48 protein-coding genes (1 of these 48 cut by a window edge) are annotated in these 56,677 nt (G+C 69.7%); 24 read left to right on the forward strand and 24 right to left on the reverse strand.

Annotated features, from left to right (window positions below):
• Positions 1-331: 331 nt before the first annotated feature.
• Entirely contained in the window at positions 332-4,501 is a 4,170-nt protein-coding gene (locus KHC27_RS17145) for a beta strand repeat-containing protein (protein ID WP_213340620.1), read from the reverse strand.
• A gap of 665 nt (positions 4,502-5,166) precedes the next feature.
• Between KHC27_RS17145 and KHC27_RS17150 the strand changes: the two genes are divergently transcribed.
• The 6 genes from KHC27_RS17150 to KHC27_RS17175 all read left to right on the forward strand — a co-directional run bounded on the left by KHC27_RS17150 (position 5,167) and on the right by KHC27_RS17175 (position 15,462).
• The gene (locus KHC27_RS17150) at positions 5,167-5,460 is read left to right on the forward strand and encodes a hypothetical protein (RefSeq protein ID WP_213340621.1); all 294 of its coding nucleotides are present in this window, start codon (positions 5,167-5,169) and stop codon (positions 5,458-5,460) included.
• Between the two features lie 220 nt (positions 5,461-5,680).
• On the forward strand, positions 5,681-7,855 hold the full coding sequence (locus KHC27_RS17155; protein WP_213340622.1) for a peptidase domain-containing ABC transporter: 2,175 nt from the start codon (positions 5,681-5,683) through the stop codon (positions 7,853-7,855).
• Positions 7,852-9,189, forward strand: coding sequence for an HlyD family type I secretion periplasmic adaptor subunit (locus KHC27_RS17160; protein WP_213340623.1), 1,338 nt, complete (start codon positions 7,852-7,854; stop codon positions 9,187-9,189). The genes KHC27_RS17155 and KHC27_RS17160 overlap by 4 nt, the downstream gene beginning before the upstream one ends.
• Before the next feature lie 140 nt (positions 9,190-9,329).
• Positions 9,330-10,412, forward strand: coding sequence for a recombinase RecA (gene recA / locus KHC27_RS17165; protein WP_213340624.1), 1,083 nt, complete (start codon positions 9,330-9,332; stop codon positions 10,410-10,412).
• A 201-nt stretch (positions 10,413-10,613) separates the two neighbouring features.
• Positions 10,614-13,268: an alanine--tRNA ligase gene (alaS, locus tag KHC27_RS17170; RefSeq protein WP_213340625.1), complete on the forward strand. Its 2,655-nt coding sequence runs from the start codon at positions 10,614-10,616 to the stop codon at positions 13,266-13,268.
• Positions 13,269-13,800: 532 nt separating this feature from the next.
• Positions 13,801-15,462, forward strand: coding sequence for a cyclic nucleotide-gated ion channel (locus KHC27_RS17175; RefSeq protein ID WP_343210934.1), 1,662 nt, complete (start codon positions 13,801-13,803; stop codon positions 15,460-15,462).
• Positions 15,463-15,527: 65 nt separating this feature from the next.
• On the opposite strand, the gene KHC27_RS17180 is transcribed toward KHC27_RS17175, so the two are convergent.
• Entirely contained in the window at positions 15,528-17,276 is a 1,749-nt protein-coding gene (locus tag KHC27_RS17180) for a right-handed parallel beta-helix repeat-containing protein (protein WP_213340626.1), read from the reverse strand.
• Between the two features lie 356 nt (positions 17,277-17,632).
• Positions 17,633-18,844, reverse strand: coding sequence for an NADP-dependent isocitrate dehydrogenase (locus KHC27_RS17185; protein WP_213340627.1), 1,212 nt, complete (start codon positions 18,842-18,844; stop codon positions 17,633-17,635).
• A 237-nt stretch (positions 18,845-19,081) separates the two neighbouring features.
• Between KHC27_RS17185 and KHC27_RS17190 the strand changes: the two genes are divergently transcribed.
• The 3 genes from KHC27_RS17190 (at position 19,082) to KHC27_RS17200 (ending at position 22,370) form a co-directional block, all read left to right on the forward strand.
• Entirely contained in the window at positions 19,082-19,933 is an 852-nt protein-coding gene (locus KHC27_RS17190; RefSeq protein ID WP_213340628.1) for an RNA methyltransferase, read from the forward strand.
• A 153-nt stretch (positions 19,934-20,086) separates the two neighbouring features.
• Positions 20,087-20,941, forward strand: a complete 855-nt coding sequence (gene murI, locus KHC27_RS17195) for a glutamate racemase (protein ID WP_213340828.1) — start codon at positions 20,087-20,089, stop codon at positions 20,939-20,941.
• 208 nt (positions 20,942-21,149) lie between these two features.
• Positions 21,150-22,370: a lytic murein transglycosylase gene (locus tag KHC27_RS17200; protein ID WP_213340830.1), complete on the forward strand. Its 1,221-nt coding sequence runs from the start codon at positions 21,150-21,152 to the stop codon at positions 22,368-22,370.
• A 27-nt stretch (positions 22,371-22,397) separates the two neighbouring features.
• Here KHC27_RS17200 and KHC27_RS17205 read toward each other — a convergent pair whose 3' ends face one another.
• Positions 22,398-23,138 (reverse strand): hypothetical protein, encoded by a 741-nt coding sequence (locus tag KHC27_RS17205; RefSeq protein WP_213340629.1) that lies wholly within the window; start codon positions 23,136-23,138, stop codon positions 22,398-22,400.
• A gap of 323 nt (positions 23,139-23,461) precedes the next feature.
• Here KHC27_RS17205 and rpsD point away from each other — a divergent pair, with 323 nt between their 5' ends.
• Positions 23,462-24,079: a 30S ribosomal protein S4 gene (gene rpsD / locus KHC27_RS17210; RefSeq protein ID WP_213340630.1), complete on the forward strand. Its 618-nt coding sequence runs from the start codon at positions 23,462-23,464 to the stop codon at positions 24,077-24,079.
• A 127-nt stretch (positions 24,080-24,206) separates the two neighbouring features.
• Here rpsD and KHC27_RS17215 read toward each other — a convergent pair whose 3' ends face one another.
• From KHC27_RS17215 to purC, 7 genes are all read right to left on the reverse strand, one after another.
• Positions 24,207-24,821 (reverse strand): short chain dehydrogenase, encoded by a 615-nt coding sequence (locus KHC27_RS17215; protein ID WP_213340631.1) that lies wholly within the window; start codon positions 24,819-24,821, stop codon positions 24,207-24,209.
• 101 nt (positions 24,822-24,922) lie between these two features.
• The gene (grxD, locus tag KHC27_RS17220; RefSeq protein WP_213340632.1) at positions 24,923-25,261 is read right to left on the reverse strand and encodes a Grx4 family monothiol glutaredoxin; all 339 of its coding nucleotides are present in this window, start codon (positions 25,259-25,261) and stop codon (positions 24,923-24,925) included.
• Positions 25,262-25,309: 48 nt separating this feature from the next.
• Positions 25,310-25,543 carry a BolA family protein gene (locus tag KHC27_RS17225; protein ID WP_213340633.1) on the reverse strand — a complete coding sequence of 78 codons (234 nt, stop codon included), beginning with the start codon at positions 25,541-25,543 and terminating at the stop codon, positions 25,310-25,312.
• 13 nt (positions 25,544-25,556) lie between these two features.
• The gene (gene purL / locus KHC27_RS17230) at positions 25,557-27,767 is read right to left on the reverse strand and encodes a phosphoribosylformylglycinamidine synthase subunit PurL (protein ID WP_213340634.1); all 2,211 of its coding nucleotides are present in this window, start codon (positions 27,765-27,767) and stop codon (positions 25,557-25,559) included.
• A gap of 51 nt (positions 27,768-27,818) precedes the next feature.
• Positions 27,819-28,517, reverse strand: a complete 699-nt coding sequence (gene purQ, locus KHC27_RS17235) for a phosphoribosylformylglycinamidine synthase subunit PurQ (protein WP_213340635.1) — start codon at positions 28,515-28,517, stop codon at positions 27,819-27,821.
• A gap of 7 nt (positions 28,518-28,524) precedes the next feature.
• Positions 28,525-28,767: a phosphoribosylformylglycinamidine synthase subunit PurS gene (gene purS / locus KHC27_RS17240; protein ID WP_213340636.1), complete on the reverse strand. Its 243-nt coding sequence runs from the start codon at positions 28,765-28,767 to the stop codon at positions 28,525-28,527.
• 93 nt (positions 28,768-28,860) lie between these two features.
• Entirely contained in the window at positions 28,861-29,670 is an 810-nt protein-coding gene (gene purC, locus KHC27_RS17245; protein WP_213340637.1) for a phosphoribosylaminoimidazolesuccinocarboxamide synthase, read from the reverse strand.
• A gap of 327 nt (positions 29,671-29,997) precedes the next feature.
• Here purC and KHC27_RS17250 point away from each other — a divergent pair, with 327 nt between their 5' ends.
• Together KHC27_RS17250 and KHC27_RS17255 are read left to right on the forward strand one after the other, a co-directional pair.
• Positions 29,998-30,321 (forward strand): DUF1476 domain-containing protein, encoded by a 324-nt coding sequence (locus KHC27_RS17250; RefSeq protein WP_213340638.1) that lies wholly within the window; start codon positions 29,998-30,000, stop codon positions 30,319-30,321.
• A gap of 236 nt (positions 30,322-30,557) precedes the next feature.
• Positions 30,558-31,076: an SH3 domain-containing protein gene (locus KHC27_RS17255; protein ID WP_213340639.1), complete on the forward strand. Its 519-nt coding sequence runs from the start codon at positions 30,558-30,560 to the stop codon at positions 31,074-31,076.
• Positions 31,077-31,151: 75 nt separating this feature from the next.
• Here the strand turns inward: KHC27_RS17255 and purB are convergent, their stop codons facing one another.
• The 4 genes from purB to KHC27_RS17275 all read right to left on the reverse strand — a co-directional run bounded on the left by purB (position 31,152) and on the right by KHC27_RS17275 (position 34,578).
• Positions 31,152-32,459, reverse strand: a complete 1,308-nt coding sequence (gene purB / locus KHC27_RS17260) for an adenylosuccinate lyase (protein WP_213340640.1) — start codon at positions 32,457-32,459, stop codon at positions 31,152-31,154.
• An 88-nt stretch (positions 32,460-32,547) separates the two neighbouring features.
• The gene (locus KHC27_RS17265) at positions 32,548-32,772 is read right to left on the reverse strand and encodes a hypothetical protein (protein ID WP_213340641.1); all 225 of its coding nucleotides are present in this window, start codon (positions 32,770-32,772) and stop codon (positions 32,548-32,550) included.
• 37 nt (positions 32,773-32,809) lie between these two features.
• The gene (gene rpe, locus KHC27_RS17270; RefSeq protein WP_213340642.1) at positions 32,810-33,496 is read right to left on the reverse strand and encodes a ribulose-phosphate 3-epimerase; all 687 of its coding nucleotides are present in this window, start codon (positions 33,494-33,496) and stop codon (positions 32,810-32,812) included.
• An 89-nt stretch (positions 33,497-33,585) separates the two neighbouring features.
• A complete protein-coding gene (locus KHC27_RS17275; RefSeq protein WP_213340643.1) occupies positions 33,586-34,578 on the reverse strand; it encodes a P1 family peptidase in 993 nt (330 codons plus the stop codon).
• 134 nt (positions 34,579-34,712) lie between these two features.
• On the opposite strand from KHC27_RS17275, the gene KHC27_RS17280 reads away from it, so the two are divergent.
• The gene (locus tag KHC27_RS17280; RefSeq protein WP_213340644.1) at positions 34,713-35,444 is read left to right on the forward strand and encodes a cytochrome c biogenesis CcdA family protein; all 732 of its coding nucleotides are present in this window, start codon (positions 34,713-34,715) and stop codon (positions 35,442-35,444) included.
• A 592-nt stretch (positions 35,445-36,036) separates the two neighbouring features.
• Here KHC27_RS17280 and KHC27_RS17285 read toward each other — a convergent pair.
• The 7 genes from KHC27_RS17285 to KHC27_RS17315 all read right to left on the reverse strand — a co-directional run bounded on the left by KHC27_RS17285 (position 36,037) and on the right by KHC27_RS17315 (position 43,482).
• Positions 36,037-37,137 (reverse strand): branched-chain amino acid ABC transporter substrate-binding protein, encoded by a 1,101-nt coding sequence (locus tag KHC27_RS17285; RefSeq protein ID WP_213340645.1) that lies wholly within the window; start codon positions 37,135-37,137, stop codon positions 36,037-36,039.
• A gap of 114 nt (positions 37,138-37,251) precedes the next feature.
• Positions 37,252-37,593: a DUF6867 family protein gene (locus KHC27_RS17290; protein ID WP_213340832.1), complete on the reverse strand. Its 342-nt coding sequence runs from the start codon at positions 37,591-37,593 to the stop codon at positions 37,252-37,254.
• A gap of 118 nt (positions 37,594-37,711) precedes the next feature.
• Entirely contained in the window at positions 37,712-38,425 is a 714-nt protein-coding gene (locus KHC27_RS17295; protein ID WP_213340834.1) for an ABC transporter ATP-binding protein, read from the reverse strand.
• Positions 38,426-38,454: 29 nt separating this feature from the next.
• The gene (locus KHC27_RS17300; RefSeq protein WP_213340646.1) at positions 38,455-39,414 is read right to left on the reverse strand and encodes an ABC transporter ATP-binding protein; all 960 of its coding nucleotides are present in this window, start codon (positions 39,412-39,414) and stop codon (positions 38,455-38,457) included.
• Complete coding sequence (gene livM / locus KHC27_RS17305; RefSeq protein WP_213340647.1) at positions 39,414-40,877, reverse strand: high-affinity branched-chain amino acid ABC transporter permease LivM; 1,464 nt, start codon at positions 40,875-40,877, stop codon at positions 39,414-39,416. Before livM ends, KHC27_RS17300 begins: the two co-directional genes overlap by 1 nt.
• A 10-nt stretch (positions 40,878-40,887) precedes the next feature.
• The gene (locus tag KHC27_RS17310; RefSeq protein ID WP_213340648.1) at positions 40,888-41,805 is read right to left on the reverse strand and encodes a branched-chain amino acid ABC transporter permease; all 918 of its coding nucleotides are present in this window, start codon (positions 41,803-41,805) and stop codon (positions 40,888-40,890) included.
• Positions 41,806-42,294: 489 nt separating this feature from the next.
• Positions 42,295-43,482 (reverse strand): BaiN/RdsA family NAD(P)/FAD-dependent oxidoreductase, encoded by a 1,188-nt coding sequence (locus tag KHC27_RS17315; protein ID WP_246520036.1) that lies wholly within the window; start codon positions 43,480-43,482, stop codon positions 42,295-42,297.
• A 179-nt stretch (positions 43,483-43,661) separates the two neighbouring features.
• Here KHC27_RS17315 and KHC27_RS17320 point away from each other — a divergent pair, with 179 nt between their 5' ends.
• The 8 genes from KHC27_RS17320 (at position 43,662) to KHC27_RS17355 (ending at position 52,066) form a co-directional block, all read left to right on the forward strand.
• Positions 43,662-44,120, forward strand: a complete 459-nt coding sequence (locus KHC27_RS17320) for an SRPBCC family protein (protein ID WP_213340649.1) — start codon at positions 43,662-43,664, stop codon at positions 44,118-44,120.
• Positions 44,121-44,414: 294 nt separating this feature from the next.
• Complete coding sequence (locus KHC27_RS17325) at positions 44,415-44,909, forward strand: (2Fe-2S)-binding protein (RefSeq protein WP_213340650.1); 495 nt, start codon at positions 44,415-44,417, stop codon at positions 44,907-44,909.
• 98 nt (positions 44,910-45,007) lie between these two features.
• Positions 45,008-47,374 (forward strand): xanthine dehydrogenase family protein molybdopterin-binding subunit, encoded by a 2,367-nt coding sequence (locus tag KHC27_RS17330; protein ID WP_213340651.1) that lies wholly within the window; start codon positions 45,008-45,010, stop codon positions 47,372-47,374.
• A gap of 23 nt (positions 47,375-47,397) precedes the next feature.
• Positions 47,398-48,198: an FAD binding domain-containing protein gene (locus KHC27_RS17335; protein ID WP_213340652.1), complete on the forward strand. Its 801-nt coding sequence runs from the start codon at positions 47,398-47,400 to the stop codon at positions 48,196-48,198.
• Positions 48,199-48,232: 34 nt separating this feature from the next.
• On the forward strand, positions 48,233-48,883 hold the full coding sequence (locus KHC27_RS17340; protein ID WP_213340653.1) for a LysE family translocator: 651 nt from the start codon (positions 48,233-48,235) through the stop codon (positions 48,881-48,883).
• Positions 48,884-48,939: 56 nt separating this feature from the next.
• Complete coding sequence (locus KHC27_RS17345) at positions 48,940-49,857, forward strand: AAA family ATPase (RefSeq protein ID WP_213340654.1); 918 nt, start codon at positions 48,940-48,942, stop codon at positions 49,855-49,857.
• Entirely contained in the window at positions 49,854-51,113 is a 1,260-nt protein-coding gene (locus tag KHC27_RS17350; RefSeq protein ID WP_246520037.1) for a vWA domain-containing protein, read from the forward strand. The genes KHC27_RS17345 and KHC27_RS17350 overlap by 4 nt, the downstream gene beginning before the upstream one ends.
• A gap of 167 nt (positions 51,114-51,280) precedes the next feature.
• Entirely contained in the window at positions 51,281-52,066 is a 786-nt protein-coding gene (locus KHC27_RS17355; RefSeq protein ID WP_213340655.1) for a CHAP domain-containing protein, read from the forward strand.
• Here the strand turns inward: KHC27_RS17355 and KHC27_RS17360 are convergent.
• Positions 52,053-53,159 (reverse strand): lysine-2,3-aminomutase-like protein, encoded by a 1,107-nt coding sequence (locus KHC27_RS17360; RefSeq protein WP_213340656.1) that lies wholly within the window; start codon positions 53,157-53,159, stop codon positions 52,053-52,055. The genes KHC27_RS17355 and KHC27_RS17360 overlap by 14 nt on opposite strands.
• 93 nt (positions 53,160-53,252) lie before the next feature.
• On the opposite strand from KHC27_RS17360, the gene KHC27_RS17365 reads away from it, so the two are divergent.
• From KHC27_RS17365 to KHC27_RS17375, 3 genes are read left to right on the forward strand one after another with little or no spacing between them, the layout of a single operon-like run.
• Positions 53,253-53,576, forward strand: coding sequence for an XdhC family protein (locus tag KHC27_RS17365; protein WP_213340657.1), 324 nt, complete (start codon positions 53,253-53,255; stop codon positions 53,574-53,576).
• On the forward strand, positions 53,577-54,278 hold the full coding sequence (locus KHC27_RS17370; RefSeq protein ID WP_213340658.1) for an XdhC family protein: 702 nt from the start codon (positions 53,577-53,579) through the stop codon (positions 54,276-54,278). It abuts the gene before it with no gap.
• A complete protein-coding gene (locus KHC27_RS17375; protein ID WP_213340659.1) occupies positions 54,275-55,942 on the forward strand; it encodes an NTP transferase domain-containing protein in 1,668 nt (555 codons plus the stop codon). The genes KHC27_RS17370 and KHC27_RS17375 overlap by 4 nt, the downstream gene beginning before the upstream one ends.
• Positions 55,943-55,948: 6 nt before the next feature.
• On the opposite strand, the gene bcsS is transcribed toward KHC27_RS17375, so the two are convergent.
• A protein-coding gene (bcsS, locus tag KHC27_RS17380) for a cellulose biosynthesis protein BcsS (RefSeq protein WP_246520038.1) crosses the window boundary here: on the reverse strand, positions 55,949-56,677 show its 3' portion. 24 nt of this gene lie beyond the right edge of the window; the window shows 729 of its 753 coding nt (coding positions 25-753); the start codon falls outside the window, past its right edge; the stop codon is at positions 55,949-55,951.

The following is a 56,677-nucleotide window of genomic DNA, read 5'->3' on the forward strand; positions in this document are numbered from 1 at the left end:
CCGATTCCGCAAGCCTTCGCAGCTATTTGCCGGGATTCTACGGAGTCGGGGTATAACAACATCATACCTATTTCCGAGGCATCTCGCGAGCCGCTGCCGGGCCCCCGCGGCCAGAAATTCCGTGTGGCGTGTCGTCTTCGGAGCGGGTGTTGCAGCCGGGAGACCCTTTCCCTAGCGGCGGCACCCTGGCACCGTTCCGCCGACTGGCGGAGAAGGTGCCCGATGGGGCGCGGCGGAGCCTTGCCAAGCCGAACGGGCCCGGGCGGGCCGCCCGGAATCAGCCGCCTCCGCGGGCCTGTCACACGGCCCGCAGGGGGCGATCAGGCCGCGATCAGGCCGCGAGCGAACCCGACGACACCGTGAGGCGGCTCCAGTTGCTCCAGCTCGAACCGTTGCTGGCCCGCACCATCAGCTCGTCGCTGCTGCCCGCCGTGCCCGACTTGAAGCTGGTGGAGGCCAGCGCGCTCGCCATGACGTCGATCACGGCGCCGGCGCTCTGGCTGGCCTTGTTGACGTCGAAGCTTCCGCTGCCGGCATCCGGGGTCAGGTCGATGAACTGGAACCGCGTCAGCGCCGCACCGCCGGTGTCCGTCACGGTGAACAGGCTGCTGGCGGCGAGGGAGGTGGAGGTCTTCACCGTCCGGTCGCTGGTGGCGAGGGTGGGGGTCCGTGGCGCCGCCGTCGTGACATTGACCGCGGTCCAGCTTCCCCAGCCGCTGGCGCTCTGGGCCCGCACCACCAGCGTATCCTGCCCCGCAGCCGAGCCGGCGGAGAAGGTCGTCTGCTTCATCTGGCTGGCGGAAAACGTCAGGCTGGCGGCGCTCGTGCCGTTCAGCGCCACCACGCCGCTGCCGGCGGCGGTGGTGGTGTCGGTCACCTGATACTGCAGGATGTCGGCGCTGGATCCCGTGGCCACCTTGAACAGGCTTGAGAGGCTGATCTTGCTGCCGACGCTGAGGGTGGTGTCGATGCCCGAGAGCGCCACCGGCGCGGCGTCGTCGTTCTTGATCGTTCCCGTGGCGCTGAGCGAGGCGCCGCCGCCGGCGAGGGTCGCGCCGGTGGGCGAGGACAGCACCAGCGACAGCGTTTCGTTTGGCTCATAGGTGGTGTCACCGATAACCGGGACGGTGACGGTGCCGGTTTTCGCCCCGGCGGCGATGGTGAGGGTGCCCGAGGTCGCGGTGTAGTCGGAGCCGGCCTTGGCGGTGCCGTCGGCGGTGGCGTATTTGAGGGTGGTGGCGGTGGCCGAGGCGCTGGACAGCGTCACGGTGAAGACGAGGTTGGTCGTGCCGCTGTTGCCCTCGTTGACGCTGGCGCTGGCGATGGAAGCGACCGGCGCGGCGTCGTCGTTCTTGATGGTGCCGGTCGCGGTGAGCGAGCTGGCGCCCCCGGCGAGGGTGGCGCCGGTGGGCGATGACAGCACCAGCGACAGCGTTTCGTTTGCCTCATAGGTGGTGTCACCGGTCACCGCGACGGTGACGGTGCCGGTGGTGGCGCCGGCGGCGATGGTGAGGGTGCCCGAGGTCGCCTTGTAGTCGGAACCGGCCTTGGCGGTGCCGTCGGCGGTGGCGTATTTGAGGGTGGTGGCGGTAGCCGAGGCGCTCGACAGCGTCACGGTGAAGACGAGGTTGGTCGTGCCGCTGTTGCCCTCGCTGACGCTGGCGCTGGCGATGGAGGCGACCGGCGCGGCGTCGTCGTTCTTGATCGTTCCCGTGGCGGCGAGCGAGGCGCCGCCCCCGGCCAGGGTGGCGCCGGTGGGCGAGGACAGCACCAGCGACAGCGTTTCGTTTGCCTCATAGGTGGTGTCACCGGTCACCGCGACGGTGACGGTGCCGGTGGTGGCGCCGGCGGCGATGGTGAGGGTGCCCGAGGTCGCCTTGTAGTCGGAGCCGGCCTTGGCGGTGCCGTCGGCCGTGGCGTATTTGATGGTGGTGGCGGTGGCCGAGGCGCTGGACAGCGTCACGGTGAAGACGAGGTTGGTCGTGCCGCTGTTGCCCTCGTTGACGCTGGCGCTGGCGATGGAAGCGACGGGCGTCTCGAAGACGATGTTCTCGACCGAAGCGTCCACCACATCCGAACCGAGCGGCGAGCCGCTGCGCAGGTCGGTGACGATGCGGGAGCCATCAGCTTTCGTAACGATGCTGAAGTTGAAGGATGCGCCGGAGAACACCGCAGTGTCGATGCCTGCCCCACCGATAAGCGTGTCGTTGCCGGCGCCGCCGCGCAGGATATCGTTGCCGTCCTCGCCATTAAGGTAGTCGTTGCCATCGCCGCCATTCAGCGTGTCGTTGCCGTCGCCACCCGCACGGCTGTTGTTCCCGCCATACAGCTTGTCGTTGCCGGGGCCGCCGTTCAGCGTGTCGTCGCCGAGCCCGCCATAGATGAGGTTGGGGCCATTGCCCAGGGTGATGGTATCGGCGCCGGACGAGCCGGTGAAGATGGCGCCACGCCCCTTAAGCTGGGTGCTGAGGTCGATCACCGCCGGCGCCGCCAGCCTCAGCGAGACGCTATCGTAGCTTGCCGACGTCCCTATGTCAGAAGCGATGGTGGTGAAGGATGTGAACTGGGCGGCGGTTGCGATGATCGAGGTGCGCTTGGTGTAGAGCACCTCGATATTGCTGACGACCGTCTTGCTGAGGTCGAGGCTGCCTTGCGCAGAATAGGGCTGAGTGAAGAGTAAATCGGTCCCGGCGCCGCCGTCGATCTTGCCAGGATTGGCGTAGGAGATATAGCCGGAAATGGTGATCTGGTCGTCGCCATCGCCGCCGGAGAAGCGTGTCGAGAACGTCCCGTAGAGAAGGTCATTGCCAGCGTCGCCGTTGAGGCTGTTGTTGCCGTTTCCGGCGGATAGCCAGTCATCGTCGTCGCCGCCGTTCAGCGTGTCGTTGCCGTCGCCACCGTAGAGAGTGTCGTGGCCCTGGCCACCGTTCAGCGTGTTGTTGCCGCCTTCGCCATAGAGGGTGTCGTTGCCGATGCCGCCATTCAGCGTGTCGTCGCCGTCGCCGCCATAGAGCCTGTCGTGGCCCTCGCCGCCGTTCAGCGTGTCGTTGCCGGCTCCGCCATAAAGCATGTCTTTGCCGTCGCCGCCGTTGAGCGTGTCGTTGCCGTCGCCGCCATCCAGCGTGTCCTCGCCCGCGCCGCCATTGAGCGTGTCGTCGCCGGCCCCGCCATAGATGAAGTCGTTGGCATTGCTCAGGGTGATGGTGTCCGCGCCGGACGAGCCGGTGACGGTGGCCGAGCGACCCATGAGCTGGGTGCTGAGGTCGAGCGTGCCCGGCGCCGAAAGCTTCAGCAGGACAGAATGGCTGTTCGTCGTGTCCCAGTCGGCATAGGCGATGGTGGTGAAGGAGGCGAGTTGGGCCGCGGTGGCGGTGACGGTGCCGCCCCGTGTGTAGAGGATCTCGATATTGCTGATGGTGGCCTTGCTGAAGTCGGCCTCCCCGGCGTTGAGCGCGTCCTTGCCGGCGCCGCCATCCAGCCGGGCGGTCACGGAGGTCAGATTGGTGCCGGACACCGGATCATAGAAGTCGATCGTGAGCAGATCGTCGCCGTCGCCGCCGGAATAGCTATCGGCGACAGTGCCGTAGAGCTTGTCGTTGCCGGCTTCGCCGATGAGGCTGTTGGTGCCGGCCCCGCCATAGAGGGTGTCGTTTCCGGTACCGCCGTAGAGTGTGTCGTTGCCGTCGCCGCCATAGAGCGTGTCGTCCCCGGCACCACCGCTCAGCCTGTCGTTGCCGGCACCGCCATAGATCACGTCGGCACCGTCGGAAAGCGTGATGGTGTCCGCTCCGGACGTGCCGGTGAAAACGGCGCTGCGCCCCTTGAGCTGGCGGGCAAGGTCGACCGCGCCCGCCGCCGAGAGCTGGAGGGTGACCGGGCTTGCGCTCGCGGTGCCCTCGTTGGCGGCGATGGTGGTGAAGGATGTGAACTGGGCGGCGGTGGCGGTGACGGTGCCGCCCTGGGTATAGAGGGTCTCGATGTTGCTGATGGTGGCCTTGCTGAAGTCGGCGTCCCCGGCGTTGAGCGCGTCGTTGCCCGCCCCGCCGTCCAGCCTGGCGGTCACCGTCGTGAGAACGCTGCTGGATGCGGGATCATAGAAATCGATCGTGAGCAGATCGTTGCCGTCGCCGCCGGAATAGGTGTCGGCGACATGACCATAGAGCTTGTCGTTGCCGGCGCCGCCGTTCAGCGTGTTGATGCCGCCGTCGCCGTAGATCGTGTCGTCGCCCGCGCCGCCGCTCAGCGTGTCGTTGCCGTCGCCGCCCCGCATCGTGTCGTTGCCGTCGGACAGGGTAATGATGTCGGCCCCGCTCGACCCGTAGAGGTAGGCGCCGCGGCCCTTGAGCTGGGTGGTGAGATCGGCCGTGCCGGGTGAGCTGAGCGACAGCGACACGCTCGATGTCAGGTCCGTCGCCGAGACGGCGATCAGGGTGTAGGAGGCCAGCTTGGCGGGCGTGGCTTCGACCGTGTTGCCATAGGTGTAGAGGATGTTGCTCGGCATGGGCTCAGACCTGAGACGGGCGCCGGGCGGCGCAGGAGTGGCAGGGTTCAGGCACCGACCTGCTGTCTGTGACACGGCGCGGCGCGCCAGACCTCAGGCACGACGGCAAAAGGCCGGGCTTCGGGCCGTGCCCGAACCGGCGATCAGCCGTCCGACGTGGCGTCGCCGGAGACCCCGGCAACAGGTCTTGCAGCCGCAGGGGCCGAGAGCGCGAATGGCGTCGCCGAAAACGGCGCCATCCCCGTGACGGTCGCAGGCGAGCCCAGGGAGGAGGCGATACGGGCAGGACACCCGGGCGCGCTCCTGCATGCGCCGGCATGGTAAGGTGTGACCGGGAACGGGTCAACCTTTCCGGGAGGTCTCCGGCCCTTTCTCGCACCGGCGGTTTTCATTGCGCTTGACGCGTCGGCGGCCAGCGATACCCTTCGCAGAAGCGAGACGACGAGACGGATCGGCTCTTTAATATCGCGCGCCACGGCCGGATGGGCGTGTCGTGCCGCCGACCCTCCGCCGCGGGAGGCGGGATCGTGCCGGAATGCCGATGGGGCCGGGGCGGGCCTCGTCCGTCGTTCTTCGTGGGCCGGCGGTGTCGGGCGTTCGCGCTACGCGCCTTCGGCCCGGTCCGATGCCCGTCGGTACGGGCGGCGAGGCGTTGTGGGGTGCCTATGAGTGCTGAAGTCTTTGCCGACCGGTTCGGCGACATGACGGTGACGGGAACCACGATCCGGATCGACCTCGTCTCGCAGTCGCCGACCGTGCGCGACGATGCGGGTCAGCCGGTGATGGAATTCCGCCAGCGCGTCGTGCTTCCCATCGAAGGTTTCCTGCGCTCGCAGGAGATGATGCAGCGCATGCTGGATCTCCTCGTCCGGCAGGGTCTGGTCACGCGCGAGGCGGCGCCGGCCGCGGCTGCGACGGTGGCGGATGTCCCGGTGCCGACCTCGCCCAATTTCGCCTGACGCCGATCGTGCGCCCGCGCCGGCCCGCCCTGCGAGCGGCCTGTGGGCGCGCGGCGTGGATCGATTGCCGACCCCCGGCGTCCCGGTCCACCGTAGAGCCCTTGCCGGGGAGCCGAGCCTGCCGTTCGTCTCCGCCTCTCGCCGGCCCGCCGCTCGCAGGATGGCCCAGCCGGCCGCGGCGAGCGCCGGGATGAAAGCGCCCCATGAATGAACCGGCCCGATGACCGCCGAAACCGTGCTGCCTCCCGATGGGGAGAATACCGCCTGCCACCACACCGCGCTGCAATGCCTGGCGGCGGTGGCGCGGCATCACGGGCTGGATCTCGACGTCGAGCGGCTGGCGCATGACCATGCGCTGGTGAGCGAGCCCTCCGGGGCCCAGCTCGCCCGCATCGCGCAGGCCAATGGGCTGACCGCGCGCGCCGCCCGGCTCGACTGGGACAGCCTCATCGGCCTCGGCCTCGCCTTTCCCGCCATCGTGCTGCTCGACAACGGCAATGCCGTCATCGTCTCCGGCCGCCTCGACGACGCCGACGAGGCCCGGCTCGCGGTGGTCGATCCGCTGGCGCCGCAGGTGGGCGCCCTGCCGATCGGCCGGGAACGCTTCGAGAAGGCGTGGAGCGGCACCGTCGTGCTGCTGAAGCGGCGCTATTCCCTCGGCGACGTCGACCAGCCCTTCGGCCTGCGCTGGTTCATCCCGGAAATCCTGCGGCAGCGCCGGCTTTTCACCGAGATCGGGGTGATGGCGCTGGTCCTCAACGCGCTGGCCCTCGCCGTTCCCATCTTCTTTCAGATCGTCATCGACAAGGTGCTGGTCCACCATTCGCTCTCGACGCTCTATGTCGTCGGTGCCGGGGTGCTGATCGCCCTCGTGTTCGAGGCCGCGCTGGGCTTCCTGCGCTCCTACTTCCTGCTCTATGCCACCACCCGGATCGACATCCGCCTCGTCACCCGCACCTTCGGCCATCTGCTGGCGCTGCCCTCCATGTATTTCGAGGCAAGCTCGGCCGGCGTGCTGGCCAAGCACATGCAGCAGGCCTCGGTGGTGCGCGAGTTCCTCACCGGGCGGCTTTTCCTCACACTGCTGGACGCGACGGTGCTGGTGGTCTTCATCCCCGCCCTGGCCTTCTACAGCCTGCCGCTCACCGGCATCGTGCTGGGCTTCTCGCTCGCCATCTGCGCCGTGGTCGGCCTGCTGATCGGGCCGTACCGCACGCGCCTTACCCAGCTCTACCGGGCCGAGGGCGACCGCCAGGCGCTGCTGGTCGAGACGATCCACGGCATGCCGACCATCAAGGCGCTGGGTCTGGAGCCGCGCCAGCGCGCGACCTGGGACAGCCAGGCGGCCCACGCCATCGAGCGTCATTTCGAGGTCGGCAAGATCGCCCTCGGCGCGCGGCAGGCCTCGGCGCTGCTGGAGCGCCTGATGATGGTCGCCGTGGTGTGGGGCGGGGTGCAGGCGGTCTTCTCCCAGAACATGACGGTGGGAGCGCTGGTGGCGTTCCAGATGCTGGCGGGCCGGGTCAGCGGTCCGCTGGTTCAGCTCGTCACGCTGTTCAACGAGTATCAGGAGGCGGCACTGTCGGTGCGCATGCTGGGCGAGGTGATGAACCAGCCGGCCGAACGCAATCTCGGGCGGGGCCTGCGCCCGCGGCTGCGCGGCGAGATCAGCTTCAGCGATGTGCGCTTCCAGTACCGAAACACCACCGCCCCCGCGCTGGACCGGCTGAACCTGTCGATCCCGGCCGGCACCTTCGTCGGCATCGTCGGGCCCAGCGGTTCGGGCAAGACCACGCTCACCCGGCTGATGCAGACGCTGCACACCGCGCAGTCCGGCATCGTGCGCTTCGACGGCGTCGACGTGCGCGAGATGGACCTTGCCGATCTGCGGCGCCAGATGGGCGTCGTGCTGCAGGATGCCTTCCTTTTCCGCGGTTCCGTCCGCGACAACATCGCCGCCACGCGGCCGGGCGCGAGCCTGGCGGAGATCATCGCCGCCGCCCGCATGGCCGGGGCGCTCGCCTTCATCGAGGAACTGCCGCAGGGCTTCGACACGCTGCTGGAGGAGGGCGCCGTCAACCTCTCCGGCGGGCAGAAGCAGCGCATCGCCATTGCCCGCGCCCTGCTGCGCGATCCCCCCATCCTCATCCTCGACGAGGCCACCAGCGCGCTCGACCCGGAAAGCGAGGCGCTGGTGGTGGCCAATCTGGAGAAGATCGCCCGCGGCCGGACCACCATCGCGGTCTCCCATCGCCTCACCACGATCCGCCATGCCGACATGATCGTCGTGCTCGACCGCGGGCAGGTGGTGGGCCAGGGCCGACACGAGGCGCTGCTGCGGGACTGTCCGCTCTACCGGCAGCTCTGGGGCGAGCAGACGAGCCGCGCGGCATGAACGAGGTGCTGAGCCGGCGCCAGGCCGCCGATCTGGTGAACCAGCATCTGCCCGATGCGCTGGAACTGGAAGGCCGGCGCATGCCGCTGCCGGCGCGCATCACCGCCTATGTCATCCTCGCCATGTTCGCGAGCTTCGTCGTCTGGGCCAGCGTGTCCCGCGTGAACCGCATCGCCGTCGCGAATGGCGAGATCGTCTCCTCGGAGCCGCTGGCGGTGGTTCAGCCGCTGGAGGTCTCGGTGATCCATCGCCTTCTCGTCAAGGCGGGAGACACGGTGACGGCCGGGCAGACCGTGGCCGAGCTGGACCCCACCTTCGTGACCGCCGACCAGTCCGCGCTGGAGGAACGCAAGGCCGATCTCGACCTGGAGGTGGCGCGGCTGCGGGCGGAGCTGGAGGGCACCGACTTCGTCGCCAGTGGCGGTCCCGAACAGCTCAACCACGCCCGGCTCTTCGCCGAACGGCGGGCGGAATATGAATCGACGCTCGCCGGTCTCGACGAGGACGTCCGCCAGACCGAGGCGAAGCTCGCCACCAACCGTACCAACCAGGAGGCGATAAACGGCCGGGTCGGGCTGCTCCGCGACATTGAGGCCATCCGCCGCGAATCCTATGAGCGCAGCTACACCTCGCGGCTGCAACTGCTGCAGGCCGAGGCCGACACGCTGAGCGCGACCACCCAGCTCAGCCAGCTCGCCGGGGAGCAGCAGCAGCTCGCCCACGAGCTGGCGAGCGCGCAGGCCAAGCGCACCGCCTTCACCCGCGAGTGGCGGCGCAAGACCGAGGAGCAACTCGTCGAGGCCGGGCGCAATCTCCACGCGGTGACGGAGGAGGTGACCAAGGCGCGCCGCAAGGCCAGCCTCAGCCTGCTGACCTCGCCGGTGGACGGCACGGTGATGGAGATCGCCCGGCGCTCGGTCGGCTCCGTGCTGCAGCCGGCGGAACCGCTCGTCACCATCGTGCCGGCCGGCGCGCCGCTCGAGGCCGAGGTCCAGATCGAGGCGCTCGACCGCGGCGTGGTCCGGGTGGGGGACGCGGTGCGCGTCAAGCTCGACACCTTTCCCTTCCAGCGCTACGGCACGCTCGAGGGCCGGCTGGCGGTGGTCAGCCCCGACGCCGCCCGCCGCGAGCCCAGCGCCGGCGGCGGCACCTATTTCCGCGGGCGGGTGGCCTTCACCCCGGCGGAAATCCGGCGTTTCGCCGCCGGGGGCGCCTCGCTCTCCCCGGGCATGACGGTGCGGGCGGAGATCGACGCCGGCCGGCAATCGGTCATCGCCTACATCACCTATCCCGTGCTGCGGGTGATGGACGAGAGCCTGCGCGAGCCGCGCTGAACCCCTTTCATCCGGCGATCGCGATGGTGATTCAGGATATTCGCGACAAATGTTGAGAACATATTGCGAACATGGAACGAAAGGGGTACGACTGGTGTCACGTTCCCCAATTCCCCTTGCGCTGACAGCGGAGCCCGGCAATGACTCAAGCGACGTTGCGACTCGTCGAAGGATCTTCCATGGATAAGGCCAAGGCGCTGGACGCCGCGCTTTCACAGATCGAGCGCCATTTCGGCAAGGGCTCGATCATGCGGCTCGGCAAGAACGACAAGGTCATGGAGATCGAGACGGTCTCGACCGGCTCGCTCGGCCTCGACATCGCGCTGGGGATCGGCGGCCTGCCGCGCGGCCGCGTGGTGGAGATTTTCGGGCCGGAATCCTCCGGCAAGACCACGCTGGCGCTGCACACCATTGCCGAAGCCCAGAAGAAGGGCGGCATCTGCGCCTTCATCGACGCCGAGCACGCGCTGGACCCGATCTATGCCCGCAAGCTCGGGGTGGACCTCGATAACCTCCTCATTTCCCAGCCGGACGCCGGCGAGCAGGCGCTGGAGATCGCGGACACGCTGGTCCGCTCCGGGGCGGTGGAAATCCTGGTGGTCGATTCGGTGGCGGCGCTCACGCCCCGCGCCGAGCTGGACGGCGAGATGGGCGACAATCAGCCCGGCATGCAGGCGCGGCTGATGAGCCAGGCGCTGCGCAAGCTCACCGCCTCGATCAACCGCTCCAACACCATGGTCATCTTCATCAATCAGATCCGCATGAAGATCGGCGTGATGTATGGCAGCCCGGAAACCACCACCGGCGGCAATGCGCTGAAGTTCTACGCGTCGGTGCGTCTCGACATCCGCCGCATCGGCTCCATCAAGGAGCGCGAGGAGGTGGTGGGCAACCAGACCCGGGTGAAGGTGGTCAAGAACAAGCTGGCCCCGCCCTTCAAGCAGGTCGAGTTCGACATCATGTATGGCGAAGGCGTCTCGAAGATGGGCGAGCTTATCGACCTCGGCATCAAGGCCGGCGTGGTCGAGAAGTCGGGCGCCTGGTTCTCCTATGACAGCCAGCGCCTCGGCCAGGGGCGCGAGAACGCCAAGAACTTCCTGCGCCAGAACCCCGACATCTCCAACCGCATCGAGGCGACCATCCGCCAGAATGCCGGCCTCATCGCCGAGCAGATCCTGGCGGGCCCGAGCGAGGACGGCGAAGGCGGCGACGGCGAGCCGTGAGGCCTCGCCCCGGCGGCGTCTGCCTTGCGGGCGGCGCCGGCACTCCGGCCGCGAGCCGCCGCCGGGAGCCGCGACGTGCTCGCCGGACACTGCGGCGTTTTCTGGACAAGCCCCGGGGCCGCCGGTAGAACCGGAGGCCCGCGCGTCCTGCGCGGGCCGGCCGCAGATGGGCCGGTCGTTCAGCCAAATCGCGGACTTCTAATGAGCGGCGTCAACGAGATCAGATCGACCTTTCTCGACTATTTTGCCCGGCACGGTCATCAGGTCGTGGACTCCTCGCCGCTCGTGCCGCGCAACGATCCGACCCTGATGTTCACGAACGCGGGCATGGTCCAGTTCAAGAACGTCTTCACCGGCATCGAGAAGCGGCCTTACTCCCGCGCCGCCACCTCGCAGAAATGCGTCCGCGCCGGCGGCAAGCACAACGACCTCGACAATGTCGGCTATACCGCGCGGCATCACACCTTCTTCGAGATGCTCGGCAATTTCTCCTTCGGCGACTATTTCAAGGAGAACGCGATCGAATTCGCCTGGAACCTGATCACCCGCGAATTCGAGCTGCCGGTCGAGAAGCTGCTGGTCACGGTCTATCACGAGGATGACGAGGCGTTCGATCTGTGGCGCCGGATCGCCGGCCTGCCGGAATCAAAGATCATCCGCATACCGACCTCGGACAATTTCTGGCAGATGGGCGACACCGGCCCGTGCGGGCCGTGTTCCGAGATCTTCTACGATCACGGCCCCCACATCTGGGGCGGCCCGCCCGGCTCGGCCGAGGCGGATGGCGACCGCTTCATCGAGATCTGGAATCTCGTCTTCATGCAGTTCGAGCAGCTCGCCGGCGGCGAGCGCATCAGCCTGCCGCGTCCCTCCATCGACACCGGCATGGGGCTCGAGCGCATCTCCGCGGTGCTGCAGGGCACCCACGACAATTACGAGATCGACCTGATGCGGGCGCTCACCGGGGCGGTGGCCGACCTCACCAATGTCGACGCCAACGGCCCGCAGAAGGCCAGCCACCGCGTGATCGCCGACCATCTGCGCGCGGCGACCTTCCTGGTCGCCGACGGCGTGCTCCCCTCCAACGAAGGCCGCGGCTATGTGCTGCGCCGCATCATGCGCCGGGCCATGCGCCACGCCCAGCTGCTGGGCGCGCGCGACCCGCTGATGCATCGGCTGGTTCCGGTGCTGGTGCGCGAGATGGGCCGGGCCTATCCCGAGATCGTGCGGGCGGAATCCCTGGTCGCCGAGACGCTGCGGCTGGAGGAGACGCGTTTCCGCAAGACACTGGAGCGCGGCCTGTCGATCCTGGAGGGCGAGAGCGAGGGCCTCGCGGCCGGCGCCAAGTTCTCCGGCGACACCGCCTTCAAGCTCTACGACACCTATGGCTTCCCGCTCGACCTGACCGAGGACGCGCTGCGCGCCCGCGGCATCGAGGTCGACCGGCCGTCCTTCGACGCCGCGATGGAGCGCCAGCGTGCCGAGGCCCGGGCCTCCTGGGCCGGGTCGGGCGAGGCCGCGACGGACACGGTATGGTTCGGCGTGCGCGAGGAGGTCGGCGCAACCGAGTTCCTCGGCTACAGTGCCGAGCGGGCGGAAGGGGCGGTGACCGCGCTGGTCGCCAACGGCGCCCGGGTCGATGCGATCCCGGCGGGCGGGCGCGGCCTCGCCGTCTTCAACCAGACCCCGTTCTACGGCGAATCCGGCGGCCAGACCGGCGACACCGGCACGCTGATCGGCGAGGACGGTCTGGTGGTGCGGGTGCTCGACACCCAGAAGAAGCTCGGCGACGTCTTCGTGCACGAGGTGGAGGTCGAGAGCGGCCGCCTCGCCATCGGCACCGCCGTGGTGCTGGAGGTGGATGGCGCGCGGCGCGGGGCGATCCGCGCCAATCATTCTGCCACCCACCTGCTGCACGAGGCGCTGCGCCGGGTGCTGGGCGACCATGTCGCGCAGAAGGGCTCGCTGGTGGCGCCGGACCGCCTGCGGTTCGACTTCAGCCATCCCAAGCCGGTGGAGGAGGGCGAACTTCGCGCGGTCGAGGATCTCGCCAACCGCATGGTGCTGCGCAACGAGCCGGTGGTGACACGGCTCATGGCGGTGGACGAGGCGATCGAATCCGGTGCGCGCGCGCTGTTCGGCGAAAAATATGGCGAGGAAGTCCGCGTCGTCTCGATGGGCACCGATCCCGGCAACGGCTCGCCCTATTCGGTGGAACTGTGCGGCGGCACCCATGTCGCGCGCACCGGCGACATCGGCCTGGTGACGCTGCTCGGCGAGAGCGCGGTCGGCGCCGGGGTGCGGCGGCTGGAGGCGATGACGGGGGAGGCCGCCCGTCACCACCTCAATGCCGCCAGCCGCGCGCTGCAGGAGACCGCGGCGGTGCTGCGGGCGCCGGTCGGCGAGGTCGAGGCGCGCGTCGCCCAGCTCGTCGAGGAGCGCCGCCGGCTGGAGCGCGAGCTCGGCGAGGCCCGGCGCCGGCTGGCGATGGGCGGCGGCGAGGCGACCGAGGAGGCCGCCCGCACCGTTGGTTCGGTCAAGCTGCTGGCGCGGCAGGTGGCCGGCATCGAGCTGAAGGACCTGAAGAGCCTGGTCGACGAAGGCAAGAAGCGCATCGGCTCGGGCGTGGTCGCCATCGTCGCGGTCAATGAGGAAGGCAAGGCCGGCCTCGTCGTCGGCGTCACCGCCGATCTCGCCGGCCGCTACGACGCGGTGGCGCTGGTCCGGGTCGGCGCCGAGGCGCTGGGCGGCAAGGGCGGCGGCGGTCGCCCGGACATGGCGCAGGCCGGCGGGCCGGATGGCGAGCGGGCCCCGGCGGCGCTGGCGGCGATCGAGAGCGCTCTGGCGGCGATCTGAACGCCGACGGGCCGCCGCCGGTTCGGTGCGGGCCCGGCGGGCCGGCGCGGCCGGTCGGGTCCATCGGGGGCTGCGGGCGGGTCGCCATCATCGGGTGGCGCGGGCCGTGCGCCGGGGGTATGCGGGGTAGCCGTGCGCGGGCGTGACGCCGGCGGGCTTTCCCGCCGCAGCCTTGCGGGCGTTTGGGTGTCCTGGCCGCGCCGTCCGGCCGGCGCAGCGAGGCCCGGCCTGCCAGAACTGGGTTCGGGGGAAGGTGGCTATGGGGCAGGACTCGGCCGCGCCGAAGACGCGCGCGGCGGCGGAGACGTCGGGCGTCGGCGCCGCCGCCGCCCCGACAATGGCCGGCCGTGGTGGCGCGCCCTCCGCCGCCGGTCCGGCGGAGGCTGCTTCGCCGACCGCCGCGGTTCCGCCGGGCGTTCTTCCCGGTGTCGCGCCTTCCGACGATGGCGGGGCGGGCGGTGAACCGCCGACCGGCCGCGGCGGGCTCGAAGGTGGTCGTGTTGGCGGCGGTGAAACCCGCGGCGGGACGGCCGTGGCGGAGCCAGAGGTCGGCAGCGCCGCGGCGGACATCGCGGCGGGCCATCCTCGCGCCGCCACCGATCTTTTCGGTGGCCCGTCGGTCCCGGCGGCGGCGGAACAGATGGCCGCCGTCCATCCCGCCCCAGGTCCAGCGGTTGCGGACCGGGCGTCCGTCCGGTCCCACCCCGCCGGTTCTCACATCGTCCCTGGCGGCGCGTCGGGTGGGCATCCGGGTGAACATGCCGGCGATTCCGGCGGGCACGAACACCCCGCCACGGGTCCCCGAGGTGGCCATGGCGGCGCGGCGGATGGGCACTCCCGCGAACAGGCCGGCGATGCCGGGAGGCACGAACACCCTGCCGCCGATTCCACCGCCGGCCATATCGGCGGCGCGGCGCACCCGCATGCCGTCGAGCACGCTGGCGGGGCGGCCGGCGGTCATCGCGGGGAGCCGGGCGGCCGGCCGCGGCGGCTGCTAGGCCGCGCCAATCGGCGCCGGCTCTACGAAATCCTCGAGCGTGACGCGGCGGAGGACCGTGCCGCCGAGATCGTCAACCGCTTCCTCATCGCGCTGATCCTGCTCAACACGCTGTCGGCGGCGCTGGCGACGGTCTCCTCGCTGGCACTGCACGACCGGATCGAGTTCCACGCCTTCGAGATCGTCTCGCTGGTGCTGTTCGTCGGCGAATACGCCGCCCGGGTGTGGGTGTCGCCGGAAAACCCGCGCTACCGCGGCCTGTCGGCCCGGGCGGCGCGGCAGCGCTACATGGCGAGCCTGCCGGCGCTGATCGATCTTCTGGCCTGGCTGCCCTTCGTGCTGGTGATGCTGTTCCAGGGGCTGGACCTGCGGGCGCTCGCCATGCTGCGGCTGCTGCGCTTCGCCAAGCTTGCGCGGTATTCGCCCGGCATGCAGTCGCTGCTGGATGTGCTGCGCAGCGAGCGGCAGTCGCTGCTCGCCTGTTTCTGGCTGCTCTCCGCCGCGGTGCTGATCGCCGCCTCCGCCATGTATATCGCCGAGCGGGACACCCAGCCGGATCGCTTCAGCTCGATCCCCGCCGCGATGTGGTGGGCGATCGCCACCATCACCACGGTGGGCTATGGCGATGTGGTGCCGGTCACCGTGGCCGGGCGCATCGTTGCCGGCCTCACCATGATCGCCGGCATCATCACCATCGCACTGCCGGTCGGTATCGTCGCCACCGCCTTCGCCGAGGTGATCAAGCGGCGCGACTTCGTCATCACCTGGGGCATGGTCGCGCGGGTTCCGCTGTTCGCCGATCTCGACGCCGCCGGCATCGGCGAGATCCACCGCATTCTGGCGGCCCACACCTGCCAGCCCGGCGAGGTGGTGGTGCGGCGTGGCGAGGTGGCGCGCTCAATGTATTTCATCGCCTCGGGCGAGGTGGAGCTGGACTTTGCCGATGAGCAGGTGCTGCTGGGGGTGGGGCAGTTCTTCGGCGAGCTGGCGCTGATCCACCACGCCCGGCGCGCGGCGACGGCACGGGCGCGGGGCCGCGCGATGCTGCTGATGCTCGACGCCGACGATCTCGCCGACGTCATCCGCCGGCATCCCGACATCGGCCGCCGCATCCGCGCCAGCGCGCGGGAGCTGGAGCCGACGCCCGGCCACGACAAGGCGGATATCGCCTCGCACGAGATTCCGCCGGCGGTTTAGGCTGGAGGGCCCGTTCGGGTCGAAGCCGGCCGGCCGCCGCGGGTCCGGCCGGCTTGCCGTCACGTCTAGAGGAGAAGGTAGTTGTAGGTTTCCGATCCGGTCGGCGTCGTCGCGAACTGGACGACGAAGCCGCTCAGCGGGGTGAAGGAGCTGACCCAGCATGGGTTGGCGAATGCCGCGGCGTTTGTCCGGAAGAACAGTATCTTCTGCCGCGCGGTGACGTTTTCGTTGGTCACGGATACCGGATTGGTCGTCACCGAGGCGAGGGTGCCGTACTGATTGGCCGAGGCCGAGAACACGTTGCCCCTGAAGTCGCCGGGCGAGCTGTTCGTCACGAAGGCGCCGCAGCCGATGAAGCTGTTGTCGTAGATCTGGCATTGAGAGGTGGCGTTCGATGCCGCGAATTTCACCGCGATCACATCATATGCGCCCTTGTGATAGACGTTTCCGCATATCTTGATGTCGTTATTATTCTTCGTCCCGTATTTCGATATGAAAATGACGGCATAGGATGCGTTATTGCTGAGATTGGCGTCCGCCAGAACATTGTTGGAAAACACCAGTCCGTCTGCGCTGTCGATCAGTATGAGGTTGTTTTTAGACTGCCGGAACTGATTTCCGGTAACGCAGATATTTGAATTGTATCCGGTGCTGTCCGAGCTGTATATGGTAAAGCAGGCATTGTTGATCTGGTTGCTCACCGTATTGTTGGCGATGGTGCCGTTGCGTGAGCCGGTCAATATGGCGATGCCGGCCGTCGACTTGTCGCCCACCGCGCAGCAGCCCGAGACGACATTGCCCGTGACCGTGAAGTTGCTCGATCCGTCTTCGATGTGTATGCCATCGTTGGAGCAGTCGAAGATGATATTGTTGGAAATAACCACATTGTCGCAATTGGCGATGCCGATTCCGATACCGGCCGATTGTGCATTGCCGTAGGCACCCTTGATGTAATTGCCCTCGATCAGGATGCGGCCAAGGCCGTTTCCGGGGCAATTGAGCTCGATTCCATCGGACTGGAGGGAAGATTGCAGGTCGAAATGGCAGTTGCGGATGATCAGGCCGGAAGAGCCGGATGAGGGTTCCTGTATCCAGACGCCATAGCCGGTGGTATAGGCGCTCAAATTCTCGTAAATATGATCAATGACCGTTCCGGTGGCGCGATTGAGGCCCTGGCCGCCATTGATATAGGAGCAGTTCGAGATCCTCAGGCGGGCGGCGTTGTTCGAGCTTATCCCGCGGCCGTCGGGAAGCGACGTGCCGCCGATATTGGAGCCGTCGACGACGACATTGTTGATGTGAACATCATTGGCTGAAACCGTGATCGTGGCCTTGCCGCAGGCGGGAACATGCTGGGTGCTGTTGTTCGGGGCCATCCTGACGGTGGCGCCGTTGCCTTCCAGCCGGACGCCGTCGGAATTGATCCAGAGCCCGGTCGGTATGTAGTAAATCGCGCCGGTCGACAGCAGAACCGACATCACCGGTGTCTGCGCCACCGCGAAGCCGATGGCGTTGGTGAAGGCGGTGGTGTCGTCGCTGGTGCCGTTTCCCTTGGCGCCATACCACTCCGGCCTCACGCCGTTGGCGATATCGGCACGGACCCACGCGCCGGAAGCCCCGGACGTGTCGGCATTCGGCGCGATATAGACGCCTTGATTGGGGTCGCTGGTCACTTCCGCAGAAAGATTAACCTGGGAGAAGACAAAAGCGCCTTCCCGGCCTGGGGCCGAAAAATAAACGGCCATGCCATTGGTGGCCGCTATTCCCGATATATCGGAAATAGAACTTGTTTCCTGCATGTTTGCGAGTGTCATACCCGGTCGTTCCCCCGTTTCTTGAGGCGCTGCGGGCGGATGAGGTCGCGATGACCTGGGCGGCGCCGGCGGTAGTCTAGGGTGGGCGGTGCTCCCCTTCAAGGCGAAGGCTGGTCGCGCAGGTCGTGCGCCGGTCGCCACGGCGGGAGATCGCGGGCGCCGGCCGGCAGCCAGCAGGTCTGGCGGGACGGGCGCGCGGCAGCGTGCCGTCGCACCGCAGACTGTCTGTGGTTCCGGCGGGCTTGGGTTCGGGACAGGTGGCGCGGGTGCCGGCTCGATCGGGCACCGGGCCGGCGTTACCGGCCCGGTGCGTGCGGTTTTTCCCGGCCGGAGCGCCTGCCCGGCCGGCGGGTTCCTCAGCCGAGGGATTTGGCGAGGTTCTCGGAGATCTTGTCGAGGAAGCCGGTGGTGGAGAGCCACTTCTGCTCCGCGCCGACCAGCAGGGCGAGGTCCTTGGTCATGTAGCCGGCTTCGACGGTGTCGATGCACACCTTCTCCAGCGTGGTGGCGAAGGCGGCGAGGTCGGCGTTGTCGTCGAGCTTGGCGCGGTGGGCGAGGCCGCGGGTCCAGGCGAAGATCGAGGCGATGGAGTTGGTCGAGGTCTCCTTGCCCTTCTGGTGCTCGCGGTAGTGGCGGGTGACGGTGCCGTGGGCGGCTTCCGCCTCGACGGTCTGCCCGTCCGGGGTCATCAGCACCGAGGTCATCAGGCCGAGCGAGCCGAAACCCTGCGCCACGATGTCGGACTGCACGTCGCCGTCATAGTTCTTGCAGGCCCAGACATAGCCGCCGGACCACTTCAGCGCCGAGGCCACCATGTCGTCGATCAGGCGGTGCTCGTACCAGATCTTGCGCTTCTCGAATTCCGCCTTGAACTCGGCGTCGTAGATCTCCTGGAAGATGTCCTTGAAGCGGCCGTCATAGGCCTTGAGGATCGTGTTCTTGGTGGAGAGATATACGGGATAGTTGCGCAGCAGGCCGTAATTCAGCGAGGCGCGGGCGAATTCGGCGATGGATTCGTCGATGTTGTACATCGCCATGGCGACGCCGGAGCCGGGCGACTTGTAGACCTCGTGCTCGATGACCTCGCCATCCTCGCCGACGAACTTGATCGACAGCGTGCCCTTGCCGGGGAAGCGGAAGTCGGTGGCGCGGTACTGGTCGCCGAAGGCGTGGCGGCCGACGATGATCGGCTGGGTCCAGCCCGGCACCAGCCGCGGTACGTTCTTGCAGATGATCGGCTCGCGGAAGATCACGCCGCCGAGGATGTTGCGGATGGTGCCATTCGGCGAACGCCACATCTTCTTGAGGTTGAACTCCTTCACCCGGCCTTCGTCCGGCGTGATGGTGGCGCACTTCACCCCGACGCCGACCCGCTTGATCGCCTCGGCGGCATCGATGGTGACCTGGTCGCCGGTGGCGTCGCGGTTCTCCACGCTCAGGTCGTAATATTCGAGCGGCACATCCAGATAGGGGTGGATGAGCTTGTCCTTGATGTACTGCCAGATGATGCGGGTCATCTCGTCGCCGTCGAGTTCGACGACGGGATTCGCGACCTTGATCTTCGCCATGGTGTCACCTCGCGCGGACGCGGCTTCGTAAGAGGGCTTCGGCGCCGGTCCGCGCGGCCGGCGCCGGTGAGGGGGTGATATCGCGACGTCGCCCCGGTGGAAAGCACGGGGCGGGCCAACTTTAGGGCAAAGCCCGCGCTATCCCGCCCCATCGCCCTGCCGCAGGGGCGGAGAGGGCGCCGCAGGCTTCGCAAGCGGCGATGCCGCGGCTATATGAGCGCAGCAATGGGGAAACCGATGCCGGGCGCAGGAACCGACAGCACCAAACCGTGGTCCGAAGGCGGGCCGGTCGTCATTCTGGTCGAGCCGCAGCTCGGCGAGAATATCGGCTCGGCTGCGCGGGCGATGGGCAATTTCGGGCTGTCCCGCCTGCGGCTGGTCAATCCGCGCGAGGGCTGGCCCAATCCGAAGGCGGTGACCTTCGCCTCCGGGGCCGACCGCATCCTCGAGAATGCCGAGCTGTTCCCGGACGTGCGCGCCGCCGTCGCCGATCTCAACTTCGTCGCCGCCACCACCGCGCGCGACCGCGCCATGGCCAAGCCCGTGCTCGGCGCCGACGCCATGGCCGGGCAGATCGCCGGCCGGCTCGCCGCCGGGGAGGGCTGCGGCCTGCTGTTCGGCCGGGAGCGCACCGGGCTCTACACCGAGGAGGTGTCGCTGGCCGACGCCATCCTCACCCTGCCGGTGAACCCCGCCTTCGCCTCGCTGAACCTCGGCATGGCGGTGGCGATCATCGGCTATGAATGGTTCAAGCTCGCCTCGCAGGGCGCGCTGCCCTTCGCCCCGCCGGACCGTTCCCCGCTCGCCGACAAGGGCGACCTGTTCGCCTTCTTCGACCATGTCGAGCGCGAGCTGGAGGCGGCGCACTTCTTCCGCTCGCCGGAGAAGAAGCCCTCCACCATCCGCAACATCCGCAACATCTTCCACCGCGTCGGCCTCACCCGGCAGGACATCGCCACGCTGCACGGCATGGTGGTGGCGCTGGTGGAAGGCCGCGAGGGCCGGGCACGGCGTCAGGCCGCCAAGGCGGCGCGGGTGGCCACCCGCGCCCCGGAGCCGGCGGCGGAGCCCGGCGAGGGCGCGCCGTGACCTCTTCCCGCACGCTGTTCGCTGTCCTCCGGCGGGCCTAACCCTTCGTTCACCCTGCCGCGCCACAATGACGCCGGGGTAGAGGGGGAGACCATGAGCGTCGAGACACTCCCGTCCGGCACTGAGCAGAGCATCCGCATCGGATCGGCCATCATGTCGTCGCCCGTGCCCGCCGCCGCGCCGCCGGCGCCCAAGGTTCTCGTGTTCGATTCCGGTGTCGGCGGGCTGTCGGTGCTGCGGGAGCTGCTGCAGGTGCGGCCGGACGCCCGCTTCGTCTATGCCGCGGACGACGCCGCCTTTCCTTATGGCCGGCTCGACGAGGCTGCCGTGCTCGGCCGCGTGCTGGCGGTGATGGAGCGGCTCATCGCCGAGCAGGCGCCCGATGCGGTGGTGATCGCCTGCAACACCATCTCGACCGTGGTGCTGCCGGCGCTGCGGGCGCGCTACCCCATGCCCTTCGTCGGCACGGTGCCGGCGATCAAGCCGGCCTGCGCCGCCTCGCTCAGCCGGCGCATCAGCGTGCTGGCCACCCCCGGCACGGTGAAGCGGGACTACACCCAGGCGCTGATCCGCGATTTCGCCGGCGGCTGCGACGTGACGCTGGTCGGCGCCAGCGGCCTTGCCGGCCTCGCCGAGCGGGCCATGGCCGGGGAGCCGGTCGCCGATGCCGCCATTGCCGCGGAGATCGCCCCCTGCTTTGTCGGCGAGGGCGCGGCGCGCACCGACGTGGTGGTGCTGGCCTGCACCCATTATCCCCTGCTGCTGGATCGCATGACCGCGCTGGCGCCCTGGCCGGTGCGCTGGATCGACCCCGCCCCGGCCATCGCCCGGCGGCTGGCGAGCCTCATCGGCCCGCCGCCGGCTGAGGTGGCCCCTGGCGAGGTTCCGTCCCCGCCGGTGCGGCTGGTCTCGACCGGCCACCCGCTCGACGCCGGCCTCGTCGCCGGCATCACCGGCGCCGCGGCGGCGCCGGGCGAGGTGCTGGCCCCGCTCGCGCTCTCGGCCTGAGAGGGCTGGCGCGGCGGGAAGGCGACGCCCGCCGGGCTGGCGCAGCTCTCGCCCGCCTGCCCGGCCGCCACTCCCCTGCCGATCTGTCGGCCCGGCCTTGCGCCGGTCACGATCGGCTTGCCATCATTCCCCACCGACGCAGCGTCAGCCGCGCGGGGCGGATGCAGGGAGAGACAGGGTGACGGAACGCAGCGTTGCGGGCGCGGGGATGGCCGGGCTCAGCCGCCGGCTGGTGCTGGCCGGGCTGGGGGCGAGCCTTGCCGGGCGCCTTGCCGCCGCGCAATCGGCCCGGCAGCCCTTCCCGGCGTGGGTCGAGAGCTTCCGTGCGCCGGCCCGGGCCAAGGGCATTTCAGACGCGGTCTATGACCGCGTCATGGGCGGGGTGACGCCGGACACCTCGGTCTATGCCCGCGACAGCGCCCAGCCGGAATTCCGCGAGCAGCTCTGGCAATATCTCAACCGCCGCATTTCGGAATGGCGCATCCGCACCGGGATCGCGGCCTATAAGGCCAATGCCCGGCTGCTGAAGAAGCTGGAAGGCGATTTCGGCGTCGCCCCCGACATATTGCTCGGCCTGTGGGGCATGGAGAGCGCCTTCGGCGAGCTCGTCACCGACCCCGACCACATGAAGCCGGTGTTCAATTCGCTCGCGGCGCTGGCCTGGGGCGAGGAGCGCCGCCGGCGCTACTGGGAGACCGAGCTGATCAACGCGCTCGCCATCGTGCAGCGCGGCTGGGGCACGCCGCAGGCCATGCTCGGCTCGTGGGCCGGGGCGATGGGGCATACCCAGTGGATGCCGGAGGTCTGGCTCAATCTCGGCATCGATTATGACGGCGATGGCCGCGTCTCGCCCTATGAGGTGGGCGACGCGCTGGCCGGCACCTCGCGTTACCTGCTGAAGCGCGGCAGCTACCAGCGCGGCATCCCGTGGGGTTTCGAGGTGTCGCTGACGGGCGTGCCGGCAAAGCTCGCCGACGAGCGCACGACGCGGCCGGTGGAGGCCTGGGGCGGGCTCGGCGTGAAGCCGGCGGGGGGAGGGCGCTTCTCCCACCCCAAGGCGGTGGCGCGGCTCTGGGCGCCGGTCGGCGCGGACGGGCCGGCCTTCCTGCTGACGAAGAACTTCTACGCCGTGAAGTCCTACAACCCGTCGATGAACTACGCGCTGGCGGTGTGCCATCTCGGCGACCGGGTGCTGGGCGGGGCGCCCTTCGTCACCCCGTTCCCCGGCGGCGAGCGCCCGCTCACGCTTGCCGAGGTGCAGGAGGTGCAGAAGCGCCTCACCGCCGCCGGCTTCGACACCGGCGGCACCGACGGGCGGGTCGGCAACATGACGATGCAGGCGGTGCGGGACTTCCAGCAGAAGGCGGGAATCGCCCCGGCCGACGGCTATGCCGGGCTCGAGGTGCTGCAGGCGCTGCGGGGGCGGTGAGGCCGGCGGGCGTTGCGTCCGGGACCGTCATTTGCAGGTCGGCCCGATGAGCTGATAGCGCGAGGCCTTCTCATGTTGCGCGACAGCGGCGCGATCGGCATGGGCCGGCACCGTTGCCGTGCGGGGCACGGTGCGGCCGTCGCTGTCGCTGCGCAGATAGGCGACGGTGAGGCTGGCGTCGCAACTGCTGCTGCAGACCAGATTGGAGGTCCAGCTGTCAACCACCGTGCCGCAGCTGACGGCACAGGGCGAGCCGTCCGGGTTCACCGGGGTGCACTTGCCGCTGCCGGCTCCGCTCGTGCTGGCCGGCGGCTTGGCGACGGGCACGGCCGGGGTCGGCGCCGGCTGCGACGACTGGGCCTGCTGGGCCTTTCTGGCCCGCTCTGCCTCCGCCGCCCGCCGCGCTTCGCTGGCGCGGGCCTCGGCGTTGACGCGCGCGGCGAGGGCGTCGGCCCGCTCCTTGGCGGCCAGCGCCATGGCGATGCAGCGCTTGTCGGTGTCGAAGGCCCGGTAGGCCATTGCCTTGCAGCGCTCGTTCGGGGTCTTGCAGCCGGGGTCGCGGTCGATTCCCTGCAGCGTCGCGATGACCCCTTTCTTGCAGGCGACCGCGGCATCTATCTGCCGTTGGATGTCCGCCGCCTCGCGCTGCACATTCTCCAGCGTTTCCGCCCGCACGGGAACGGTCATGATGGCGAGGAGGCACGCCGCAGCCGCACGTGTCGCAACGTGGGGTCGGGTCGGCCGCAGAAAGTCGCGCGCGTCGGGCATGGTGGTTCCGGCATGGACAGGCATGACGATACGGCAGAGAGTAAGGTGGGTAGGGCCGCACCATCAAGCGTGCGCGCCTTCGCCGCCGGCAGCGCCCAGCGACGGCATGGGCGTGCCTATGACGGGCGCATGACCGCCGGCCTTGACCTTGCCGCGCTTTGCGCCTATGCAGCCCACCTCGCCGGGCGGTCACACGCTCGGCGATGTGTTTCACGCACCCGTGGTCCCGGTTCGGCGCGTTCGAACGGGGCCTGTCGCCCTCGATGAGGGAACAGGAGGGGGCGCGATCCAACCCGCAACCTTCTGCGAAGAGGACCAGCGCAATGAGCAAGCGCGTCTCGGCCAAGCATAAACTCGATCGCCGCATGGGCGAGAACATCTGGGGCCGTTCCAAGAGCCCCATCAACAAGCGTGAATACGGCCCCGGCCAGCACGGCCAGCGCCGCAAGGGCAAGCTCTCCGACTTCGGCGTGCAGCTGCGCGCCAAGCAGAAGCTGAAGGGCTACTACGCCTCCATCGGCGAGAAGCAGTTCTACGCCGTCTATGTCGAGGCCTCCCGCCTGAAGGGCGACACCGGCGCCAATCTGATCGGCCTGCTCGAGCGTCGTCTCGACGCGGTGGTCTATCGCGCCAAGTTCGTGCCGACCCCCTTCGCCGCCCGCCAGTTCGTCAGCCACGGCCATGTGAAGGTCAATGGTCGCCGGGTCAACATCCCGAGCTATCAGGTGAAGGTCGGCGACGTGGTCGAGGTGAAGGAAGCCTCCCGCCAGATGGTGCTGGTGCTGGAGGCCGTCGCCTCCGGTGAGCGCGATGTGCCGGACTATCTCGAAGTCGACCACGGCAAGCTGACCGCGAAGTTCACCCGCGTTCCCGAGCTGAACGAGGTGCCCTATCCGGTCGTGATGGAGCCGAACCTCGTCGTCGAATATTATTCGCGCTGATCGTTCGTTTCGGTCGGATCGTCCACCCGACCATACCGACCAGCCACACGGAAAAGCCGCCCCGAAGGGCGGCTTTTTTGTTGGGGCGGGGGCCTGCGCGGAGCCGGGGCTTCCCGCCGGGAGGTCGTCAGGCGTCCCGGGACCAGCCGATGCGGTAAACCCGCCCGGTCTGCGCGCCCTCGACGCTGCGGGCATAGCCCAGCGCCACCTCCGCCGCCGGAACCGCCTTGTAGCCGCGGAAATAGGGCCCATAGGCGGGCAGCGATTCCTCGACCACCGTCGGGCTCACCGCGTTGATCCGCAACCCGCGCGGCAGCGCGATCGCCGCGCCGCGCACGAAGCCGTCAATGCCGCCATTGGTGAGGGCGGCGGAGACCCCTTCGCGGATGGGATCGTCGTTGAGCAGCCCGCTGGTGAGGGTGAAGGAGCCGCCGTCGCGGATGTGCTTCATCCCCAGCAGGACCAGATTCACCTGTCCCATCAGCTTGTTGCGCAGGCCCAGCTCGAAGGAGCCGGCGGTGAAGTCCTCGAAGGCGCCGAACGTCACCTTGCCCGAGGCGCAGATTACCGCGTCGAACGCCCCGACGGCGGCATAGAGGTTCTCGATCGAGGCGGGGTCGGCGATGTCGGCGCGGACGTCGCCGCCGCTGCGGCCGACCCGCACGATCTCGTGGCGCGGCGCCAGCTCGGCGTCGATGGCCCGGCCAATGGTGCCGCTGGCGCCAATCAGGATGATTTTCATGACGATTTCCTCCTCCCGCGGCATCAGACCCAGCCAAGGCCGCACAAAACAAAACGGGGCGCCCTGCGGCACCCCGTCTGAAGCCTGATCCTGCGCCGCCCTCAGGCGGTGGCGCGGCCCATCACCGGCACGCCCTTTTCCTCCAGCAGCGCCTGAAGCTCGCCGGCCTGGAACATCTCGCGGACGATGTCGCAGCCGCCGACGAATTCGCCTTTGACGAAGACCTGCGGAATGGTCGGCCAGTTGGTGTAGTCCTTGATTCCCTGACGGATTTCGTCGGAATCGAGCACGTTGATGCCCTTATAGTCGACGCCGATGTGGTTGAGGATCTGGGCAACCTGGCCGGAGAAGCCGCACATGGGAAACTGCGGCGTGCCCTTCATGAAGACGACGACGTCGTTGCTCTTCACCTGGCTGTCGATGAAATCGCGAATGCTCATGGTCTCTACCTCTGGCAGATGATGTAAGCGGCGGGCGGGCCGCGCCGTTCAGTCCGGTACGCTGGTCTGCAGGGCGAGCGCGTGGAGCACGCCGCCCATCTGTCCCTTGAGTGCCGCATAGACCATCTGGTGCTGCTGCACCCGGCTCTTGCCGCGGAAGCTCTCCGAGATCACCGTGGCGGCATAGTGATTGCCGTCCCCCGCCATGTCGCGGATCGTCACCTCGGCGCCGGGAAGGCCTTCCTTGATCATGCGCTCAATGTCGATGGCATCCATCGCCATGGTCCGTCCCCCCTCACATCAGGCCCGCGCCCATATAGATGGGCAACCAGGCCTCGTGCCGCTCGCGCAGCGCGTCCACCATAATTGGGCGCTCGCCGGGCAGATTCAATCGGTCCCCGCCGGTCACGCCGATCTTGGTCAGCGGCACCCCTGCGGCCTCGGCGCGCTTGAGGATCGCGCCCTTGCCGCTGGCGCAGGTGATGATGTAGCGGGCCTGATCCTCGCCGAACCACCACGCCACCGGCACCATGCCGGCGGGCGGGGCCGTGAGGGTGGCGCCGATGCCGGAGGCGAGCGCCATTTCGGCGACCGCCACCAGCAGTCCGCCGTCGGACACGTCGTGCACCGCCGCCACCAGCCCGTCCTTGATCAGCCCGCGCACGAAGTCGCCGTTGCGACGTTCGGCCGCCAGATCGACCGGCGGAGGGGCGCCTTCCTCGCGGTCGAGGATCTCGGAAAGGAAGGCGGACTGGCCGAGCCAGCCCTTGGTCTCGCCAACGAGAAGGATGGTCTCGCCCGAATCTTCGAAAGCGATGCCAACCGATGCCGCGACGTCGTCGAGCACGCCGATGCCGCCGATGGTCGGGGTCGGCAGGATCGCCCGGCCGAAGGTCTCGTTGTACAGGCTGACATTTCCCGAAACGACCGGGAAATCCAGTGCCCGCGCCGCCTCGGAGATGCCCTTCAGGCAGCCGACGAGCTGGCCCATGATCTCCGGCTTCTCCGGATTGCCGAAGTTCAGATTGTCGGTGAGCGCCAGCGGGCGGGCGCCGACAGCGACGAGATTGCGCCAGGCCTCCGCCACGGCCTGCTTGCCACCCTCGAAGGGGTCGGCCTCGCAGTAGCGCGGGGTGACGTCCGTGGTCATCGCCAGGCCCTTGGGCCCGTTCTTCACCCGGACCACCGCCGCGTCGCCGCCGGGACGCTGCACCGTGTTGTTCAGGATGAGGTGGTCGTACTGTTCCCAGATCCAGCGCTTGGAGGCGAAGTCGGGCGAGGCGATGAGCCGCTCGAGGATGCCGGGCACGGTGTGGGTGATGTCGAGCGTCGCCGGGTCGATCGGGGCCTTTTTCGGTGTCTCGACCCAGGGACGGTCATAGAGCGGGGCCTCGTCGCCCAGTTCCTTGATCGGAAGATCGGCGACCACCTCGCCCTTGTGCTTGATGACGAAGCGCAGCGTGTCGGTGGTGTAGCCGACGATGGCGAAGTCCAGCCCCCATTTGCGGAAGATCGCCTCGGCCTGCTCCTCCTTGCCCGGCGCGATGACCATGAGCATGCGCTCCTGGCTTTCGGAGAGCATCATCTCGTAGGCGCTCATGCCTTCTTCGCGGCAGGGCACGTTGTCGAGGTTCAGCTCGATACCGAGGTCGCCCTTGGCGCCCATCTCGACGGCGGAACAGGTGAGCCCGGCCGCGCCCATGTCCTGGATCGCGACGACGCAGCCCGCTTCCATGATTTCGAGGCAGGCTTCCAGCAGCAGCTTCTCGGCGAAGGGGTCGCCGACCTGAACGGTGGGCCGCTTCTCCTCCGCGCCTTCGCCAAATTCGGCGGAGGCCATGGTGGCGCCGTGGATGCCGTCGCGGCCGGTCTTGGAGCCGAGATACACCACCGGCAGGCCGACGCCCGTCGCCTTGGCGTAGAAGATCTTGTCCGCCTCGGCGAGCCCGACCGCCATCGCGTTGACGAGGCAATTGCCGTCATAGCGGGTGTGGAAGCCGACGAGGCCGCCGACCGTGGGAACGCCGAAGGAGTTGCCGTAGCCGCCGATGCCCGCCACCACGCCGCCCACGAGATGGCGGGTCCGCGGGTGGGTGGGGTCGCCGAAACGCAGCGCGTTCAGCGCCGCGATGGGACGCGCGCCCATGGTGAACACGTCGCGCAGAATGCCGCCGACGCCCGTACCCGCGCCCTGATAGGGCTCGATATAGGAGGGGTGATTGTGGCTCTCCATCTTGAACACGGCGGCGAGCCCGTCGCCGATGTCGATGACACCGGCATTCTCGCCCGGACCCTGGATGACCCACGGCGCCTTGGTGGGCAGGCCGCGCAGATGGAGGCGCGAGGACTTGTACGAGCAGTGCTCGTTCCACATCGCCGAGAAGATGCCGAGTTCGGTGAGGCTCGGCTCGCGCCCGATGAGCTGCAGGATGCGCTCGTATTCGTCGGGCTTCAGGCCGTGCTCGGCGACGAGTTCCGGCGTGATCTTCGGTTCGTTGGGGATCATGCGACCGCCATCATCAAGGTTGGCACGGGGTGTGGACGCCGAAGCGCGGGTTCAGGCCCGCTCCAGCACGCCCGCGAGACTTTCGAACAGGGCACGGCCATCGGTGGGGCCGATGAGCGGATCCACATGGTTTTCCGGGTGGGGCATCAGGCCGAGCACATTGAGCTTCTCGGAGACGATGCCGGCGATGGAATTGGCGGCGCCGTTCAGCACCTGCTCGTCATCGCGCTGGCCGGAGGTCGTGACGTAGCGGAAAACCACGCGCCCCTCGCCCTCCAGACGCTTCAGCGTCTCCGCGTCGGCGGTGTAGTTGCCCTCACCATGGGCCACCGGGAAGCGCACGATGCTGCCCTTGGCGTATTTGCGGGTGTAGGGCGTGTCGATGCGCTCCACCCGCAGCCGGGCCTCGCGGCAGATGAACCGGAGCCGGGCATTGCGCACCAGAACGCCCGGCAGCAGGCCGCTTTCGCACAGGATCTGGAAGCCGTTGCAGATGCCGAGAACGAGCCCGCCGCGGGCGGCATGGGCGCGCACCGCTTCCATGATGGTGGCGCGGGCGGCGATGGCGCCGCAGCGCAGATAGTCGCCATAGGAGAAGCCGCCCGGCAGCACCACGAGGTCGGTGCCGGCCGGCAGGGCGGTGTCGGCATGCCAGACCAGGGTCGGACGCGAACCGGACACCAGCTCCAGGGCGCGGGCGACGTCGCCCTCGCGATTGGAGCCGGGGAAAACGATGACGGCAGCTTTCATGATGGCGTCAGCCCAAAAACTCGACGCGGTAGCTCTCGATGACCGTATTGGCCAGCAGCTTCTCGCAGGCGTCCTTGAGGACCGACTCGGCCTTGGAGGTGTCCGCGACGTCGAGCTCGATGTCGAAGACCTTGCCCTGGCGGACGCTGCCGATGCCGTGGACGCCGAGCGAGCGCAGGGCGCCTTCGATTGCCTTGCCCTGGGGGTCGAGCACGGCGGACTTCAGGGTGACGAGGACACGCGCCTTCATGGATCTGGCCTTCTGGAATGCGCCTTACGCAGAAAACAGAAGCGGGGGCGCTCGTGCCCCCGCCTATCATCGGACCGGCCGAGGCTCAACGCCTCACTTCTCGGGTTCGGCCTTGACCAGAACCGGGCCGCCACCTTGCGCCCGCTCGTTCTCGGACATGATGCCGAGCCGGCGCGCCACTTCGGAGTAGGCCTCGACCAGGCCGCCGAGGTCGCGGCGGAACCGGTCCTTGTCCAGCTTGTCGTTCGACTTGATGTCCCACAGCCGGCACGAATCGGGGCTGATCTCGTCAGCGACCACGATCCGCATCATGTCGTTCTCCCACAGGCGGCCGCATTCCATCTTGAAATCGACCAGACGGATGCCGACGCCGAGGAAGAGCCCGGACAGGAAGTCATTGACGCGGATCGCCAGCGCGATGATGTCGTCGATTTCCTGCGTCGTGGCCCAGCCGAAGGCCGTGATGTGCTCTTCCGACACCATCGGGTCGTTGAGCTGGTCGTTCTTGTAATAGAACTCGATGATGGACCGGGGGAGGGCGGTGCCTTCCTCGATGCCGAGCCGGGTCGAGAGCGAGCCGGCCGCGACATTGCGGATGACGATCTCGAGCGGGATGATCTCCACCTCGCGGATCAACTGCTCGCGCATGTTGAGACGCTTGATGAAATGGGTCGGCACCCCGATCTCGTTCAGCTTCAGGAAGACGTATTCCGAGATGCGGTTGTTCAGCACACCCTTGCCGTCGATGACGTCGTGCTTCTTGTTGTTGAAGGCGGTGGCGTCATCCTTGAAGTGCTGGATCAAAGTGCCGGGCTCCGGGCCTTCGTAAAGGACCTTTGCCTTACCTTCATAAATGCGGCGGCGGCGGCTCATGGGTGGGTACCGTCGGTTGAGGAAATCCATCGTGCCGGGGCTCCGGTTGTGACTGGTCCACGGCTCGGGGCGCCGAGTGTCCACGCGGCCTGACGTGCTCCGTCGATTCGTGTCGCAACGCACAAGCGCCCGCTATCGGACACTAGCCGATCGGCGGGCCGTATACAACGCGATGCCATTGAGCGCGAGCCTTGGCTGTGCATGCCTTCCGCCTGCCGGATGCATGCCTGTTCGAGCCGATGGCGGGCGGCGTCATATTGACGTAGGGACGTGCCGTCATGACCTGTGCCGTTGATTTGGGTACCGGCACGCGATAATCAAGCCGCCAATCCGGCGCATGCACAGGGGGCAGCCATCATGAGCACGTTTGACAAGCGCGAAGAGGGCTTCGAGGCCCAGTATGCGCATGATGAGAAGCTGCGCTTCAGGGCCCATGCGCGGCGCAACCGCGCGCTCGGTCTGTGGGCGGCGGAGAAGCTCGGTCTTTCCGGCGACGAAGCGGCTGCCTATGCGGTGACCCTGGTCGAGGCCGACCTCGAGGAGGCCGGTGACGAGGATGTGTACCGCAAGCTGCGGACCGATTTCGACGCCAAGGGTCTCGACATCTCCGAGCACCGCATCCGCCGCACCATGGACGAACTGCTCGCCGAAGCCGTGGAATCGCTCAAGAAGGAAGGCTGAGGCCGCGAAGGCCCGGCGGGAAGGATAGCGCCTCCCGCAGAACAGACAGAGGGAGCCGCGCGCTCCCCATTGTCGGCTGCAGACGGCCGAGGCCTCGCTCCAGCGAATAATGCCGGTTTGCCCTTTCGCTACTGGCGGTGCAACCGGGCTTTCCCCATCTCGTTGATCAGGTGACGCGGCCACAGCCGCAGGCAACCCGGGTCCGGCATGACGTAGGTCGTGTGGAGGAAAGCGCGATGAGACTCACGAAATCCCTGCCGCTTGCCATTGGCCTGACGCTGGCGGGCACCGTCAGCGCGATGGCTTGGCCGGCGACGACCACCACCAGCAGCAATGTCCGCAGCGGGCCCGGCACGGGATATCGCGTCGTGGCGACGCTGCCGCCGGGCGCACGGGTGGATGTGGGCTCCTGTGCCGGCGGGTGGTGCCGCACCAGCATGGGCTTCATCGCCGCCGGGCTGCTCGGGCGAGGCGGCGGGACCCGCGTCGTGGTGCAACCGTCCTACATCTATGCCCCGCCACCGCCCGTGGTTGTCGGGATCGGTGGTTACTGGGGGCCGGGCTACTGGGGCGGCCCGGGCTACTGGGGCCCCGGCTACTGGGGCGCGCGTGGCGGCTACTGGCGTGGCGGCTACTGGGGACCTCGGCCCGGCTGGGCCTACCGCCCGGCCGGGTGGGGTGGCGGCTGGGGCGGCCGGCCCGGTTGGGGTGGCGGCTGGGGCGGTGGCGGCTGGGGTGGCCGCGGCTGGCGCTGATCTCCCCCCGGCTTCGGGAGCGGCCCGCAAGGCGGTCTCCCGAAGCCCTGACCGATGGCGGAACGCGGCCGACGCTCAACTCCGACCGAAGACGCGGCGGAAAATGGTGTCGACGTGCTTGAGGTGGTAGCCGAGGTCGAATTTCTCGGCGATCTCCTCTTCGCTCAGATAGCGGCGCACGTCGGGATCGGCGGTCAGCAGCGCCTGGAATTCGCCCTCGCCGCGCCAGACCGGCATGGCATTGCGCTGCACGAGGCGATAGGCGTCTTCCCGTGCGGCGCCTTTCTGGGTCAGCGCCAGCAGCACGCGCTGCGAATGCACCAGCCCGCCCAGCCGGTCCAGGTTCTTCTGCATGTTCTCGGGATAGACCACCAGCTTCTCGATCACGCCCGCGAGACGGTTCAGCGCGAAATCGAGCGTGACCGTCGCGTCGGGCCCGATCATCCGCTCCACCGAGGAATGCGAGATGTCCCGCTCATGCCACAGCGCGACATTCTCCAGCGCCGGCGTGACCATGCCGCGGACCAGCCGGGCGAGGCCGGTGATGTTCTCCGTCAGCACCGGGTTGCGCTTGTGCGGCATGGCCGAGGAGCCCTTCTGGCCGGCGGAGAAGAACTCCTCGGCTTCCAGAACCTCGGTGCGCTGTAGGTGTCGGATTTCCGTCGCGACCCGCTCCATCGAGGAAGCGACCACGCCAAGGGCGGCGAAATAGGCGGCGTGGCGGTCGCGCGGGATCACCTGGGTCGACACCGGCTCGACCTTCAGCCCCATCTTTGCCGCGACATATTCCTCAACGCGGGGGTCGATCTGGGCGAAGGTGCCGACGGCGCCCGAGATGGCGCAGGTCGCGACCTCCTCGCGCGCGGCAACGAGCCGGGTGCGGTTGCGCTGGAATTCAGCATGCGCCTGCGCCAGCTTCAGGCCGAAGGTGGTGGGCTCGGCGTGGATGCCATGCGAGCGGCCGATGGTCGGGGTCAGCTTGTGCTCGAAGGCGCGTGCCTCCAGCGCCTTCAGCAGCCGGTCGGTATCGGCGATGAGGATGTCGGCGGCGCGCACGAGCTGGACCGACAGGCAGGTGTCCAGCACGTCGGATGACGTCATGCCCTGATGGACGAAGCGGGCTTCCGGCCCGACGATCTCGGCGAGATGGGTGAGGAAGGCGATGACGTCGTGCTTCACCTCCGCCTCGATCGCGTCGATGCGGCCGACATCGAAGGTCGCGTCCTTCGCCTTTTCCCAGATGGTTGCCGCCGCCTCCCTAGGCACCACGCCCAGTTCGGCGAGGGCGTCGGTGGCGTGGGCCTCGATCTCGAACCAGATGCGGAAGCGGGTCTGAGGCTCCCAGATGGCGGCCATTTCGGGACGGGTATAGCGCGGGATCACGGGCGGCTCTTTCGTCAGGAGAGGATTGCCGGGGCTCTAGCAGATCGGCAGGAGCCCGACAAATCCCCGGGCCACCGACCCGCCGACGTCAGCCCGTCGCCGGAAAGCCGAGCCGCTCGAACCGGTGGGCGTCCATGTCCTGATGGCAGACGCAGTAATATTGCCGCGCAATGTCCTCGATCAGCCGGCTGCGGGCCAGCCGCGGGCCGGGGATGTGGCGTTCGATCCACCGGTCGGGAATGCTGAGCACCATGCCGGCCTCCAGCCGGCACAGGATCTTTCTGAGCTCATCGCCGTTCGCGCCGTTTTCCACCTTGCCCCCCTCCCAGACGCCGCACCGCTGGCGGCGGTCAGACCATCTCGCCCCGGGCCAATGCCGCCGCCTCGCGAATGGCGGCGATATTGTCCGCATAGGCATCCGGGCCGCCGCGGAGCACGCTGGAACCGGCGACGAACACGCTCGCGCCCGCCGCCGCGCAGGCCCCCGCATTGTCCGGCCCTACGCCGCCGTCGACCTCGATGACGATGGGACGATCCGCGATCATTGCCTTCACATCCGCGACCTTGTCGAGCATGGGCGCCAGGAAGGCCTGCCCGCCGAAGCCGGGATTCACCGTCATCACCAGCACGAGATCGACAAGGTCGAGCACATGGGCGACGGCGCTGGCCGGCGTGCCGGGATTGAGCGCGACGCCCGCCCGGCAGCCCAGCGCCCGCACCGCCTGCAGCGAGCGGTGCAGATGCGGCCCGGCTTCGGCGTGGACGGTGATGTGGTCGGCCCCGGCCTTGGCGAAGGCCTCGAGATAGGGGTCGACCGGCGCGATCATCAGATGCACGTCGAAGGTGCGGGCGCTGAGCGGGCGCAGCGCCCGCACCACTTCCGGCCCGAAGGAAATGTTCGGCACGAAATGGCCGTCCATCACGTCGAGATGGATCCAGTCGGCCCCGGCGACGTCCAGCGCCCGCACCTCCTCGCCGAAACGGGCGAAATCGCTGGCAAGAATCGAGGGGGCGATGATGAGCGGCGCGAAGGACATGCGGTTCCTATCCCGGATAGCGTGGGTGTCGCCTGGCGGATGATCCGCCCTAGCAGGGGATGCCCGTCACGGCAATCCGGCAACGGCCCTCAGCGTCCCCAGCGGTCGCGCCAGGCCGGCTTGGCGTCGACGAAGGGCAGCGCTGTCGCTTCGAACACGCCGCGCGCGCAGGCACGCGCCAGCGCATCCACCGCCGCCACGCCGAGCCACGTCATGTCGGTGATGGGGTCGACGAGAGGGCGCCGGCCGGTGGCGGCGACGAACACCGTGTCGCCGTCCAGCGGGGTGTGCACTGGCCAGATCGCCCGCGCCAGCCCGTCATGCGCCATGACCGCGAGCCGCTTGCACTGCGCCTTGGTGAGCGCGGCATCGGTGGCGACGACCGCGATAGTGGTGTTGGCCCCGGCCTGCACGCCCTTGATGACGGGAGACAGGGTTGGAGGCGGAAGAGGCGAGGGAAGGCCGAGCCCGCCGAATTCGCCGTCGCGCTCGAAGGGGGCCGCCCAGAAATGCGGGCCATCACCCACCGTCACCGAGCCGACTGCGTTCACCGCGACGACGGCGCCGACGGTGTGGCCGGCCGCCGAGACGGCGGAGGCCGAGCCCAGCCCGCCCTTGAGCCGCGCGGTGGAAGCCCCGGTGCCGGCGCCCACGCTGCCCAGCGCAAAGTCCATCCCGGCGGCTTCTGCCGCGGCATGGCCGAGATCGCGATGGGGCGGGAAGCGGCCCCAGGCCTTGTCGCCGCCATTCAGCAGATCGAACAGCACCGCGCCGGGCACGATCGGCACCCGCGCCGCTCCCACCGCGAAGCCGATGCCCCTTTCGGCCAGGAACGCCATTACCCCGGTGGTGGCGTCGATGCCGAAAGCCGAGCCACCGCTGAGGGTTAGCGCATGGATGGCGCCCACCGTGCTGTCGGGCGCGAGCAGGTCGGTCTCGCGCGTGCCCGGCCCGCCGCCGCGCACGTCCACCGAGGCCACGGCAGGCTCGTCGAACAGCACGGCGGTGACGCCGGAGGCGAGGGCGGGGTCGGTGGCGTTGCCGACACGGACGCCGTCGACATCGGTGATGAGATTGCGCATGGGAGCCTCCCCGGATTTCCTATCACATCCGGGCGATGCGCGGGCGCGACGCATTGCGCGGACGGGTCGCCTCGTGCTCTTGGGGGGCTCGGTGCAGTGGACGAGGTGCTCGAACGACATGATGGCTGCTCGCCATGGCTGACGTCACGATTCCGGCGGCGTTCGTCGCCGGCCTTGCCAGCTTCGCCTCGCCCTGCGTGCTGCCGCTGGTGCCGCCGTACCTGTGCTACCTCGCCGGCACCAGCCTGGACCAGATCACCCACAAGGCGCCGACGGATGCCGCGGCACGGCGGACGCTGGCGGCCGCGCTGGTCTTCGTCGCCGGATTCTCCACCGTCTTCGTCGCGCTGGGAGCCGGGGCGTCGGTGCTGGGCGGCTATCTCCGGCTTTACGCGCAGGAGCTGGCGATCTTCGCCGGCGTCTGCATCCTGTTGATGGGGCTTCACTTTCTCGGCGTCTTCCGGTTCGGCTGGCTGGTGCGGACCAAGCGGGTGCATGTCGATGCCCCGGTCGGGCTTGGCGGCGCCTATCTGATGGGGCTCGCCTTCGCCTTCGGCTGGACCCCCTGCATCGGCCCCGTGCTGGCGGCGATCCTGGCGGTGGCGGCGTCCGAACAGACCCTGACCCGCGGCGCCGGGCTTCTCGCGATCTATTCCGCCGGGCTCGGCGTGCCGTTCCTGCTGGTGGCGGCGGCGGCGCGACCGGCGCTGGGACTGCTCGTCCATGCGCGGCGCTATCTGCCGATGGTCGAGAAGGCGATGGGTGGGCTGCTTGTGCTCACCGGTATCGGGTTCCTCTCCGGCTGGATCGCGCAGGCGAGCTTCTGGCTGCTGGAGACCTTTCCGCTGCTGTCCCGGCTGGGCTGAACGCGCCCCGAAAGCGAGTGGAGGGTCAGTGCGGTGAGGTGGACGATGAGTCCGATCCTGCTCGTTCCCGCCGGTCCGGAGTCCATCCATTCCTTCTTCGCCGCCCCGGTCCGCCGCGTGACCCGGTTCCGTCTCGACGGCCCTGCGGCGGAGCCGTCGCGAACGGTGCTGCCGAGGGGGCGGCCGGCGGCCGGAGGCATGTCTCTCACCCGACGCCCCGGAACGGCCCCCGCCGCGCGGATGGCGACGCCCGAGCGGTGGCCCGCCTTCCGGTCTGCCGCGCCGTTACCGGGTTCGGGGCGATGCGTCGGTGGCTCGGGTACCGGGGGAGGGGCGCCGCCGCGCCGCCGCATGCTGTCGCCGCGTGCTGCCGCCGCTTGCCGGTGCCGCGCTGGCGCCGGTCGCCGAGCCGAAGCCCCGTCGCGCCCCGGCCTTCGCCTCCGCCACCTTCATGCCGCTGTTCCGCGCCTTGGCCCCGCACCCTGCCGGCTTCCCCCGCGCTTCGCCCGCCCAAAACAAAACCCGCCGGGGTGGTGCCCCGGCGGGTTGGTGTCGCGGGCGGTGCGGCCGGGCGAGCCCGGCCGCGCGCGGCTCACATCTCGGTGTAGCCGCCGTCCTTCCAGACATACATGACGTAGTCTAGGTTGGTGCGGTCGCCCTTCTTGTCGAAGGTCAGGGTGCCGAGCACGGTGTTGAACGGCTTGCCGGAGTGGATGTAGTCCTCGATCTTCTTGGCATCGAGCGACTTGGTGGCCTCGGCCGCCTGCTGCAGCACCTGGCCGGCGGCGTAGGTGTAGAGCACGTAGCCTTCCGGATCGATGCCCTTCGCCTTGAAGGACTCGACGACCTTGGCGGCCGCCGGGTTCTTGCGCGGATCGGGACCGAAGGTCATGAGGGTGCCCGCGGCGCCCGGACCGGCGATGGTCCAGAATTCCTTGTCGGTGATGCCGTCACCCGAGAACAGCACGGTCTTCATGCCCTGGTCGCGCATCTGGCGCACCAGCAGGCCGGCTTCGGTGTGCAGGCCGCCATAGTAGAGCACGTCGACATTGGCCGCCTTCAGCTTCGACACGAGCGCGGAGTAGTCCTTCTCGCCCGGGTTGATGCCTTCGTAGATCACTTCCTTGACGCCGCCGGCGTTGATCGCCTTCTGCGTCTCGTCCGCCAGACCCTTGCCGTAGGGGGTCTTGTCGTGGACGATCGCGATCTTCTTGTCCTTCAGGTTCTTGATGATGTACTCGCCGGCGACCGCGCCCTGCTGGTCGTCGCGGCCGCAGGTGCGGAACACGTTGGAGAGGCCGCGCTCGGTCAGCTTCGGGTTGGTCGAGGCCGGGCTGATGGCGATCACGTTGCCTTCGGCATACTGCTCGGAGGCGGGGATCGAGACGCCGGAGTTGAAGTGGCCGAGAACGAACTTCACGCCGTCGGCGATGAACTTGTTCGCGACCGAGACGCCCTGCTCGGGCTTGGAGGCGTCGTCACCGACGAGGATCTCGACCTTCTGGCCGAGGAGGCCGCCGGAGGCGTTGATGTCGGTGGCCCACTGGTCGGCGCCGTTCTTGAGCTGCGCGCCGAAGGTGGCGTTCGGGCCGGTGATCGGGCCGCCGACGCCCACCTTCACCTGGGCGGAGGCCGGAGCCGCCAGCGCCATGGCGGCGCCGAGCGCCATGCCGGCAAACAGAAGTTTCTTCATGAAGTTTCCCCTGATGGTGAGATGGTAGTTCCGTAGAAAATCCAGCGCCGTTGCGGGCCTCATCATGCTCTTTTCGGCGCCGGAGTCGACGGCGAAGCTGCGCGGGCGGGTCTCTCAGGGCCGGCGGCCCGAGACCCAGCCGAACAACCCCGCCTGACGATAGAGCCAACCATAGCGGGTGGCCATCTGCGAGGCCCGCTCCGCCCGGAAGCCGAGCGTGGCGAGCGCCAGCAGGAAGGCGGTATCGCTCAGGAAGTGCTGGCCCGAGAGCAGCGTGCCCTGGAACAGCGCATAGTGGAAGAAACGCACCACGCAACCCAGGAGGAGCGCGTAGGTCACGACCTGCCGGTAGGGCCGCCAGGTGGAGGCGATGGCCCGGCCCGAGAGCCAGGCCGCGCCGCCGCCGAGCACGACGGTGACGAGCAGGAAGTCGCCGCGCGAGACCTCGACGACCAGCGCGGGCGCGAACGCCGCCGCCGCGAGGATGGCGAGGATGACGAGCGCGGGCACGACCACGGCGATGCCGGAAGGCGCGCCGTTGGCGATGACGGTGCCGGTGGTGTTGGTGGCCATGTCAGTGCCTCCCGCCTTCGAGATAGGCGGCCCGCACCTCGGGCCGCTCCAGCAGCTCGCGGCCTTCGCCGGCGAGCGTGACCACGCCGTTGACCAGCACATAGCCGCGATGGGCGAGCTTGAGCGCGTGGAACGCGTTCTGCTCCACCAGGAACACGGTGAGCCCCTCGTTGCGGTTCAGCTCGCGGATGGCGTCGAAGATCTGGCGCACGATCAGCGGGGCGAGGCCGAGCGAGGGCTCGTCCAGCATCAGCAGGCGGGGCCGGCTCATCAGCGCGCGGCCAATGGCGAGCATCTGCTGCTCGCCGCCCGACAGGGTGCCGCCGCGCTGGCTGATGCGCTCCTTGAGGCGGGGGAACAGGGTGAAGACCTTGAGCAGGTCCTCGTCGAAATGGGCGAAGCCGTCGACCGACGCGCCCATCTGCAGGTTCTCGTACACGGTCATGCGCGGGAAGATGCGCCGCCCCTCGGGCGACTGCGCGATCTTGAGCTGCGCGATCTCGTGGGTCGGCATCCGGGTGATGTCGCGGCCCTCATAGAGGATCTGCCCCTCGCGGGCCCTCGGCTGGCCGAAGATGGTCATCATCAGGGTCGACTTGCCGGCGCCGTTGGAGCCGATCAGGGTGACGATCTCGCCCCGGTTGACCTCCACGTCGACGCCCTTCAGCGCCATGATGTTGCCGTAGAAGGTCTTGACGCCGCGCACCGAGAGCATCGCGGCGGGGGTGGCTGGGCTGGTCTGGCTCACGATGCCGCTCCCGTCTGTACGATCTCCTCGATCTCCGCCCCGGCTTCCTCCACCGCGTCCTCGTCGACGCCGAGATAGGCGGCGATCACGCGCGGGTCGCTCTTCACCGCCTCGGGGGTGCCGTCGGAGATCTTGGTGCCGTAGTCGAGCACGACGACGTGGTCGGAAATCTCCATCACCACGCTCATGTCATGCTCGATGAGCAGGATCGAGGTGCCGTGGTCGGCGCGGATGGAGCGCAGCAGGGTGTTGAGCTCCAGGCTCTCGCGCGGGTTGAGGCCGGCGGCGGGCTCGTCGAGGCAGAGCAGGATCGGGTCCGAGCACATGGCGCGGGCGATCTCCAGCCGGCGCTGGGCGCCGTAGGGCAGGTCGCCGGCGGGGTCGTCGGCCCGCTCCAGCAGCCCGACCTTGTCGAGCCAGAAGGTGGCCTTCTCGGTCGCCGCGCGCGCGGCGCGGCCCCAGCTCGGCAGGCCGAACAGGCCGCGCAGCGAATAGCCCGAGGCGCGCATCAGCGCGTTGTGCTGGGCCACCATCAGGTTTTCCAGCACGGTCATGCCGGTGAACAGCCGGATGTTCTGGAAGGTGCGGGCGACCTTCGCCTCGCCGGAGACGCGGTAGTCCGGCAGGCGCTCCAGCAGGTAGACCGCGGCATCGCCGGTGGCGAGCGAGCGCTCGCCGATGGCGGTGGCGGCGTCGATCTCGGCCGGGGTGGCGGCGCGCCGGTGGGCGAGGGCGAGGCGGCCCGCGCTCGGCTTGTAGAAGCCGGTGATGCAGTTGAACACCGTGGTCTTGCCGGCGCCGTTCGGCCCGATGAGCGCGGTGATGTCGCCGCGCCCGACATTGAAGGACAGGTCGTTCACCGCGACCAGGCCGCCGAAGCGCATGAACAGGTGCTCGACGGTGAGGATGGGGTCGGTCTCCCACAGGCGGGAGCCGGAAGCGGGGGAGGAAGCCATCAGCCGTGGCCCTCCTTCACGAGATCGCCGGACACGGCCTTGCGTTCCTTCAGGAAGATCGTGGGTTCGCGGGTGGAGACGAGGCCGCGCGGCTTCCACACCATGATGGCGACCATGGCCAGCCCGAACAGCAGCATGCGGTACTGCGTGGGGTCGAAGCCGGGGCCGAACACGTTGCTGAGGAAGCCGAGATTGCGCAGCAGCTCCATGCCGCCCATCATCACCGCCGCCGCCACCGCGACGCCGATCTGCGAGCCCATGCCGCCGAGCACGACGATGGCAAGGATCATCGCCGAGATGTCGAAGGTGAAGCTCTCCGGGCTGACGAAGCCGGCGCGCACCGCGAAGAAGCAGCCGGCGAAGCCGCCGAACATGGCGCCGGTGGCAAAGGCGGACAGCTTCACATTGGTGGTGTTGATGCCGAGCGAGCGGCAGGCGATCTCGTCCTCGCGCAGCGCTTCCCACGCCCGCCCGACCGGCAGCTTGCGCAGCCGCACCGTGGCGAAGGCGGTGACCAGCGCCAGCGCCAGGATGACGAAATAGAGGAAGACGATGCGGTGCATCGGGTTGAAGTCGAGCCCGAACCGTGCGGCGAAGCCGTCCTCGCTGGCATTGAAGGGAATGCCGAAGAAGGTCGCGCGCGGAATGGAGGCGATGCCGGCGCCGCCGCCGGTGAAGTCCACCCAGTTGATCAGCACCAGGCGGATGATCTCGCCGAAGGCCAGGGTGACGATGGCGAGATAGTCGCCGCGCAGCCGCAGCACCGGGAAGCCGAGGATCATGCCCCACAGCCCGGCGAAGACGCCGGCCAGCGGCAGGCAGATCCAGAACGCCCAGTTCGCCCAGAAGGTGGCGCCCAGCAGCCCGGCGAAGAAGTCGTTGATCGGCGCGCTGGTGGCGAGCAGGGCGTAGGTGTAGGCGCCCACCGCGTAGAAGGCGACATAGCCGAGGTCGAGCAGGCCGGCGAGGCCGACCACGATGTTCAGGCCCCAGCCCAGCATGACGTAGGTGAGGATGAGGATGCCGACGTCGACGAGGTAGCGGCTCTCGTTCAGCCCGCCCATGAGGAAGGCGGCGAGGAAGGGAAAGCCCACCGCGAAGGCCAGCAGCGCCGGCTTGATCGCCGGGCCGAGCGTGGTGCCGATCCGGTCGAACACGGTCGGGCCGGAGCGGGTGGCCACCACCCGGTTGGGCGACCAGACCGTGAGGTTGAGCAGCAGCCGGCCGGCGAAGACGATGCCGACCATGATGGCGACGAGGCCGGGGCGGTAGTCCAGCCCCAGCGCGGCCTGGCCGTTCATGCCCTCGTCCTTGACGACGGCGTGGAAGCCGACGAGCGGGCCGAGCAGCCCGAGCGTGACGAGCCCGGCGATCAGGGCGTCCTTGAGGGCGGGGCCGAAGCTGTCGGCCCGGGCCGGCGCGCCCGTGCCGCCGGCGGCGGGTTCGGCGATCTGTGCAGCCATGGGTCGGTCCTCACACCTTCTCGACTTCCGGCCGGCCGAGCAGGCCCTGCGGCAGGAAGATCAGGGTGACGGCGAGGATCGAGAAGGCGGCGACGTCCTTGTATTCGATGGAGAAATAGGCCGACCAGAAGGTCTCGATCAGCCCGATCAGCAGCCCGCCGAGCACGGCGCCCGGCAGCGAGCCGATGCCGCCCAGCACGGCGGCGGTGAACGCCTTCACCCCCGGCACGAAGCCGTCGGCGAAGTTCACGACGCCGTAATACATCAGGTACATCACCCCGGCCACGGCGGCGAGGGCGGCGCCGATGACGAAGGTCAGCGAGATGGTGTGGTCGACATTGATGCCCAGCAGCGCCGCCATCTTGCGGTCCTGCTCGCAGGCGCGCTGCGCCCGGCCGAGCGAGGTCTTCTGCACGAGGTACCAGAAGCCGCCCAGCAGCGCCGCGGTCAGCACCATGATGATGACCTGCTTCCACGCCAGGGTGACCTGGTAGCCGTCACGCTCCATCAGCACGATGACGTCGCCGATCATCGGCGGCACCGGCTTGTTGCGCGGGCCCTGCGAGACCTGCACGAAGTTCGCCAGCAGGATCGACATGCCGATGGCCGAGATCATCGGGGCGAGGCGGAACGAGCCGCGCAGCGGGCGGTACGCCACCCGCTCGATCGCCCAGTTGGTCAGCGCCGTGAAGAACATCGCCACCACCAGCACGATGGCGAGGGCGAGGAAGATCGAGGTGATCCCCAGCACGGTGGTGAGCAGCAGGAAGCAGATGAGCGCGATGAAGGCCGACACCATGAACACGTCGCCATGGGCGAAGTTCACCATGCCGATGATGCCGAACACCATCGTGTAGCCGATGGCGATGAGCCCGTAGATCGAGCCCAGTGTCAGCCCGTTGATGAGCTGCTGAACAAAAATGTCCATTTGATCTGTCCGCTCCCCTCAGCGGAGGCGTTGCCGCCTGTGAATCCGGGCGTTGGCGGCGGCTTTTGCCCATTCTGGCGCCGTGCCCGGCCTGTGTGCGAGATGACTACTCTTAGCGTGCAGAACCACGAGATACAATTCGATCGAAAGGCGAAATGCAATCCATCGAAACCAGTGATAACTCGGCTAAGTCGCTCGAAAGCCGGCGCAATCAACGCGTTTGCGACGCTAAGCCCGCGGCCGCTGCCGCAGGCTGCAACCGCGCCGCGTCCCGGCCGCCGCCGCGCCGGCTTGCCCGCCACGCCTTTCGGCACCGGGCTTTGAGCGCTTCCGCAGCGACATTATGCACAGCCCGGGCAGGCTCCCGGACGGGGCGCTCGCCGGCGGCGGCGGGCGCGAATCAGCGGCGGCCGCGCGGCGGCCGGAGGCGGCGCAACCCGGTTCGGCGGGCGGATGGCGGCCTCCCCTCCGCGGGGCGGCGGCCGGGCTTCAGCAGGCCTGCCCGGCGCACCAGCCGGAGGCCCATGCCCATTGGAAGTTGTAGCCGCCGAGCCAGCCGGTGACGTCCACCACCTCGCCGATGAAATAGAGCCCCGGCACCTCCAGCGCCTGCAGCGTGCGCGAATCGAGGTCGCGGGTGTCGACGCCGCCCAGCGTCACCTCGGCGGTGCGGTAGCCTTCGGTCCCCTGCGGCCGCAGCGTCCAGCGGTTCACCGCCTCGCCCACCCGGCGCAGCACGGCGTCGGAGAGGTCGGCGAGGTTGCGGGTGCCGGCCTCGGCCTCGCCGATCGCCTGGGCGAGGCGGCGCGGCAGCGCGGTGGCGAGGGCAGTGGCGAGCGACTGCCGGCCATGGGCCGAGCGCGCGCCCTTGAGCGCGGCGAACATGTCCGTCTCCGGCGCCATGTCGACGACAATCTCCTCGCCCTCGCGCCAGTAGGAGGAGATCTGCAGCATGGCCGGGCCGCTGAGGCCGCGATGGGTGAACAGCATGGCTTCGCGGAAGCGGGTGCGGCCATGGCTGGCCACGCAGTCCAGCGCGACGCCGGCCAGCGGCGCCAGCCGCTCCAGGCTCGCCGTGTCGAGGGTGAAGGGCACCAGGCCGGGCCGGGTCGGCACCAGCCGAAGGCCGAATCGCTCGGCGAGCTGATAGCCGAAGCCGCTCGCCCCCATCTTCGGGATGGAGCGGCCGCCGGAGGCGATGACGAGGGCGCGGCAGGCGAGGCGCGCCCCCGCGACTTCCAGCCGGAAGCCGTCGGCGTCCCGCTCGATCGCCGTCGCCTCCACGCCGAGGCGCAGCTCGGCCCCGGCGTCGCGCATCTCGGCGAGCAGCATCTCGACGATCTGCCGGGCCGAGCCGTCGCAGAAAAGCTGGCCCAGCGTCTTCTCGTGCCAGGCGATGCCGTGGCGCTGCACCAGCGCGAGGAAATCGCGCGGGCTGTAGCGCTTCAGCGCCGAGATGCAGAAGGCGGGATTTTCCGAGAGGTAGTTCTTCGGCCCGGCGTCGATATTGGTGAAGTTGCACCGCCCGCCGCCGGAGATGCGGATCTTCTCGCCGGGGGCTCTCGCATGGTCCAGCACCAGCACGCGGCGGCCGCGCCGGCCGGCGGCGATGGCGCACATCATGCCGGCGGCGCCCGCGCCGACGATCACCACGTCATAGGCCATGGCGGGCTTCATGCCGGGCTCCCTTCGATCGGGCGAGCTATCGCGGCACGGGGCGAATTCGTCAATGGCGCCAGCGCGCCGGCGCCAGCGCCGGGCAAGCCGGCCCGTCCCCAATGGCGGCCCGACCGGCTGGACGGCGCGCCGGTTTCGGCGTCTAGAATGGCGCCAACCAAAAAACGGAGGGTATCCACATGGCTCTGGAACTGACGGGCTCCTACGAGCTGCCCGTGCCGCGCGAGGCGGTGTGGGAAGCGCTGAACGACCCGGAGATGCTGAAGCGCTGCATTCCCGGCTGCGAGGAGCTGGAGAAGACCTCGGACAACGGCTTCCGCGCCTCGGCGGTGGCCAAGATCGGGCCGGTGAAGGCCCGCTTCAAGGGCAGCGTCGAGCTCACCGACCTCGATCCGCCCGCCGGCTACCGCATCGCCGGCCAGGGCGACGGCGGCATCGCCGGCTTCGCCAAGGGCGGCGCGGTGGTGAAGCTGGAGCCGAGCGAGGCCGGCACCACGCTGCACTATTCGGTCGACGCGCAGATTGGCGGCAAGCTCGCCCAGCTCGGCCAGCGCCTCGTCGCCGGCACCGCGAAGAAGCTGGCCGACCAGTTCTTCGAAGCCTTCGCCAAGGCGGTGACGGAGAAGGCGGCGGCCTGATCGCCCGGTCTTCCGTATGCGGTATACCAAGAACGTCTCCCGCAGCGCAGCAGAAAACGGTGGGAGACGTGTCTCTTTTCTCGCGAATGCCCGCGAACGTCAGGTATTCGTACCGTTCCGGTGAAATTTCCTTTGCGGCTCACCTGCGGGGTGCTTGACCCGGCTTCGGAACGCGCTTCACATTGGACAAATAATAAACGCGCCGAAAACGGCGCATCTGCTACGGCCGACCGGTCGCCCTTCGGGCGTCCGCAGCCGAACGAGGGCCGAAAAGGCCCCGTCCAGGAGGAAGCGATGCCCATCGTCACCATGACGGTCAACGGCCGTCCCGTCAGCGCCGACGTCGATCCGCGCACATTGCTGGTGCAGTTCCTGCGCGAGAACCTCATGCTCACCGGCACCCATGTGGGGTGCGACACCAGCCAGTGCGGCGCCTGCACCGTCCATCTCGACGGTCATGCGGTGAAGGCCTGCACCGTGCTCGCGCTCCAGGCGGAAGGCGGCGCCGTCGTCACCATCGAGGGGCTGGGCGCGCCGGGCCTGCTGCACCCCATGCAGGAAGCCTTCCGCGAGCATCACGGCCTGCAGTGCGGCTTCTGCACCCCGGGCATGATCATGGCCGCGATCGACATCGTGAACCGCCACGGCAACGAGCTTGCCGAGCACACGGTGCGCGAGGAGCTGGAAGGCAATATCTGCCGCTGCACCGGCTACCACAACATCGTGCGCGCCATCACCGAGGGCGCCCGCGCCATGGCGGCGCCGGTGCTGAACCGCGCCGCCGAGTAGCCCGTCCCCGCGCGGGGGAACGGCCGTCCGTACAACAGAACAGCCAGCTCGTCCGCGAGGATGGGCGGATTCCGGCAAAAGTCCGGGGAGGAACGCCAATGACCGTCACCAGGATCGGCGAGGCGGTGCGCCGCAAGGAGGACCACCGCTTCATCACCGGCAAGGGCCAGTACACCGACGACATCTTCCGCCCGCGCCAGACCCACGCCTATTTCCTGCGCTCGCCCCACGCCCATGCCCGCATCCGCCGGCTCGACACCGCCGAGGCGGCGGCGATGCCCGGCGTAGTCGGCATCCTCACCGGCAAGGACCTCGCCGAGGACAAGATCGGCGACCTGATCTGCGGCTGGATGATCCACGACATCCACGGCCAGCCGATGAAGATGGGCTCCCACCCCGCGCTGGCGAAGGAGAAGGTGCGCTATGTCGGCGACCATGTCGCCGTCGTCATCGCCGAGCGGCTGGACCAGGCCCGCGACGCCGCCGAGGCGATCGAGGTGGATTACGAGGTGCTGCCCGCCGTCGCCGATCTTGCCACCGCCACCGACGCGACCGCCGCGCTGGTGCATGACGAGATCGCCGGCAACCTCGCCTTCGAATGGCATCTCGGCCACAAGGCGATGACCGACCACGCCTTCGAGCGCGCCCACCACGTCACCCGGCTGGACATCGTCAACAACCGGCTGGTGCCGAACCCGATGGAGCCGCGCGCGGCGATCGGCGAATATGATTCCGGCAACGACTCCTTCACCCTCTGGACCACCAGCCAGAACCCGCATGTCGCCCGGCTGGTGCTCTCCGCCTTCGTCGGCATCGCGCCGGAGCACAAGCTGAGGGTCATCGCGCCGGATGTCGGCGGCGGCTTCGGCTCCAAGATCTTCATCTACGCCGAGGAGACGGTCTGCGCCTGGGCCTCCAAGCGGGTGGGGCGGCCGGTGAAATGGACCTCGGACCGTTCCGAGGCCTTCCTGTCCGACGCCCATGGCCGCGACCACATCACCACCGCCGAGCTGGCGCTGGACGAGCGCGGCAAGATCACCGCGCTGCGGGTGAAGACCCGCGCCAATATGGGCGCGTATCTCTCCACCTTCGCCTCGTCCATCCCGACCTATCTCTACGCCACGCTGCTGTCGGGCCAGTACGACATCCCCGCCATCCACGCCGCGGTGGAGGCGGTCTACACCACCACCGCCCCGGTGGACGCCTATCGCGGCGCCGGCCGGCCGGAGGCGACCTTCGTGGTCGAGCGCCTCGCCGAGGCGGCGGCGCGCGAGATCGGCATGGATCCCGCCGATTTCCGCAAGAAGAACTTCATCCGCAAGTTCCCGCACCAGACCCCGGTCATCATGACCTACGACATCGGCAATTACCGCGCCTCGCTCGACAAGGCGATGGAGATCGCCGACGTGAAGGGCTTCAACCGCCGCCGCCGGCAGTCGGCGCGCGAGGGCAAGCTGCGCGGGCTCGGTTACTCCTGCTACATCGAGGCCTGCGGCATCGCGCCCTCGCAGGCGGTGGGCTCGCTCGGCGCCGGCGTCGGGCTGTGGGAGAGCGCCGAGGTGCGGGTGAACCCCACCGGCAATGTCGAGGTGCTCACCGGCTCGCACAGCCACGGCCAGGGCCACGAGACCACCTTCGCCCAGCTCGTCTCCGACCGGCTCGGCATCCCGATCGAGCAGGTCACGGTGGTGCATGGCGACACCGACAAGGTGCAGTTCGGCATGGGCACCTATGGCTCGCGTTCCGGCGCGGTGGGCATGTCCGCCATCGTCAAGGCGCTCGACAAGGTGGAGGCCAAGGCGAAGAAGATCGCCTCCCACCTGCTGGAAGCGGCCGAGGCCGACATCGAGTTCAAGGACGGCAAATTCTCCGTCGCCGGCACCGACCGCTCCATCGACTTCGCCTCGGTGGCGCTGAACGCCTATGTCGCCCACAAATTCCCGACCTCGGAGATCGAGCCCGGGCTGAAGGAGGGTGCCTTCTACGACCCGGTGAACTTCACCTTCCCGGCCGGCACCCACATCTGCGAGCTGGAGATCGACCCCGCCACCGGCCGCACCACCATCTGCAACTGGACGGCGGTGGACGATTTCGGCGTGGTCATCAACCCGATGATCGTGGAAGGCCAGGTCCATGGCGGCATAGCCCAGGGCGTCGGCCAGGCGCTGCTGGAAGGCGCCGCCTATGACCGCGACGGCCAGCTCGTGACCGGCTCGTTCATGGACTACGCCATGCCGCGCGCCGACGACCTGCCGAGCTTCAAGATGGGCTTCACCGAGACCAAGTGCCCCTCCAACCCGCTCGGCATCAAGGGCTGCGGCGAGGCCGGCGCCATCGCCGCGCCGGCGGCGGTGATGAACGCGATCACCGACGCGCTCGGCACCGAGGCGGTGCCGATGCCGGCGACGCCGCAGACGGTGTGGAAGATCGCGCGCACCCGCGCCGCCCCCCGCGCCGCCGAATAGACCCACGGACAGGAGACCGATCCATGTTCGCCTTCACCTATCACCGCCCCTCCAGCGTGCGCAAAGCCGCCGCGCTGGCGGCGAGCGTCGCGGACGGCAAGCTGCTCGCGGGCGGCCACACCCTCATCCCCACGCTGAAGCAGCGCCTCGCCGCGCCCGGCGACGTCATCGACCTCGGCGGGATTCCCGATCTCGCCGGCATCGAGCTGCGCGGCCGCACCCTGTCCATCGGCGCGATGACCCGGCATGCCGAGGTCGCCGCCTCCCCGGTGGTGAAGGAGGCGGTGCCCGCGCTCGCCTATCTCGCCGGGCTGATCGGCGACCCGGCGGTGCGCAACCGCGGCACCATCGGCGGCTCCATCGCCAATAACGACCCCTCGGCCGACTATCCCGCCGCCTGCCTCGGCCTTGGCGCCACCATCATCACCAGCCAGCGGCGGATCGAGGCGGACGATTTCTTCACCGGCCTGTTCGAGACGGCGCTGGAGCCGGGCGAGATCATCACCCGCATCGCCTTCCCGGCGGTGAAGAAGGCGGCCTATGTGAAGTTCGCCAACCCCGCCTCGCGCTACGCCATGGTCGGCGTGTTCGCGGCCAAGCGCACCGCCGACATCCGGGTGGCGGTCACCGGCGCCTCGCAGAGCGGGGTGTTCCGCTGGACCGAGGCGGAGGAGGCGCTGAAGAAGCGCTTCGCCGGGCGATCGCTGGATGGTCTCTCCCTACCGGCCGATGATATGATCTCGGACCTTCACGGCAGCGGCGAGTACCGCGCCCATCTGGTGGGCGTGATCGCGCAGCGCGCGGTGGAGGCGGCAGCCGGATGACCGGACGCCGCGTCCCGGCCGACCGGATCGTTTCATGCCGAGCCTCCAAGCCTATGTGGTGACGACCTTCGTCTTCGAGTTCGTGCCCGGCCCCAGCACCGCCTATCTCGCCGCGCTGACGCTGACGCGCGGGCGCGAGGCGGGGGTGGCGGCCATCCTCGGCCTCACCCTCGGCCAGGCGCTGGTGGGGGTGCTGGCGGCAACCGGTCTCGCGGCGCTGATTGACCGCAACCCGGTCGCGCTCGACGTGCTGAGCTGGGCGGGCGTCGTCTTCCTGTTGTGGCTCGCGGTGCGGGCGTGGCGGGACGGCCAGCGCGCCGGCGCGGTGGAAACCCGCCCGGGCGAGGGAGGCGAGGGGTTGCCGCCGGTGCCCCGGCTCAGCGCGCGGCAGCATTTCGCCGACGGGGTTCTCGCCAATGCGCTGAACCCCAAGGCGGCGGTGTTCTACCTCGCGGTGATGCCGACCTTCATAGACCGGGCATGGCACCCGCTGGTGGTGCAGAATCTGGTGCTGGTCGTCATCTATCTCGGCGTGGCGGCGCTGCTGCACCTCTCCGTGCTGATCTTCGCCAGCCAGATCGGCCGGGTCATGGGCGGGCGGCACGCCGAGCGGAAGATGCACCGGCTCATGGCGCTGTGCATGCTGGCCATCGCGCTGTGGTTCCTCTGGAAGATGCAGAGCTGACCGGAGCCGGACCCGACCCGGCCGCACCCCGGCCCACCGACGAGGAAGGCGACCCCATGGCACAGGCCGTTCCCCACTCCATCGAGACCACGCAGGCGCTGCTCGCCGGGCAGGGCTATGTTGCCGACCGGGCGCTGGCGACCGTGGTGTTCCTGGCGCTGCGGATGGGCCGCCCGCTGTTCCTGGAGGGCGAGGCCGGCGTCGGCAAGACCGAGATCGCCAAGGTGCTCGCCGCCGGGCTCGGCCGCCGGCTGATCCGGCTGCAGTGCTATGAGGGGCTCGACCTCGCCAGCGCCGTCTACGAATGGAACTACGCCGCGCAGATGATCGCCATCCGCGCCGCCGAGGCCTCCGGCACGGTGGACCGCGAGCGGCTGGTGGAGGATGTGTTCGCCGAGCGCTACCTCATCCGCCGCCCGCTGCTGGAGGCGCTGGAGCCCGACGCCGCCGGCGCGCCGGTGCTGCTGATCGACGAGCTGGACCGCACGGACGCCGCGTTCGAGGCCTTCCTGCTGGAGGTGCTCTCCGATTTCCAGGTGACGATTCCCGAGCTGGGCACGGTGCGGGCGCCGCACCGGCCGATCGTGCTCGTCACCTCCAACCGCACCCGCGAGGTGCACGACGCGCTGAAGCGGCGCTGCCTCTACCACTGGGTGGACTATCCCGACGCGGCGCGGGAGCTCGCCATCCTGCGGGCGCGGCTGCCGGGCGTGCCGGCGAAGCTCTCGCGCGAGGTGGTGGCGTTCGTGCAGGCGATCCGCCGGGAGGACCTGTTCAAGGCGCCCGGGGTGGCGGAGACGCTGGACTGGGCCTCGGCGCTGGTGGAGCTCGACGCCGCCGCGCTCGACCCCGCGGTGGTGGGCGACACGCTCGGCGTGCTGCTGAAGTACCAGGACGACATCGCCCGCACCGACGCCGGCAAGGTCGCGGCGCTGGTGAAGGAGGCCCGCCACGCCGCCCGGGCCGCGGGATGAGCGCCGGGCGCGGCGCGGGCGGCAGCGCCGGGGCGGGGCGCCACGATGGCGGCACCATGTCGCCGCCGGGTGCGACCGGGCCGGCCGGCGGCCGCCTCGCCGACAACATCGCCTATTTCGCCCGCACCCTGCGCGCGGCCGGGCTGCCGGTGGGACCGGGCGCGGTGCTCGACGCGGTGGAGGCGGCCTGTGCCGCCGGGCTCGGCGAGCGCGAGGATTTCTACTGGACGCTGCACGCGGTGTTCGTGACGAAACGCGAGCAGCACCTCGTCTTCGACCAGGCGTTCCGGCTGTTCTGGCGCACCCGCCAGCTCGACGAGCGGCTGATCGCGATGATGTCCCCCACCGTGCCGGCCCGGCCCAACCCGGAGCGCCCCCCGCTCCGGCGCATCGAGGAGGCGCTGTTCGCCGGCATCGGCGAGCGCCGCGCCGAGACCGCGCCGCCACCCCGCATCGAGGTGGATGCGCGTCTCACCGTCTCCGCCGACGAGGTGCTGCGGGCCAAGGATTTCGCCCAGATGAGCGCGGCCGAGATCGCCGAGGCCCGCCGCCGCATCGCCGCGCTGGCGCTGCCGCGCGAATGGGTGCGCACCCGCCGGCTGCGGCCGGACCCCCGCGGCGCCCGGCTCGACCTGCGCGCCAGCCTGCGCGCCAGCCTGCGCGTGGGCGGCGATCTGGTCGCGCTGAAGCGGCGCGGCCCGGCGGAGCGGCTGGCGCCGCTGGTGCTGCTGATCGACATCTCCGGCTCGATGGCCGACTATTCCCGGCTGATGCTGCACTTCGCCCACGCCCTCACCGAGGCCCGGCGCAACGTCGAAACCTTCCTGTTCGGCACCCGGCTGACCCGCGTCACCCGGGCGCTCGCCCGCCGCGACCCCGACGAGGCGCTGGAGACGGCCGGCGCCACCGCGCGCGACTGGTCCGGCGGCACCCGCATCGCCACCTCGCTGGCGGCGTTCAACCGGCAGTGGTCGCGCCGGGTGCTGGGGCAGGGCGCCCGGGTGCTGCTGGTGAGCGACGGGCTGGAGCGGCCTGCCGGCGAGGGGCCCTCGCTCGGCTTCGAGATGGACCGGCTGCACCGCTCCGCCGCCCGGCTGATCTGGCTGAACCCGCTGCTGCGCTATGAGGGCTTCGAGGCGCGGGCGCAGGGGGTGAAGGCGATGCTGCCCCATGTCGACGACTTCCGCCCCATCCACAACCTCGCCAGCATGGAGGCGCTGGTGCGCGCGCTCTCCGGCGAGGGGCGGGACGGCTGATCGCGCGGGCACGTCAGCCCGCAGGCCGAATCGGCGCGAGGGCGTCGCGCCCGGCCATTACAACGCAGGGTAAATGTGGTGTGATGGGCCGCCTCCCGCCCGCTCTGCCGGGCGCCGAAGGCAGCGCGGCGTGCGCGGCCATGCGAGGCGTGCAGCGGGGGCTGACCATGGACTATCCGGGACGGGTGATCGCGCGCGGCGAGGCGGACGCTGCCATCGTCCGCGCGTTGCAGCAGCGCCTCGCCGAGCTGGGCTATGCCACGACCTCGCCGCCCGGGGTGTTCGATAGGGCGCTGGCTTCGGTGGTCAAGCTCTACCAGACCCGCCATGTCGACGCCCTCGGCCGGGCGCTGACGGTGGACGGCGAGGTCGGCCCGCTGAGCTGGGCCTCGCTGTTCGGCGGGACGCTCGACGCGGCGGCGGTGGCGCGGGGCGCGGGGGGCGGCCCGCTGCCGGGAGGCACCACGCTGCGCGAGCGCGCCCTGCGGATCGCGATCGGCGAGATCGGCGTGCGCGAGGTGCCGGTCGGCTCCAACCGCGGGCCGCGGGTGGAGGAATATCTTGCTTCCACCGGCCTCGGCGGCGGCCATTACTGGTGCATGGCCTTCGTCTACTGGTGCTTCCGGCAGGCCGCGAGCGAGGCCGGCGTCGCCAATCCCTTTCCGCGCACCGCCGGCTGCCTCGACGCGTGGAACCGCACCAAGCCCATCCGCATCGCCAAGGCCGCCGCCGTCGCCAACCCCGCGCTGGTGGTGCCGGGCGCGGTGTTCATCCTCGATTATGGCGACGGCAACGGCCACACCGGCTTCGTGCGCAGCGCCGCCGGCGGCGCCCTCACCACGGTGGAGGGCAACACCAACACCGATGGCAGCAACAACGGCATCGGCGTGTTTCAGCTCGACAGCCGCAACGTGATGAAGCCCAACCTCAAGGGCTTCATCATCGTGCCGTGACCTCTGCCGGCGCGGCGAGGCCCTCGGCATAGGGGTGCGTGCCGCCGCAGGGGTCGCTCACCCGCCAGCCTTCCGGGGTCGGTTCGAGATAGCCGGGCCCGACCGGCACCTTGCCGTGGCCGCCGGGGATGTCGAGCACATAGGTCGGCAGAGCGAGGCCGGAGAGCCGGCCGCGCAGCGCCGCCATCAGCGCCTGCCCGCGGGCGATGGGCAGGCGGAAATGCGCGGTGCCCGGCGCGAGATCGGGGTGGTGCAGGTAGTACGGCTTCACCCGGCTGGCGGCGAGGGTGCGGAACAGCGCCTCCAGCGCCTCCGCCGTGTCGTTGACGCCGGCCAGCAGAACGCTCTGCCCCAGCAGGGGAATGCCGGCATCGGCGAGGCGGGCGAGCGCGGCGCGCGCCTCCGGGCCGATCTCGCGGGCATGGTTGGCGTGGACGGCGACATAGGTCGCGAGGCCCTCCGCCTTCAGCGCCGCGACCAGCTCCGGCGTCACCCGCTCCGGCGCGGCGACGGGCACGCGGGTGTGGAAGCGCAACACGGCGACATGGCCGATGGCGGCGATGCGCCGGGCCAGCTCCGCCAGCCGGCGCGGCGCCGCCATGAACGGGTCGCCGCCGGTGACCACCACCTCCCAGATGGCGGGGGTGCGGGCGATGTAGTCGAGCGCCGCGTCCAGCGCCGCCGGCGAGAGGCTGGTCCCCGCACCGGGCCCCACCATCTCGCGCCGGAAGCAGAAGCGGCAATAGACCGCGCACACCCCCACCAGCTTCAGCAGCACCCGGTCGGGATAGCGGTGCACGATGCCCGGCACCGGGCTGTGGGCGTCGTCGCCGATCGGGTCGCCATCCTCTCCCGGCGTTTCCACCAGTTCGCTGGCGTCCGGCACGAACTGGCGGCGCACCGGGTCGTCGGCGGCGGTGGGGTCCATGCGCCCGACGAGCGTGGGGGTCACCGCCACGGCGTAGCGGCCGGCGACCGCCTCCAGCCCCGCGCGGCTGCCGATCAGGCCGGCGGCGTCGAGCGCGTCGAGCGTGCGCAGCGTGGCAGAGGGTGCGGGGGAGGCGGCGGGCGGCAGCGGAAGGACGCGGGACATCGGCGCCTTGTGATGTGTTTCGGCGTGTTGGGCAAGGCGCGACGGGCCGGGCTGGGCTATATGTGATGGGTTGGTCCGCCCGGGAGGTTGTTCATGTTCGCGCGCGAGGACGATGTGCTGGAGGCCGCCGCCCGCTGGCGGCGCGAGGGGCGCGGGGTCGCGCTGGCGACCGTGGTGGAGACGTGGGGCTCGGCCCCCCGCCCGGTCGGCAGCCACCTCGCCATCGACGAGGAGGGCGCGTTTCTCGGCTCGGTCTCCGGCGGCTGCGTCGAGGGCGCGGTGGTCGCCGAGGCGGCCGAGGTGATCGCGGGCGGCGGGCCGCGCCTGCTGGAATTCGGCGTCGCCGACGAGACCGCCTGGCAGGTCGGGCTCTCCTGCGGCGGGCGCATCGCGGTGTTCGTGGAGAAGGTGGCCTGAATGGACCTCGCCCTTCTCGAAGCGCTGAACGCGGAGCGCGCGGCGCGGCGGGCCTGCGTGCTCGTCACCGCCATGGATGACGGCCGCCAGCGGCTGGTGACCGCGGCACAGGCTGCTGCCGACCCGCTGGCCGGCCCCATCGCCGAGGCGCTGCGCAGCGGCCGCAGCGGCATGCTCACGCTCGGCAATGAGCGGGTGTTCCTCACCGCCCATGTGCCGGCGCCGCGCCTCGTCGTCACCGGCGCGGTGCACATCTCGCAGGCGCTGGCGCCGATGGCGACCATGGCCGGCTTCGACGTCACCCTGATCGACCCCCGCACCGCCTTCGCCACGGCCGAGCGCTTTCCCGGTGTCGCGCTTCACGCGCTTTGGCCGGATGAGGTGCTGCCGCGGATCGGGCTCGACCCCTTCACCGCCTTCGCCGCGCTGACCCACGACCCCAAGATCGACGATCCCGGCCTTGCCGCCGCGATCGAGGCGGGGTGCTTCTATATCGGCGCGCTCGGCTCCCGCCGCACCCACGCCACCCGGCTGGAGCGGCTCGCGGCGCGCGGCGTGCCCGAGGCGGGCCTTGCCCGCATCCGCGCGCCGATCGGGCTCGATATCGGCGCGGTGAGCCCGGCCGAGATCGCGGTGGCGGTGCTGGCGGAAATCGTCGCGACACTGCGCCAGCGGCCCGCCGCGCGGGAGAAGGCGGCGTGAAGTTCGGCACGCTGCCGCTCGCGGAAGCCGAGGGCGCGCTCTCGGTGCACTCCATCCGCCTGCCGGGGCTGGAGCTGCGCAAGGGCACCCGGCTCGACCGGGCGCTGCTCGAGGCGCTGGCGCGGGCGGGGGTGGAACGCCTCGTCGCCGCCCGGCTGGAGCCGGGCGATATTGCGGAGAACGATGCCGCCGCCAGCCTCGCCGCCGCACTGGCCGGCGCGGGCACCACGGCGGACGCCGCCTTCACCGGCCGGGTGAACCTGCGGGCCACGGTGCCCGGCGTGCTGGTGGTCGACCCCGCGGCGGTGGACGTGCTCAACGCGGTGGATGAGAGCGTGACGCTGGCCACCCTGCCGAATTTCCGCGCCGTGGCGGCGGGAGAGATGGTGGCGACGGTGAAGATCATTCCCTTCGCGGTGGAAGGCGCGGTGCACCGCGCCGCGCTTGCCCGCGCGCGGCCCATGGTGCGGGTGGCGCCGTACCGGCTGCGGCGCGCGGCGGTGATCTCGACCCTGCTGCCCGGCCTGCTGCCGAAGGTGGTGGCCAAGACCCTGCGGGTGACGGCGCAGCGCCTCGCCCCGGCGGGTGCCGCCATCGTCTGGCGTGCCGAAATCCCCCACGAGGCGGAGGCGGTGGAGCGGGCGGTGCGCGAGGCGATCGCGGCCGGGGCGGAGATCGTCATCCTGTTCGGCGCTTCCGCCATTGCCGACCGGCGCGACGTGGTGCCGGCGGGCATCGTGGCGGCGGGAGGGCAGATCGAGCATTTCGGCATGCCGGTGGACCCCGGCAACCTGCTGCTGGTGGCGCGCTGCGGCGCGGTGCCGGTGCTCGGCGCGCCGGGCTGCGCCCGCAGCAGCCGGGAGAACGGCTTCGACTGGGTGCTTCACCGGCTGCTCGCCGGCCTGCCGGTGCGGCGGGCGGACCTTGCCGGCATGGGGGTAGGAGGCCTTCTCATGGAAATCGCGACACGCCCGCAGCCCCGCGAGGGGCTGGAAGAGCCCGCTATCGCCCGTACCGCCGCGGTAGTGCTGGCGGCGGGCCGCGGCACCCGGATGCCGGGCCGCAACAAGCTTGCCGCCCCGCTGGACGGTGTGCCGCTGGTGCGCCGGGCGGTGGAGGCCGCGCTGGCCTCCCGCGCGCGGCCGGTGCTGGTGGTCACCGGCCACGAGCCGGAACGGGTGCGCGAGGCGCTGGCCGGGCTCGATGTGAGCTTCGTCCACAACCCCGACCATGCCGAGGGCATGTCGACCTCGCTGCGGGCGGGCATCGCCGCCGTGCCGGCGGAAGCCGATGCCGCGGTGGTGCTGCTCGGCGACATGCCGCGGGTGACGGGCGGGCTGATCGACCGGCTGGTCGAGGCGCTGGCCCCGGCGGCCGGCCGGCTGGTCGCGGTGCCGGTGCGTCAGGGCCGGCGCGGCAACCCGGTGGCCTGGGCGCGCCGCCTCTTCCCGGAGCTGGCGGCGCTGACCGGGGACGTCGGCGCCCGCCATCTCATCGCCGCCCATGCCGAGGCGGTGGCCGATGTCGCGGTGGAGGACGACGACGCCTTTGTCGATGTCGACACCAGCGACGCGCTGGAGCTGGAGGAGCTTCACCGCATCGCCGCCCGCGCCGGCACCGACGGCGCCGAGGCGCTGGAGGCGATGCGGGCCGAGGATGCGTGAGGCGCTTCAGTACGGCCGGTAGAGCGAGAGCGTGCCATAGGCGCCGTCGTCGCTGTCGGAACTCCAGCGCCACCCCGCCGCGGCGCGGACCATGGCCCCGAGCAGCGGCAGGTTGACGAAGCCGCCGGCGCGCATCTCGCTGGAGAGGCGGTCGGTGAGGGCGCCGGCCTCCGCGCCGATCTCCCAGCCGCTTTCCAGCACCTTGGCCGCGGTGAGCCGGAGCGTGGCGGTGCGGTCGGCGGTGGAGAAGCCGGCGGCGGCGGTGGCGATGAGGTCCGGCCGCAGCCGGCCATAATATTCCGCTACCGCCTTGGCGCCGGTCTGGGTGCCCTGGTCGGGGTTTGAGGGGTCAGGGTTCTGCAGCCGGTTGTCGACGACATTGGCGCCGCCATAGAGCGCCAGCGCGTGCGGCCCGCGCAGGAACTGCCAGCCGGCCAGCATCTCGCCTTCGGTCTTGGTGCCGGTGTTCCAGCCGCCCGCCACCGCGTCGGTGCGGTAGCGGTACTGGCCGAGCCCGCCCTGCGCGCGCAGCCGCAGCCCCTCGCGGTCCATCGGGGCGAAGGGCGCCCAGGCGGCGCCGGCCCAGCCATAGGCATTGTCGCGGGCGACATCCATGCCGGAATAGAAATAGAGCCGGTTGGCCAGGGTGGCCGCGGCATCCTCCGCCCGTGCCGCCATGGGCTGGCAGAGATGCGCCGCCAGAACGGCGCACACAGCCGGAACGAGGCGCGCGCC

The organism is Ancylobacter lacus (assembly GCF_018390635.1).
Lineage (GTDB): Bacteria > Pseudomonadota > Alphaproteobacteria > Rhizobiales > Xanthobacteraceae > Ancylobacter > Ancylobacter lacus.

Excerpts from the sequence above, each read along its gene's own strand:
- KHC27_RS17285 (WP_213340645.1), bottom strand. The coding sequence starts at position 37,137 with ATGAAGAAACTTCTGTTTGCCGGCATGGCGCTCGGCGCCGCCATGGCG.
- KHC27_RS17215 (WP_213340631.1), bottom strand. The coding sequence starts at position 24,821 with ATGAAAATCATCCTGATTGGCGCCAGCGGCACCATTGGCCGGGCCATC.
- KHC27_RS17330 (WP_213340651.1), top strand. The coding sequence starts at position 45,008 with ATGACCGTCACCAGGATCGGCGAGGCGGTGCGCCGCAAGGAGGACCAC.
- KHC27_RS17275 (WP_213340643.1), bottom strand. The coding sequence starts at position 34,578 with ATGCGCAATCTCATCACCGATGTCGACGGCGTCCGTGTCGGCAACGCC.
- livM (WP_213340647.1), bottom strand. The coding sequence starts at position 40,877 with ATGGCTGCACAGATCGCCGAACCCGCCGCCGGCGGCACGGGCGCGCCG.
- KHC27_RS17185 (WP_213340627.1), bottom strand. The coding sequence starts at position 18,844 with ATGGCGAAGATCAAGGTCGCGAATCCCGTCGTCGAACTCGACGGCGAC.
- KHC27_RS17180 (WP_213340626.1), bottom strand. The coding sequence starts at position 17,276 with ATGACACTCGCAAACATGCAGGAAACAAGTTCTATTTCCGATATATCG.
- rpsD (WP_213340630.1), top strand. The coding sequence starts at position 23,462 with ATGAGCAAGCGCGTCTCGGCCAAGCATAAACTCGATCGCCGCATGGGC.
- KHC27_RS17160 (WP_213340623.1), top strand. The coding sequence starts at position 7,852 with ATGAACGAGGTGCTGAGCCGGCGCCAGGCCGCCGATCTGGTGAACCAG.
- purQ (WP_213340635.1), bottom strand. The coding sequence starts at position 28,517 with ATGAAAGCTGCCGTCATCGTTTTCCCCGGCTCCAATCGCGAGGGCGAC.
- KHC27_RS17325 (WP_213340650.1), top strand. The coding sequence starts at position 44,415 with ATGCCCATCGTCACCATGACGGTCAACGGCCGTCCCGTCAGCGCCGAC.
- alaS (WP_213340625.1), top strand. The coding sequence starts at position 10,614 with ATGAGCGGCGTCAACGAGATCAGATCGACCTTTCTCGACTATTTTGCC.
- rpe (WP_213340642.1), bottom strand. The coding sequence starts at position 33,496 with ATGTCCTTCGCGCCGCTCATCATCGCCCCCTCGATTCTTGCCAGCGAT.
- KHC27_RS17345 (WP_213340654.1), top strand. The coding sequence starts at position 48,940 with ATGGCACAGGCCGTTCCCCACTCCATCGAGACCACGCAGGCGCTGCTC.
- KHC27_RS17280 (WP_213340644.1), top strand. The coding sequence starts at position 34,713 with ATGGCTGACGTCACGATTCCGGCGGCGTTCGTCGCCGGCCTTGCCAGC.
- KHC27_RS17355 (WP_213340655.1), top strand. The coding sequence starts at position 51,281 with ATGGACTATCCGGGACGGGTGATCGCGCGCGGCGAGGCGGACGCTGCC.
- KHC27_RS17295 (WP_213340834.1), bottom strand. The coding sequence starts at position 38,425 with ATGCTCTCGGTGCGCGGCGTCAAGACCTTCTACGGCAACATCATGGCG.
- KHC27_RS17315 (WP_246520036.1), bottom strand. The coding sequence starts at position 43,482 with ATGAAGCCCGCCATGGCCTATGACGTGGTGATCGTCGGCGCGGGCGCC.
- KHC27_RS17200 (WP_213340830.1), top strand. The coding sequence starts at position 21,150 with ATGGCCGGGCTCAGCCGCCGGCTGGTGCTGGCCGGGCTGGGGGCGAGC.
- KHC27_RS17255 (WP_213340639.1), top strand. The coding sequence starts at position 30,558 with ATGAGACTCACGAAATCCCTGCCGCTTGCCATTGGCCTGACGCTGGCG.
- recA (WP_213340624.1), top strand. The coding sequence starts at position 9,330 with ATGACTCAAGCGACGTTGCGACTCGTCGAAGGATCTTCCATGGATAAG.
- KHC27_RS17335 (WP_213340652.1), top strand. The coding sequence starts at position 47,398 with ATGTTCGCCTTCACCTATCACCGCCCCTCCAGCGTGCGCAAAGCCGCC.
- purS (WP_213340636.1), bottom strand. The coding sequence starts at position 28,767 with ATGAAGGCGCGTGTCCTCGTCACCCTGAAGTCCGCCGTGCTCGACCCC.
- KHC27_RS17250 (WP_213340638.1), top strand. The coding sequence starts at position 29,998 with ATGAGCACGTTTGACAAGCGCGAAGAGGGCTTCGAGGCCCAGTATGCG.
- KHC27_RS17205 (WP_213340629.1), bottom strand. The coding sequence starts at position 23,138 with ATGCCCGACGCGCGCGACTTTCTGCGGCCGACCCGACCCCACGTTGCG.
- murI (WP_213340828.1), top strand. The coding sequence starts at position 20,087 with ATGTCGTCGCCCGTGCCCGCCGCCGCGCCGCCGGCGCCCAAGGTTCTC.
- purC (WP_213340637.1), bottom strand. The coding sequence starts at position 29,670 with ATGGATTTCCTCAACCGACGGTACCCACCCATGAGCCGCCGCCGCCGC.
- KHC27_RS17360 (WP_213340656.1), bottom strand. The coding sequence starts at position 53,159 with ATGTCCCGCGTCCTTCCGCTGCCGCCCGCCGCCTCCCCCGCACCCTCT.
- KHC27_RS17350 (WP_246520037.1), top strand. The coding sequence starts at position 49,854 with ATGAGCGCCGGGCGCGGCGCGGGCGGCAGCGCCGGGGCGGGGCGCCAC.
- grxD (WP_213340632.1), bottom strand. The coding sequence starts at position 25,261 with ATGAGCATTCGCGATTTCATCGACAGCCAGGTGAAGAGCAACGACGTC.
- KHC27_RS17340 (WP_213340653.1), top strand. The coding sequence starts at position 48,233 with ATGCCGAGCCTCCAAGCCTATGTGGTGACGACCTTCGTCTTCGAGTTC.
- KHC27_RS17300 (WP_213340646.1), bottom strand. The coding sequence starts at position 39,414 with ATGGCTTCCTCCCCCGCTTCCGGCTCCCGCCTGTGGGAGACCGACCCC.
- purL (WP_213340634.1), bottom strand. The coding sequence starts at position 27,767 with ATGATCCCCAACGAACCGAAGATCACGCCGGAACTCGTCGCCGAGCAC.
- KHC27_RS17225 (WP_213340633.1), bottom strand. The coding sequence starts at position 25,543 with ATGGCGATGGATGCCATCGACATTGAGCGCATGATCAAGGAAGGCCTT.
- KHC27_RS17145 (WP_213340620.1), bottom strand. The coding sequence starts at position 4,501 with ATGCCGAGCAACATCCTCTACACCTATGGCAACACGGTCGAAGCCACG.
- KHC27_RS17155 (WP_213340622.1), top strand. The coding sequence starts at position 5,681 with ATGACCGCCGAAACCGTGCTGCCTCCCGATGGGGAGAATACCGCCTGC.
- KHC27_RS17310 (WP_213340648.1), bottom strand. The coding sequence starts at position 41,805 with ATGGACATTTTTGTTCAGCAGCTCATCAACGGGCTGACACTGGGCTCG.
- KHC27_RS17150 (WP_213340621.1), top strand. The coding sequence starts at position 5,167 with ATGAGTGCTGAAGTCTTTGCCGACCGGTTCGGCGACATGACGGTGACG.
- KHC27_RS17370 (WP_213340658.1), top strand. The coding sequence starts at position 53,577 with ATGGACCTCGCCCTTCTCGAAGCGCTGAACGCGGAGCGCGCGGCGCGG.
- KHC27_RS17365 (WP_213340657.1), top strand. The coding sequence starts at position 53,253 with ATGTTCGCGCGCGAGGACGATGTGCTGGAGGCCGCCGCCCGCTGGCGG.
- KHC27_RS17320 (WP_213340649.1), top strand. The coding sequence starts at position 43,662 with ATGGCTCTGGAACTGACGGGCTCCTACGAGCTGCCCGTGCCGCGCGAG.
- KHC27_RS17190 (WP_213340628.1), top strand. The coding sequence starts at position 19,082 with ATGCCGGGCGCAGGAACCGACAGCACCAAACCGTGGTCCGAAGGCGGG.